This window comes from Kitasatospora sp. NPDC059146 (assembly GCF_042786665.1).
In the GTDB taxonomy this organism is placed as follows: domain Bacteria; phylum Actinomycetota; class Actinomycetes; order Streptomycetales; family Streptomycetaceae; genus Kitasatospora.
The window spans coordinates 1-42,774 of record NZ_JBHZCY010000082.1 but is presented as its reverse complement, the minus strand read 5'-3'; the positions used below and the strand labels follow the sequence as shown (position 1 = coordinate 42,774).

Annotated in this window: 24 protein-coding genes; 15 read left to right on the top strand and 9 right to left on the bottom strand. The window is 74.0% G+C overall.

The genetic code is table 11. The features are described 5' to 3' along the window. Window positions 1–113: 113 nt before the first annotated feature. On the top strand, window positions 114–683 hold the full coding sequence (locus ACFXPX_RS29010; RefSeq protein WP_380528422.1) for a TetR/AcrR family transcriptional regulator: 570 nt from the start codon (window positions 114–116) through the stop codon (window positions 681–683). A gap of 43 nt (window positions 684–726) precedes the next feature. Here the strand turns inward: ACFXPX_RS29010 and ACFXPX_RS29005 are convergent, their stop codons facing one another. The 3 genes from ACFXPX_RS29005 to ddaH form a co-directional block, all read right to left on the bottom strand. Next, window positions 727–1,653 (bottom strand): TauD/TfdA family dioxygenase, encoded by a 927-nt coding sequence (locus tag ACFXPX_RS29005; RefSeq protein ID WP_375890453.1) that lies wholly within the window; start codon window positions 1,651–1,653, stop codon window positions 727–729. Then, window positions 1,650–3,572 carry a non-ribosomal peptide synthetase gene (locus ACFXPX_RS29000; protein ID WP_380528425.1) on the bottom strand — a complete coding sequence of 641 codons (1,923 nt, stop codon included), beginning with the start codon at window positions 3,570–3,572 and terminating at the stop codon, window positions 1,650–1,652. The genes ACFXPX_RS29005 and ACFXPX_RS29000 overlap by 4 nt, the downstream gene beginning before the upstream one ends. A 133-nt stretch (window positions 3,573–3,705) precedes the next feature. Then, window positions 3,706–4,566: a dimethylargininase gene (gene ddaH / locus ACFXPX_RS28995; RefSeq protein ID WP_375890456.1), complete on the bottom strand. Its 861-nt coding sequence runs from the start codon at window positions 4,564–4,566 to the stop codon at window positions 3,706–3,708. Window positions 4,567–5,029: 463 nt separating this feature from the next. Between ddaH and ACFXPX_RS28990 the strand changes: the two genes are divergently transcribed. Together ACFXPX_RS28990 and ACFXPX_RS28985 are read left to right on the top strand one after the other, a co-directional pair. Further along, on the top strand, window positions 5,030–8,287 hold the full coding sequence (locus ACFXPX_RS28990; protein WP_380644009.1) for an amino acid adenylation domain-containing protein: 3,258 nt from the start codon (window positions 5,030–5,032) through the stop codon (window positions 8,285–8,287). Between the two features lie 91 nt (window positions 8,288–8,378). Continuing rightward, the gene (locus ACFXPX_RS28985) at window positions 8,379–13,496 is read left to right on the top strand and encodes an amino acid adenylation domain-containing protein (protein ID WP_380644008.1); all 5,118 of its coding nucleotides are present in this window, start codon (window positions 8,379–8,381) and stop codon (window positions 13,494–13,496) included. Window positions 13,497–13,618: 122 nt separating this feature from the next. On the opposite strand, the gene ACFXPX_RS28980 is transcribed toward ACFXPX_RS28985, so the two are convergent. The 5 genes from ACFXPX_RS28980 to ACFXPX_RS28960 all read right to left on the bottom strand — a co-directional run bounded on the left by ACFXPX_RS28980 (window position 13,619) and on the right by ACFXPX_RS28960 (window position 17,816). After that, a complete protein-coding gene (locus ACFXPX_RS28980; RefSeq protein ID WP_375890462.1) occupies window positions 13,619–14,731 on the bottom strand; it encodes a DUF6421 family protein in 1,113 nt (370 codons plus the stop codon). Between the two features lie 27 nt (window positions 14,732–14,758). Further along, entirely contained in the window at window positions 14,759–16,021 is a 1,263-nt protein-coding gene (locus ACFXPX_RS28975; protein ID WP_375890464.1) for a class I SAM-dependent methyltransferase, read from the bottom strand. A 33-nt stretch (window positions 16,022–16,054) separates the two neighbouring features. Further along, window positions 16,055–17,212 carry an acyl-CoA dehydrogenase family protein gene (locus ACFXPX_RS28970; protein ID WP_380592348.1) on the bottom strand — a complete coding sequence of 386 codons (1,158 nt, stop codon included), beginning with the start codon at window positions 17,210–17,212 and terminating at the stop codon, window positions 16,055–16,057. Next, entirely contained in the window at window positions 17,212–17,490 is a 279-nt protein-coding gene (locus ACFXPX_RS28965) for a phosphopantetheine-binding protein (RefSeq protein WP_375890467.1), read from the bottom strand. The genes ACFXPX_RS28970 and ACFXPX_RS28965 overlap by 1 nt, the downstream gene beginning before the upstream one ends. 107 nt (window positions 17,491–17,597) lie before the next feature. Next, window positions 17,598–17,816, bottom strand: a complete 219-nt coding sequence (locus tag ACFXPX_RS28960; protein WP_375890468.1) for an MbtH family protein — start codon at window positions 17,814–17,816, stop codon at window positions 17,598–17,600. 461 nt (window positions 17,817–18,277) lie between these two features. On the opposite strand from ACFXPX_RS28960, the gene ACFXPX_RS28955 reads away from it, so the two are divergent. The 9 genes from ACFXPX_RS28955 to ACFXPX_RS28915 are packed head-to-tail and all read left to right on the top strand — an operon-like array spanning window position 18,278 to window position 33,209. After that, window positions 18,278–24,088 carry an amino acid adenylation domain-containing protein gene (locus ACFXPX_RS28955; protein ID WP_380644007.1) on the top strand — a complete coding sequence of 1,937 codons (5,811 nt, stop codon included), beginning with the start codon at window positions 18,278–18,280 and terminating at the stop codon, window positions 24,086–24,088. Beyond that, window positions 24,085–24,876 carry a hypothetical protein gene (locus tag ACFXPX_RS28950; RefSeq protein ID WP_380528436.1) on the top strand — a complete coding sequence of 264 codons (792 nt, stop codon included), beginning with the start codon at window positions 24,085–24,087 and terminating at the stop codon, window positions 24,874–24,876. The genes ACFXPX_RS28955 and ACFXPX_RS28950 overlap by 4 nt, the downstream gene beginning before the upstream one ends. 43 nt (window positions 24,877–24,919) lie before the next feature. Then, window positions 24,920–26,734 (top strand): non-ribosomal peptide synthetase, encoded by a 1,815-nt coding sequence (locus ACFXPX_RS28945; protein WP_380528438.1) that lies wholly within the window; start codon window positions 24,920–24,922, stop codon window positions 26,732–26,734. Continuing rightward, entirely contained in the window at window positions 26,731–27,960 is a 1,230-nt protein-coding gene (locus ACFXPX_RS28940) for a cytochrome P450 (RefSeq protein WP_380644006.1), read from the top strand. Before ACFXPX_RS28945 ends, ACFXPX_RS28940 begins: the two co-directional genes overlap by 4 nt. 32 nt (window positions 27,961–27,992) lie before the next feature. Next, window positions 27,993–28,736 (top strand): thioesterase II family protein, encoded by a 744-nt coding sequence (locus tag ACFXPX_RS28935; RefSeq protein WP_380644005.1) that lies wholly within the window; start codon window positions 27,993–27,995, stop codon window positions 28,734–28,736. Continuing rightward, entirely contained in the window at window positions 28,733–30,058 is a 1,326-nt protein-coding gene (locus ACFXPX_RS28930; RefSeq protein ID WP_375890480.1) for an MFS transporter, read from the top strand. The genes ACFXPX_RS28935 and ACFXPX_RS28930 overlap by 4 nt, the downstream gene beginning before the upstream one ends. After that, complete coding sequence (locus ACFXPX_RS28925; protein WP_380644004.1) at window positions 30,051–31,064, top strand: kinase; 1,014 nt, start codon at window positions 30,051–30,053, stop codon at window positions 31,062–31,064. The genes ACFXPX_RS28930 and ACFXPX_RS28925 overlap by 8 nt, the downstream gene beginning before the upstream one ends. Further along, entirely contained in the window at window positions 31,054–32,649 is a 1,596-nt protein-coding gene (locus ACFXPX_RS28920) for an amino acid adenylation domain-containing protein (protein WP_380644003.1), read from the top strand. The genes ACFXPX_RS28925 and ACFXPX_RS28920 overlap by 11 nt, the downstream gene beginning before the upstream one ends. A gap of 59 nt (window positions 32,650–32,708) precedes the next feature. Continuing rightward, entirely contained in the window at window positions 32,709–33,209 is a 501-nt protein-coding gene (locus ACFXPX_RS28915; RefSeq protein WP_375890486.1) for an FBP domain-containing protein, read from the top strand. A 105-nt stretch (window positions 33,210–33,314) separates the two neighbouring features. On the opposite strand, the gene ACFXPX_RS28910 is transcribed toward ACFXPX_RS28915, so the two are convergent. Continuing rightward, window positions 33,315–35,183, bottom strand: coding sequence for an amino acid adenylation domain-containing protein (locus ACFXPX_RS28910; RefSeq protein WP_380644002.1), 1,869 nt, complete (start codon window positions 35,181–35,183; stop codon window positions 33,315–33,317). A gap of 304 nt (window positions 35,184–35,487) precedes the next feature. On the opposite strand from ACFXPX_RS28910, the gene ACFXPX_RS28905 reads away from it, so the two are divergent. The 3 genes from ACFXPX_RS28905 to ACFXPX_RS28895 all read left to right on the top strand — a co-directional run. After that, window positions 35,488–38,853 (top strand): amino acid adenylation domain-containing protein, encoded by a 3,366-nt coding sequence (locus ACFXPX_RS28905; RefSeq protein ID WP_380644001.1) that lies wholly within the window; start codon window positions 35,488–35,490, stop codon window positions 38,851–38,853. A 59-nt stretch (window positions 38,854–38,912) separates the two neighbouring features. After that, window positions 38,913–39,731 (top strand): phytanoyl-CoA dioxygenase family protein, encoded by an 819-nt coding sequence (locus ACFXPX_RS28900; RefSeq protein ID WP_375890492.1) that lies wholly within the window; start codon window positions 38,913–38,915, stop codon window positions 39,729–39,731. A gap of 175 nt (window positions 39,732–39,906) precedes the next feature. Further along, on the top strand, window positions 39,907–42,774 hold a 2,868-nt coding region (locus tag ACFXPX_RS28895), incomplete at its 3' end, for an amino acid adenylation domain-containing protein (protein ID WP_380644000.1).

The window sequence follows — 42,774 nt, the reverse complement described above, 5'->3', positions numbered from 1 at the left end:
GTGCGGTGGGGGGTGCCCACGACGGCTCCTTTAGATACAGAGTTCTATCTTACGGCGGCCAGAGTAGGGCGCTAGAATAAGAAAGACAAGTCTTCCTAACGGAGGGGTCGGCGATGGCCGAGCGACGCCGCGGGCCGGCACTGGAGAAGGCACTGCTCGACGCGGCCTGGGCGGAACTCGCCGACCACGGCTACGCCCGGTTCACCATGGACGCCGTCGTCAAGCGCGCCGGCACCAGCCCGCCCGTCCTCTACCGGCGCTGGCCCAACCGCGACGAACTGGCCCGCGCCGCCATCGGGCACGCCGTCCGCGGAGCCCGGATCGACACCCCCGACACCGGGAGCCTGCGCGGGGACGTCCTCACCCTGATGCGGGAGATCAACACCACCCGGGTCGAACTCATCACCGTGGTGCAGATGCACCTGGCCGGCTACCGCCAGGAGTCCGGCACCAGCCCCGCCGACCTCGTCGACCCCCTGGTCACCGGCCGCGCCGAAGCACTCGACCTGCTCTTCGCACGCGCCGCCGCCCGCGGCGAGGTCGACCCGGCCCGGCTCACCCCCCGGCTCAAGTCGCTCCCCTTCGACCTGCTGCGCCTCCAGATCCTCACCACGTTCGCGCCCGCGCCCGACGACGTCCTGGAGGAGATCGTCGACACCCTCTTCCTGCCCCTGCTGCACTGACCGCGGGCGGCGGCCCGCCGGACCGCTCCGACGACCCGGCCGCTCAACCGCTCAGCGGCTCGGCCATGGCGACGGCGACCCGGCGGGGCGGGGTGAAGGGCTCGCGGGCGTGGGCGGTCAGCATGTTGTCGAGCATCACGACGTCGCCCTCCCGGTAGTCGAAGCGCGTCGCGGCCCTGCGGTAGCAGTCCCGCACGTGCGCCATCACGTCGTCCGGGATCCGGCCGCCGTCGCCGTAGTAGGTGTTGTTGGGCAACTCCTCGGCGGCGAAGAGGGCTTCGAGGCCGGCCCGGACACCGGGCGAGAGGGTGGACAGGTGGAACATCGCCGCGTGGTTGAACCAGACCGGCTCACCGGTCCCCGGGTGGGTCCGGACGGCGTCGCGGACCACCCGGGTGCGCAGGGTGCCGTCGTCGAGCCACTCGGGCTCGATCCGGTTGGCCGCGCAGTAGGCCGCCACCTCGTCCCGGTCGGTGGTCCCGAAGACCTCCTGCCAGGGCAGGCCGAAGCCGGGGCCGAAGTTGCGCACCAGCATCCAGCGCCGCCGGGTGAAGTCGGCCAGCACCTCCGGGTCGAGCAGCCGGAGGATCTCCCGGCAGTCGGCCAGCGGGGTCGCGCCGCGGTCGGCGGGCGGCTGGACGCAGTGGAAGAACAGCGTCATCGGCCAGGAGGCCTGGTACGAGTTCTCGTTGTGGAAGAAGATCTCCTCCCGGGCCGGGTGCTCGGTCGAGGTGTAGACCCCGCCCTGGATCCGGCTGCGCGGGGACGACTTCTCCTGGTACGCGAGCGGCGGGCCGGCCAGTCGGCGGACGGTCTCCTCGAAGTCCTCGACGCCCCGCAGCGCGAAGCCGCGCAGCAGCACGGCCCCGTGCTCGCGGACCAGCTCCCTGATCCGCGCCCGGTGCTGCCGCGCGTGGTCGACCAGCAGGGTCGACGCCCGGTCCGGCTCGATCCGGTACGGGAGCGTCATCGGGCGCTCACCGCCGACGCGGGCCGCGCGGACCCCGGCTCCGACTCCTGGTCCTGCTCCTGTTCCGACTCCTGCTCCAGGGCCGCGCTGAGCGAGCGGATCGTCGGGTGGTCGAGCAGCATCCGGCTCTCCAGCCGGATCCCCAGCCTGGCCGCCCGGCCCGCCACCAGCAGGGTGGCGACCGAGTCGCCGCCGACGTCCAGGAAGTGGTCGTCGATCCCGACCTCGTCCAGGCCGAGCACCTCCTGCCAGATCCCGGCCAGTGCCTGCTGCACCGGGGTGACCGGCGGGGCACTCGGGCCGGAGGCCTCGACGGGGGCGTCCGGGAGGCGGGAGCGGTCCACCTTGCCGTTCGCGGTCAACGGCAGGTCCTCCACCGGCACCACCACCGAGGGCACCAGGTAGCCGGGCAGCACCTCCCGGGTCCAGGCCCGGATCGCCTCCGGCTCCGGCCGCGCCCCGGGCCGGCCGGTCACGAAGGCGATGATCCGTCGGGTCTCCCCGACGTCCCGGACCACGGCGGCCGCGGCCGCCACCTGCTCGTGCCGCTGGAGCACCGCCTCGATCTCCCCCGGGCTGACCCGGTGGCCGTTCACCTTCGCCTCGTCGTCCAGTCGGCCGACGAACTCCACCGAGCCGTCCGGGAGGTAGCGTCCCGCGTCGCCGGTCCGGTAGAGCCGGCTGCCGGGCGGCCCGTACGGGTCCGGGACGAAGTGCCCGGCGGTCGGGCCGGGCAGCCCCGCGTACCCGCGTGCCAGGCCAGCTCCCCCGATGTGGATCTCCCCGGTGGCCCCGACCCCGGCGATCCCCAGGTCCGGATCCAGCACGTACTGGCGGACGTTGGCGATCGGCCGGCCGATCGGCACGGCCGGTCCGACCGGGAGCGGGGCGGACACGAAGGCGGCCGAGGAGCCCACCGTGGCCTCGGTCGGGCCGTACTCGTTGACCACCCGCAGCTGCGGCATCCGCTCCAGCCACGGGCGCACCAGCTCGGTCGGCAGCGCCTCCCCGCCCACCACGAAGGTGCCCACCTCGGGGGTGTGGAAGGACAGCGGGAGGGCGTGCTCCAGCATCCGCAGGTGCGCCGGGGTGAGCTTGACCAGGTCGAACCGGACGCCCTGGCGCAGCAGTTCGGCCAGTTCGTCGACCCCCTGGCCGTCCGGGACGATCCGGACGCCGGCGCCGGTGACCAGCGGGGCGAGCAGGCCGGTGAGCGTCAGGTCGAAGGTGAGCGGGGTGTGCAGCGCGGCGCCCTCGGCGGCGGGGTCGCCGGTGAGGTAGGCGCGGGCGGCGTGGTCCACGTAGTTGGCGAGCGCCTGCTGTTCGATCAGCACGCCCTTCGGCCGGCCGGTGGAGCCGGAGGTGTAGAGCACGTAGGCGAGGTGGTCCGGCCGGACCGCGACCGGCTCCAGCGGGCGTCCGCCGCCGTGGTCCACGTCCAGCACCGGGACCGCCCCGCCGTCGAGGAGCGCGGCGGTGCGGGCGTCGCCGACGACGGCGCAGGGTTCGGCGTCCGCGAGGACGGCCCGGATCCGCTCCTTCGGCCACTCCGGGTCCAGTGGCACGAAGGCGGCACCGGCCCGCAGCACCGCGAGCACCGCGGCGACCAGGGCGGGCGAGCGCGGCAGGCAGATCGCGACCCGCTGCTCCGGCCGGGCCCCGACGGCGTGCAGTCGGCCGGCCAACTCACCGGCCCAGCTGTCCAGTTCCGCGTAGTCGAGGTCGCCGATGCCGGTCAGCAGGGCGGGGCGCCCGCCGTCCCGCTCGGCCCAGCGCGCGAAGCGCCGGTACACCGGCTCGGCCGCCGGGACGGCGGGCCCGGCGGAGAGTTCGGCCAGCCGTTCCGCCGTGACGGCCGGTGCGGCGGTGCTGTCGTGCTCGGCCCTGTCGGGCTCGGCTCTGTTCTGCTCGGCCTGCAACGCGGACTCCTCATTCCTCCCACGCCCCGGTCCGGCCCGGGTCGTTCGGCGAGTTGACTCGACTGCTCGACTGCACGGCGGGGCGGGTGCACAGCGGGGCGACCGCTCCGCCGGGCGGCGACGCCCCGGCGGCTCAGCCCCGCGGCTCGGGCCGCAGTTCGAGGGTGCAGCACTTCGCGGCGCCGCCCGCCTTGAGGAGCTCGGTGGTGTCCACCCCGACCGGGTTGAAGCCGCGCTCCCGGAGCTGCTCGATCAGGCCGGCCGCCGCCTGCGGCAGCACCACGTTGAGGCCGTCCGAGAAGGCGTTGAGGCCGAACACCGCGGCGTCCTGGGCGTCGGCGAGGATCGCGTCCGGGAAGAGGGTCTCCAGGACGGAGCGGCTGCCGGGGGTGAAGGCCGCCGGGAAGTACATCACCTCGGTGTCGGAGAGCACCGAGAGCGCGGTGTCCAGGTGGTAGTGCTCGGGGTTGACCAGGGTCAGCGAGGTGACCGGCAGCCCGAAGAACTCCTGCGCCTCGTAGTGCGAGCGCTGGTCGGTGCGGAAGCCGGTGCCGGCCAGGATCCGCCGCCCGACCGGCAGGTAGTCGCCCTCGCCCTCGTTGACGAACTCGGGCCACAGCACCTCGCGGTAGCCCTGCTGGACGAACCAGGCCAGGTAGGCCGGCCCCTCGGCGGTCCGTTCGACGTGCCGGAACCGGGCCCCGAGGACCTTGCCGTCCACCACCGTCGCGCCGTTGGCGGCGAAGACCATGTCCGGCAGGCCGGGCACCGGCTCGATCACCTCGACGGTATGGCCCAGCGACAGGTACACCTCGCGCAGCCGCTCCCACTGGAGCAGCGCCGACTCGCGGTCCACCGGCTTCTCGGGGTGCATCCACGGGTTGATGGAGTACGTCACGTCGAAGTGCTGCGGACGACACATCAGGAGTCGGCGCGGGGTGGCCCTCCGGGCTGTCGGCCGTATCGGCTCGGGCTGAGTACCGCCACTGGACACAGGGATCTCCTCTGCGATGGTGGTTTCAGGAGAGGGAAAAGGTGCCGGGTCGCCGTGCGGACCGCGGCGCCGGTGGGGTTCACGAGGGCCAGGTCACGAAACGCCGCCACCGCAACGATCCTGACATGTCATCGGCAAGCCCACAATCACCCGACCCTAGCAGTCGACCTGCCCATTGTCCCGGGTGTTCATGCCAGGAACGGCCGACCGGACTCCGCCGCTCCGCCCCTCCGGCGGACGGCCCGCACCCCGCGACCCCGGCGACATACCGGGCACAACCGCTCCGTTACCCCTCCAACCGCCGCAGGGGGGATCAATGATCCGGGGCCTTGACTTTCCCGGGCGTCAGTCAATAGCTTGCGCCGGAGTGCCCAGATGCCCCGAACCGCGCAATCACGACCCGGCATCGCCGAACTCCACCGGAATTCCGGCGATCCGCGGGAAGGAAAGGTCGGACCGCCGGATGACGAACCAGGACACCGGGACCGGAATTCCGGCCGAGGAACAGCACCCCGCCCTCCGGGAGATCCCGCTCGCCCACCCCCAGGAACGCCTCTGGTTCCTGCACCAGCTCCACCCGGACGTGCCGGTGTACAACGAGCCGGCCGCCTACGGAATCACCGGTGAACTCGACGTCCCGGCACTCACCGAGGCGATCCGCGCGCTGGTCGGACGGCACGAGCCGCTCCGCACCGGATTCGCCGTCCGGGGGGACCGGCCGGTCCAACTGATAGCCGACGAACTGCCCTTCGCACTCCCGGTGGAAAACCTCGGAACGGATGCCGGAGCGGTCCTGCGCCGGCTTTCCGAAGCCGCCTCGCAACCCTTCGACCTGAGCCGCCCCGGGCTTTTCGACATCCGGCTGGCGAAGCTGTCCGAGAACCACCACATCCTGTACCTCAACCTCCACCACCTCATCACGGACGGCCAGTCCGGCCGACTTCTGATCGACGAGATCGGCCGCTCCTACCGGAACGTGAAAACCGGTCTCCCGCCGGTTTCCGAGCCGCTCGCGGTGAGTTATCCACGGTATTCGGTGCAACAGCGCGAGCGCCTCGCCGGCCCCGCGGCCGAAGCCGACCTGGCGTCCTGGGAGTCGGCGCTGACCGGCGTTCCCGGCCTGCTCCGGCTGCCCGCCGACCGCCCGCGCGGGGCCACCCAGGACTTCGCCGGAGGGGACGTCCGCTTCAAACTCTCCGGTTCGTCCACGCAACGCCTCACCGAAGTCGCCAAACAGCACAACGCCTCGCACTACATGGTCCTGCTCGCGGCGTTCACCCTCCTGCTGCACCGGTACTCGGGACAGCGGTCCCTCGTGGTCGGCACCCCGGTCGCGAACCGGCCGGGCGATGGCCTGGAACAGACCCTCGGCTTCTTCGTCAACACCCTCCCGATCCGCAGCGACCACAGCCCCGGGCAGACCTTCGCCGACTACCTGGGCGCGCTGCGCGAGACCTGCCTGGACGCCTTCGCCCACCAGGAGACCCCGTTCGACCACATCGTCCAACGGCTCGGGCTGCAGGGCGGACTGAGCCACGCCCCGCTGGTGCAGACGGTCTTCGCGTACAACCACACCCAGCACCGCCCGCACCTGGACGGCCTGGAGGTCCGCCCGCTCGACGTGCGCACCGCGACCGCCCGGTACGAGCTCGGCCTCTATCTGGACCGCTCGCCGCAGGGCGGCCTGGACGGCCGGTTCGAGTTCGCCACCGCGCTCTTCGACCGCACCACGGTGGCCCGGCTCGCCGAGAACTACCGGACGCTGCTGGACGGGCTGTTGGCCGACCCCGACCGGCCGCTGGAGGCGTACGAGCTCTGCTCGCCCGCCGAACGGGCCCTGATCGCCCGCGGGAACCGCACCGGGGCGCAGTTCCCGGAAGAGCGCTGCGTGCACGAGTTGTTCGAGGCGCAGGCCGCCCGCACCCCGGACGCCGTCGCGGTGAGCGCGGCGGACGGCGAGCTGACCTACCGTGAACTGGACCGCCGCGCCTCGGCCCTGGCCGAGCACCTGCGCGGGCGCGGGGTCGGCGCGGACCAGTGCGTCGGCGTGTTCGTCGAGCGCTCGGTGGCCCTGGTGGTGGCCCTGCTCGGCATCCTCAAGGCCGGCGGCGCCTACCTGCCGCTCGACCTGGCGGCGCCCCGCGCCCGGCTGGAGCAGATCCTGCGGGACGCCCGCGCCCGGGTGGTGCTGACCGGCGGCGTGCCGCTGGAGCCGTTCGACGGCATCGAGCCGATCGGCCCGCTGCCGGACCGGGACCCGGCGGACGGCCCCGACCACCCCGAGCACCCCGAGCAAGCCGCCCAGGCGGCCCATCCGGAGCACCTGGTCTCGGTGTACTACACCTCCGGCTCCACCGGGGCCCCCAAGGGCGTGGCCAACCGGCACCGCGGCTGGGTCAACCGGCTGACCTGGATGCAGCGCCGGCACGCCCTGCGACCGGGCGAGACGGTGCTGCACAAGACCACCCTCACCTTCGACGACTCCGCCCTGGAGATCTTCTGGCCGCTGTCCGTCGGCGGCCGGGTGGCGGTGCTGCCGCCCGACCTGCACCGCGACCCGCAGGCCATCGTCGAGGCCCTGGCCCGGCACCGCTCGGTGTACCTCCAGGTCGTCCCCAGCATGCTCAACTCCGTGCTGGACGTGGTGGAGCAGCGCGGCGCCGCCGGACTGGAGGCGCTGCGCGGCACCACCTCCAGCGGCGAGGCGCTGTCCCCCGGCACCGTGCGGCGGTTCCGCGCGCTGATGCCCGGCGAGCTGCACAACACCTGGGGCGCCACCGAGGTCTCCATCGACTCCACCCACCACACCTGCACGGCCGAGGACCTCGCCGGCGCCGGGCCGGTCAGCCTGGGCCGGCCGTTCGACAACAACACCGTCCACGTGCTGGACGCCTCGCTCCGGCCGGTCCCGATCGGCGTCGTCGGCGACCTGTACATCGGCGGCGTCGGACTGGCCCGCGGCTACGCCGGCGACCCGGCCCGCACCGCCGCCGCCTTCCTCCCGCACCCCTCGGTGGCCGGTGAGCGGCTCTACCGCACCGGCGACAAGGGCCTGTTGCGGTCGGACGGGCGGCTGGAGTTCGTCGGCCGCACCGACCACCAGGTCAAGATCCGCGGCATGCGGGTGGAACTGGGCGAGATCGAGGCGGTGCTGGAGGACCACCCCGGGGTGAAGGAGGCGGTCGTCCTGGTCCACGAGGGCGAGAACGGGCTGCGCCGCCTGGTCGCCTACGTGACCGCGCTGCGGCCCGACCGGCGGCCCTCGCCCGAGGAAGTGCGCACCCACGTCGGACAGCGGCTGCCGGAGTACATGGTGCCCTCCTTCGTCACCGTCCAGGACCGCTTCGAGGTGACCGCCAACGGCAAGATCGACCGCGGCGCGCTGGCGCCCCCGGAGCGCCTGCTGGACGACGCCGGGGCCCCGGGCGAACCCTGCGAGGGGCCGGTCGAGGCCTTCGTCGCCGACATCTGGCGCGACCTGCTCGGCCTGGCCCGGATCGGGGCGCTGGACGGCTTCTTCGCCCTGGGCGGCAACTCCCTGGTCGCCACCCGGTTCGTCTCCCGGGTGCGCCAGCGGGCCGGCATCGACCTGCCGCTGATGTCGGTCTTCACCAAGCCGACGCTGCGCGAACTGAGCGCGGAGGTCGAGCAGCTGCTGGTGCGACGGCTGGAGGAGATGACCGAGGCCGAGGCCGGGGAGCTGCTGCGGCAGCTGTCCTGACCGGTCGCCCACCCGACCGCCGGCCCACCGGGCGAGCAGGCCGGCGGTCCGACCACTTCTCGACCGTTTCTCGACCATGGGGGAGAGCGACATGCCTGACGAGCCATCCGGCACGGGACTGACCGGACTCAAGCGCGACCTGCTGCGCCGGATCCTCTCCGGCGACGGCGGGCCCGATCCCGCCGGAGGACTGCGCCGCCGGCCCCGGGAGGGCCGGATCCCGGCCTCCGCGGCGCAGCGGCGGCTCTGGTTCATCGACCACCTGAACGAGTCCAGCACCTCCTACAACGTGCCGTTCGCGCTGCGGATCTCCGGCCCGCTGCGGGAGGACGCCCTGTGGTGGGCCTTCGACGCGCTCCTCGCCCGGCACGAGGCGCTGCGGACCACCTTCGGCTTCACCGGTGAGGAGCTGTTCCAGGAGATCGCGCCGTCCGTGCGGGTGGCCCGGAACCACCACGACCTGCGCGGGCTGCCGGAGGCGGAACGCGGGCGGGCGGCCGAGGAACTGATCGCCGAGGCGGCCCGGCGGCCGTTCCGGCTGGACGGCGAACCGCTGCTGCGCGTGGTGCTGATCCGGGTGCGGGACGAGCTCTGCCACGCCGTGGTCAACCTCCACCACATCGTCACCGACGGCTGGTCCGAGGGCATCCTCTTCCAGGAGCTGGGCGTCCTCTACTCGGCCCGGGTGCGGGGCGAGGAGCCCGAACTGCCGCCGCCCGGGCTCCAGTACGCGGACTACACCGGCTGGGAGGCCGAACCCGAGGCCCGGGACCTGTACGAGCAGCAGCTCGGCTACTGGCGCGAGCGGCTCAAGGACGTCCCCGCCGGGCCCGCCCTGCCGACGGACCGGCCGCGCCCGGTCGAGCCGAGCATGCGCGGGGCCTCGGTGCCGGTCGCGGTGCCGGCGGACCTCCAGGCGGCCCTGCGGCGCTGGGAGGGCGGCGACCGGGCCTCGCTGTTCACCGGCGCGGTCGCGGTGCTCGCCCAACTGCTGCACCGCTACGGCGGCGAGGACACCGTGGTGATCGGCGTGCCGGTGGCCAACCGGGCCCGCCGCGAGCTGGAGCCGGTGGTCGGGTTCTTCTCCAACACCGTCGCCCTGCGGGTCGACCTCGCCGACGGGCCCACCCAGGCCGAGCTGCTGGACCGGGTCCGGACCGTCTCGGTGGAGGCGCTGTCCCACCAGAACGTCCCGTTCAACCAGGTCGTGGAGGCGCTCGGGATCCAGCGCGCCCCGGGCAGCAATCCGGTCTTCCAGGTCATGTGCTCGGTCAACCAGGCCACCGCGCCGCCGGCCCTGGCGGACTGCGGGGTCGAGCTGGTGGACCTCGACAACGACACCGCCAAGTTCGACCTGGAGCTGGTCGTCACCTACGACCGGGACCGGGTCGACTGCCGCTTCGAGTACGCCACCGACCTGTTCGACCGCGCGACCGTGGAGCAGCTGGCCGGGCACTTCCGGCTGCTGCTGGCCGCCTTCCTGGAGCGGCCGCGGTCCCGCGCCGGGGACCTCGCCCCGGGCGGTGACGAGCCCGGCGCGGTGCCGGAGGACGGGGTGGTGCTCACCGACCGGTACGGCCGGCCCTGCCCGGTCGGCGTGTTCGGCGCCGTGACGGTGGCGGGCGTGCCGGACGGCCGCACCGCCCGGCGGCTGCGCGACGGCACCCTGGAGTACCGGGACGAGCCCTCCGCCGCCGCCCCGGCGTCGGCGCCGGCCCCCGCGACGGAGGCCCCGCGGACCGGCACCGAGCGGCGGCTGGCCGCGATCTGGGGCCAGGTGCTCGACGGCGGCACGCCCGGCCGGGAGCAGGACTTCTTCCGTACCGGCGGCGACTCCCTGCTGGCCACCAAGGTGGTCGCCCGGGTGCGCCGGGCCTGGGGCGTCAAGCTGTCGGTCCGCCAGATGCTGCGCTCCCCCACCCTGGGCGCGCTGGCCGCCGAGATCGACCGGCTGGTCGCCGAGCGGGGCGCGGAGCCGGCCCCCCAGCCGTCCGGGCCGGCCCCGGTGGCGCGTCCGGCGACGCTGCCGCTGTCGCTCGCCCAGCGCGGCATCTGGTTCAACAACCAGGTCGAGGGCCAGAGTTCCTACTACCACATGCCGTTGGCACTGCGGCTGACCGGTCCGCTGGACCGGGCGGCGCTGCACGCGGCGCTCGGTGACGTGATCGCCCGGCACGAGAGCCTGCGCACGGTGTTCCCGGTCCGCGACGGCGAGCCGTGCCAGCTGGTGCGGGATCCGTTCGAGCCCGCGCTTCCGGTGCTCCCGGTCGCGGCCGGGGACCTCGACGCGGCGCTGCGCGCGGCCGCGGCCCGGCCCTTCGACCTGAGCGGCGAACCGCCGGTGCGGGCCTGCCTGTTCGAGGTCGGCGCCGAGGACCACCTGCTGCTGATCGTGATCCACCACATCGCCTGCGACGGCCTCTCCTGGCAGCCGCTGTGCGAGGACCTGTCGACGGCCTACGCCGCCCGCAGGGCCGGGGCCGCGCCGCGCTGGGAGCCGCTGCCGCTGCAGTACCCGGACCACGCCCTGTGGCAGCACGACGCGCTGGGCTCCGCGACGGACCGCGACAGCGGGCTGGCGCGGCAGCTCGCGCACTGGACCGGGCGCCTGGCCGGGCTGCCCGAGGAGCTGCCGCTGCCGGCCGACCGGGTGCGCCAGGCCACCGCCGACTACCGGGGCGACACCGTCCCGCTCGCCGTCCCGGCCGCGCTGCACCGGGCGGTCGGCGAGCTGGCCGGCTCCGCCGGGGCCAGCGTCCACATGGTGGTGCAGGCGGCGCTGGCCGCCCTGTTGACCCGGATGGGCGCGGGCGGGGACATCCCGCTGGGCACGGCGGTCGCCGGCCGCTCGGAGGTGTCGCTGGAGCGGCTGGTCGGCTGCTTCATCAACACCGTCGTGCTGCGCACCGACACCTCGGGCGACCCGAGCTTCGCGGCGCTGCTGGAGCGGGTGCGGGAGACCGACCTGGCCGCCTACGCGAACCAGGACGTCCCCTTCGACCTGCTGGTGTCCGCCCTGAACCCGGCCCGCCAGCCGGGCCGCAACCCGCTGTTCCAGGTCCTGCTGTCGGTCGCGGGCCGGCCCGAGGCCAGCCCGGAGCTGGCCGGGCTCCGGGTGGAGCCGGTGCTGTTCGAGCTGCCGGTCTCCCCCTTCGACCTGGACTTCTCGCTGACCGAACAGCAGGACGCGGACGGCGGCCCGGCCGGTCTGCTGGGGCACGTCACCTACAACACGGCGCTGTTCGACCGGCGGACCGTCGCCGCGCTGGCCGAGCGGTTCACCACCCTGCTCGCGTCCGCCGTCGCCGAACCGGCCCGGCCGCTGTCCGAGCTGGAGCTGCTCCCGGCGGCCGAGCGCCGACGGATCCTGGAGGACTGGAACAGCACCGGCGCCGGCATCCCCGCGGTGACGCTGGCGGCGCTCTTCGAGGCCGCCGCCGCCCGGGCCCCGCAGGCGCCGGCCCTGGAGTTCGGTGACACCCGGCTGACGTACCGGGAGCTCGGCGCGCGGGCCAACCGGCTGGCCCGGCTGCTGATCGGGCGCGGGATCGGCCCGGAGCAGTTCGTCGCCGTGGCGCTGCCGCGCGGGGTCGAGCTGGTGGTGGCGGTGCTCGCGGTGGCCAAGGCCGGGGCGGCGTTCATCCCGGTCGACCCGGGCTACCCGGCCGAGCGGATCGCGTTCATGCTCGCGGACGCCGGTCCGGCCCTGGTGGTCACCACCGCGGACTCCGGGCTGCCGGACACCGGAACGGCCCGGCTGGTGCTGGACGAGCCCGCCACCGCGCAGCTGCTGGCCCGGCAGCCGGACGGCGATCCCACCGACGCCGACCGGACGGCCCCGCTCGACCCGCTCAGCCCCGCGTACGCGATCTACACCTCGGGCTCGACGGGTGTCCCCAAGGGCGCCGTGATGCCGCACACCGGTCTGCTCGCGCTGAGCGACCAGATGGCCGCGCGGCTGCGGATCGACCACGGCTCCCGGGTGCTCCAGGTGTCCACGCCGAGCTTCGACGCCTGGGTGCTGGAGCTGCTGATGGCCTTCCCGGTCGGGGCGGCCCTGGTGGTGGCTCCGCCGGGCCCGCTGGCCGGCGAGGAGCTGGCGGACTTCCTGCGCGAGCGGCGGATCACCCACGCCTTCCTCGCCCCGACCCGGCTGGCCACGGTGCCCCCGGTCGAGCTGCCCGCGCTGGTCGGCCTGGCCAGCGGCAGTGAGGTGCTGCCCGGCGACCTGGTCGGCCGCTGGTCGCCCGGGCGCCGGATGATCAACATCTACGGGGCCACCGAGTCCACCGTCATCTCCACCACCACCGGCCCGCTCTCCGGCGACGGCGTGCCGACCCTCGGCGGGCCGAACCTGGACGCCCGGGTGTACGTGCTGGACGAGGCGCTGCGGCCGGTGCCGCCGGGCGTCCCCGGGCAGGCCTACCTCGCCGGCACCGGGCTGGCCCGCGGCTACCTGCACCGCCCCGTCCTGACCGCCGACCGCTTCGTGCCCTGCCCGTTCGGGGCTCCGGGCGAGCGGATGTACCGGACCGGGGACGTGGTGCGCTGGACACCGGACGGCGAGCTGATGTTCGTCGGCCGGGCCGACGACCAGGTGAAGCTGCGCGGCCTGCGGATCGAGCTGGGCGAGGTCGAGTCGGCGGTCGGCTCGCACCCCGCGGTGGCGCACGCCGTCGCCGTGGTGAGCGGCTCCGCGACGGGCGACCGGCTGGTCGCGTACGCCGTGCCGATGGCCGGGACGGCGGTGGACGGCGCCGCGCTGCGCGAGCACGCCGCCCGCACCCTGCCCGACTTCATGGTGCCCTCGGCCGTGGTGGTGCTGGACGCCTTCCCGCTGCTGCCCAACGGCAAGGTGGACCGCGGTGCGCTGCCGGCCGCGCCGGAGCCGGAGGAGGAGTACACGGCGCCGCGCACGCCCGTCGAGGAGACGCTCGCCGGGATCTGGCAGTCCGTCCTCGGGGTCGAACGGATCGGCGTGCACACCGACTTCTTCCGGCTCGGCGGGCACTCCCTGATGGCCACCCAGATCCTGAGCCGGATCCGGTCCTCGCTGGGGGCCACGGTCCCGCTGGTGCGGTTCTTCGAGCACGCGACGATCGCCGAACTGGCTGCCGAGGTGGACCGGACCGGGCAGTCGGGCGGGGCGGAGCCGGTGGTGGTCCGACGCCGTCGGACCGTGCTGACCGACACCGCCCGGCCGGAGTGACCGGACGGACCCCGGGAACGACCGGACCGGCCCGCGGCGGGAGCTGCGGGCCGGTCCGTCGGTGTCCCGTCCGGGCGGGCGTCGTGCGGGACGTGCGGGCGGTGCGGGGGCCGTACGGGGGCTCAGAGGCCCAGGCGCTGCTTGACCTCGGCGAAGAACGGGATGTGCCGGTAGTCCTTGGCCTGCGGGTCGTAGTCGGTGTAGCGGTTGGTGAACTCCAGCAGCCCGGCGCGCACCCGCTCCAGCGGCTCGGTGCGGATCCGCCGCTCGATCGCCTGGATCTCGCCCAGGAAGGCGGCCAGCACCGCCGGCAGCTCCGGGGCCAGCTCGATCAGGCCGTCGCGCAGCCGGATGCCCCGGTGCTCCGTCAGGTAGCTGAACAGCAGCTGGGAGGCGACGGCGTCGTAGTTGGGGCGCGGGATGCCCTCCACCGCGTAGCGCAGCAGCCGCTCGGCGAGGATGTACTCGTAGGCGGCCCGGGCCTGTTGCTCGGGCAGCTGCGCGTCGTCGAGGCAGACCAGCATGGCCGAGACGTCCACCCGGAGCTCCTCCAGCCCGGCCAGCGGCTTGAGCTTCTTGGCGTCCAGGAACTCCGGGATCGGCAGGTCGCCCTGCCGGTGGTGGTACTCGTGCAGCCGGACCCACCAGGAGGAGGCGGCCTCGACGACGTGGTCGGGGGCGCCCTGGATCCGCGGGAAGCTGCCCGGTGCCATCACGGCGTCGATCATCTTCCGGGTGATCCGGTTGTGGCGCTCGACGAACTTGTCGATGAAGTAGAAGATCAGGTCGTCCGGGTCCTGCCGGCCGTCGAGGTGGTTCTCCGGGAACAGGGCGACGACCACCCGGGACTCGAACCCCTCCGACTTGGCGAGCAGGTTGACCGGCCGGGTGTTGCTGGCGTACCGGACGGCCAGGTGCGGGTCGGTCGGCAGGGTCCGGTACGCCAGGTAGTCGAGCGAGAGCTTCGGGAAGTACGAGGCGTCGAAGAACGAGAAGACGTGGTTGTCGCGCTCCTCGTTGATGTGCGCCTTGGTCGCGCGGAGCCGGGAGCCGTCCGGGCTGTCCCGCAGGTCGGCCAGGAAGGCCCGGACGATCGGCTGGCGGCTCAGCTCGGCGCTGTCCGCCAGCTCCTTCGCCAGCCGCTCCAGGAACACCGGGTCCCTTGGGTCCGCGACCGGCTGCAACCGGCGGCGCAGGGCGTTCACTTCGGCGATCACCGGCGCTACGGGGTCCACGACTGGTTCTCCTCTCCGCGCGGCCGGTCAGCCGGCCGGTGTGACGGTCAGGTGCGGGAACTCCGAGGTGGTGAGCATGACCCGGGCGCGCTGGACGGCGTTGAAGCCGGTGCCGTACCCCAGCCCGGTGAGGATCTCCCGGCCGGTGCGGCGGCCGTCCGCGGCCTCCTGGATCGCCTTGACCTCGGGCCAGGCGGGCCAGGAGGCCACCTCGGAGGCGTTCGGGTCGGGGTGGTACGCGCCGTCCCGGTCCAGGACGTGGCGGTGGCGCACGGCCGTCGGGCGGTCCAGCACGCCGTCCAGGAACATCCGGTTGCGGTCGGCGTCCGAGACCCTGGTGCCCGTGCCGGCGCGGTCGGGGCGCAGGTAGAACCAGAGCATCGGCGAGTTGTCCAGGTGCAGCAGGTTGACCAGCTGCCAGCGCGCCAGGTCGTCCAACCGCTCGTACGGGGCCAGCAGTTCGGGGTCGGTGAGCTCCGTGGTCCAGAGGAACCGCCGGCGCATCTTGTCGAAGCCGTTGACCTTCGGGGCCTCCAGCAGCAGGCCGCACTCCCTGGCCAGCCCGGCCAGCGAGTCGACGTCGTAGGAGGTCTCGCAGGGGTTCATCCAGCGGTCCGCCCAGGCGGGTTCGGGGCTGCGCCGGGTGTCCTCCAGGTGCTTCGTCATGGTGCTCTCGACCTGGAGCGAGCCGGCCAGGCTCCGGGCGAGGGCGTACCGCTCGCGGTGGCCGTGCTCGGACTCGGGGGCCAGGATCCGCAGCGCCGCCTGGAAGGACTCGGCCTCCCGGCGGTGGAAGCGGTTGTAGACCATGAGTTCGAGCACGCCGTCGTCCCGCACCGCCGCGGACAGCCGCTCCAGGCAGCGCCGCGGCTCCGGGTTGTGGTGGATCACCCCGGTGCAGACGACCAGGTCGAACTCCCGGTCGTACCCGGCCTGGGTGATGCCCTGCTGCACCAGCCGCAGGTTGGTCACCCCGAGCTGCTCGGCGTTCTGTCGGCAGATGGCGAGCGACTCCGCGGAGACGTCGGTGCCGAGCACCTCGGCCGCGGGGAACTGGAGCGCCGTGATCAGCGCCTGGTTGGTCCCGCAGCCGGCCACCCAGATCCGGCGGATCGGCCCGAGGCCGGCCCGGCCGGTCTCCTGGCGGATCAGGGCGGCGTGGAAGTCGGGGTCGCTCATCCGGTCGAAGTAGACCGGCTTCCACGGGTAGGGGAACGTCCCGTAGAACTCGGAGACGGTGTTCTCGTGCCCGATCAGCCCGTGCGGCGTCGACACTTGTGCTACTCCCATTCGCTCAGGGTTGCGGTGCGGATCGGCGGCCGATCAGATCAGGGTCACCGAGCGGTCGAGCAGGGACAGCGCTCCGATGCCCACCCGCAGGCCGTCGTTGGCATGGGTCAGGCTGGCCGACCGCAGGTCGCGGAAGTGCCGCTCCAGGGGGATCGGGGCGTCCTGGAGGTAGCCCAGCCGCAGTCCGCCCAGCTGCACCATGTTGTCGACCGCCCGGAAGGCCAGGTCGGAGGTGGCCACCTTGAGGGCGTTGAGCTGGAGTTGGGTCCGCGGGTGGGCCAGCGAGCGGCCCTCGGCGCGGGCCAGGTCGACCTCCTCGCGGACCCGGGTGAGGTAGGCGCTGGCGAGTTCGAGGTCCACCCGGATCCGGGCGAGCCGCTCGTGGAAGAGGTCGGAGGCGCCCTCGGCCCGGCCGGACTTCCAGAGGAAGCGCACCAGTTCGCTCAGCGCGCCGCGGGCGGCGCCCAGCCAGCAGGCGGCCCAGGCGAGGTGCGAGACCGGGATCATGCTCTCCCGCGCCACGTCGGCGAAGCGGCCGGAGCCGCCGATGACGTTCCGGGCCGGGGCGCTGCCCTTGATGACCATCCCGACGCTCTCGGTGGCCCGCATGCCGAGCGCGTTCCACTCCCCGGTGGTCGCCAGTTCCAGGTCCGCGCGGTCGGCGTAGACCAGCGAGACCTCGTGCTCCGAGGCCTCCGCGCCGGCCCGCATGCTGATCAGGTACCCGTCGGCGTGCGCGCCGCCGGTCACCACCGGGGCGATCCGGTCGATGCCGACCCGGTCGCCGTCGGGGACCAGCGGACTGTGGGCGGTGAACAGGCTGGCGCCCCGGCCCTGTTCGCTGGTGACGGAGGCGATGAAGAGCTCCTCCGTACCGATCCGGGTGAGCAGGTCGGCCTTGAGCTCCGCGCTGCCGTACCGGACCACCGCGTCGACGTGCGACACGTGCATCGCCCAGATCTGGGCGGTGGACAGGCAGGCGCCGGCCAGTTCCTGCGCGACCTCGGTCCACAGCCGGGTGGAGGCGCCGGAGCCGCCGTACTCCTGCGGGACGGTCAGGCTGAGCAGCCGGTGCTCGCGCAGGGTCTCCAGCGACGCGGCCGGAAAGGCCGCGCGCCGGTCGGACTCGGCGGCCTGTTCGCGCAGGACCGGCAGGATCCCGGCCACGAGCTCGGCCGCGGCCGCCGTCATCAGCCGTCCTTCCGAACCGCGTGGCCCGCCTGCGCGAGGGTTTCGGAAACCTCGGCCCACAGCGTGGCGGGCGTCGCGAAGATCTGGAAGTTGAGCAACTCGAAGGCGAACTCGACGTCGTACTCACGCTCCAGCTGCATCATCAGCTGGACGATTCCGATGGAGGTGAGACCGGCTCCCGAGAGATCCAGATCAGGAACCAGTTCGGCGCCACCGGAAATCCCGGGGACGACCTTCAGGAGTACTTTCTCGAAACGGTCGTCCCATGGCCTGCTCACGGTGTTGCCCCTCCCGCTGTACGGAAAACCATCGCTGCTTCTGGTGAATGCGACTGAATTCGGCCGCGCGATTCAGGACGCGTCGGCCGGCGACCCCGACGTGGATTTCAGGAGGTCTCGCCGGCCATTGCCCGGCGCAGACTCAGCGGACGCATGTCGGTCCACACCTCGGCGATACGGTCGAGGCATTCCTGCTTGGTCCCGGTGAACCCGGGCGCGGTCCAGCCGGCCGGCGGGGTGCTCTCCGCAGGCCAAACCGAGTACTGCTCCTCGTGGTTGACGACGACCTGGTAGGACCGGAGGTCCTCGTCGCTCTGCTCGCTCACGTGTCCCTCTTTCCGATCAAGGCCTGCCCCCGCACACCCGTCGACACGTATTTCCGCCCGGGTTCCTCATCGGCCGATCGAACGGCCGGGCAATCCGGCAACGGCGGGGCCGAACGCCTCGCGGCGGCCATAAGTCCGGTTCCGGGCAGGGGCTTCGATGCCAATGATCCTCTCCGCGTCCCACCCCGCTGTCAATGGTCGGAAGAGAAGTAGGGACGCCCGGACCGGGGCCCGTCCGGGCCGATATCCATATCCATCCCAACCGGGACAGAACCGCACTATTCCGGCCCGCCGCCCCAACTCCCGCGGCACACCCGGAAAACGGCTGTTGACAGGAGCATCGCCAACGCTAAGATCGACTTGGATCGACTTAGTGACTGCCGTCTGCGCACCGGAAGACCATATCGACGCCGCCCCCCACCTCGCGGCCGATAAATGGGATGAAGAAAGGTCACGGCGCTTTGAGCAGCAATGAAAGCCCCAGCCCGGAGACGTTCGAGCCGGACGTCTTTCCGGCGGCCAAGGCGCAGGAGCAGCTGTACTTCGTGCAGCAGGTCATCGGCGACTCCCCCGCCTACCACGTCCCGGTCGTCTTCGCCCTGACCGGCCGGCTCGACCCGGCGGCCCTGGAGCGCGCGGTGCGCCGGGTGGCCCTGCGGCACGAGGCGCTGCGGACGCACTTCACCCTCGGCGACGACGGGCTCCAGCAGGTGGTCACCGATCGCCCCGCCGACTGGCGGATCGTCGACTGCGCGTCCGAGGACGAACTGGGCTCCCGGCTGCGGTCGGAGACCGACCGGCCGTTCGACCTGGAGTCGCCCCCGCTGTTCCGCGCCGCCCTGCTGCGGCGCGACGAGCGGACCGCCCTCCTGGTGTTGACGATGCATCACATCGTCTGCGACGGATGGTCCCTGGGCATCGTGGTCGACGAACTGTTCCGCCACTACGACGCGTTCGCGGCCGGTCGGGACCTCGTCCTGCCGGAACCCGAGTTCCAGTACGGCGACTACGCCGACTGGCAGCGCGCCTGGCTGGGCAGCCCCGCCGCCGAGAAGCACCTCGACTTCTGGTCCCGGACCCTCGGCGGGGAGCTGCCGGTCCTGGAACTGCCCGGGGACCGGCCGGCCGGCACCCCGGCCCCCGGCCACGGCGGCGGCGGCGGCGGCCTGCTGAGCTTCCCGCTGGAACCCGAACTGCTGGACGGCCTGCACGCGTTGGCCACCGCGGCCCGCAGCACGCTGTTCACCGTCATGCTCGCCGCGTACCAGGTGCTGCTCGGCCGGTACACCGGGGTCGAGGACGTCATCGTCGGCAGCCCGGTGGCCAACCGCAGCCGGATCGAGTTCGAGCGGACGGTCGGCTTCTTCGTCAACATGGTGGCGATCCGCACCGACCTCGGCCCGGCCGAGTCAGGGGCGGGAGAACCGGGGGCGGGAGAACCGGGGCCCACCGGACCGAGCTTCCGCGAACTGCTGACCCGGGTGCGCACCGCCGCGTTACAGGCCCAGGACCACCACGAGCTCCCCTTCGAGTCCGTCGTCCAACTGGTCAACCCGCGCCGCGACCCCGGCCACGACCCGGTCTTCCAGGCCCTGTTCATGCTGGACGACACCACGACCGAGCCGCCCGCGGCGGAGGGACTGGAGATCGTCCCGGTGCCGGTCCACTCCGACACCGCCAAGTTCCAGCTCTCCCTCCAGGTGAACGAGCACGACGACCGGCCGGGCTTCGAACTCGAGTACCGCACCGACCGGTTCACGCCCGAGTGGGCGCAGCGCTTCGCCGGGCACTACGCCCGGCTGCTGCGGCTGGTGGTCGAGCAGCCCGACCGCCCGCTCGACGCGCTGTTCGAGCTCCCGGCGGCGGAGCGCGCCCCGGACGGCGTCGCGGGCCGTGCCGCGGAGGACGGTCAGGACGACGGCTGGGACGACGGCTGGGACGACGAGGACGACACCCCGTACGTGGCACCGCGCGACGAGGACGAGCGGATCCTGGCCGAGGTCTGGCAGGAGGCCCTCGGCCGCGGCGACATCGGCATCGACCACAACTACTTCGAGGTCGGCGGCGACTCGATCCTCAGCATCCAGATCCTCTCCCGGGCCCGCCGGCACGGCCTGCGGTTCGAACTGCGGGACCTCCTGGTCGCCCAGACGATCCGCGAGCTGACCCCGCTGGTGACCCGCACCGCCCCCGAGGCCGAAGCGGCCCTGGAGCCCTTCGACCTGCTGACGGCCGCCGACCGGGCCCGGCTGCCGGACGGCCTGGCGGACGCCTATCCGCTCACCTCGCTCCAGGCCGGCATGCTCTACCACAGCGAGCTGGACGCCGTGCACCGCGCCTACCACGACGTCGCCGGCTACCACCTGCGCGGCCCGTACTCGCCGCCGGCCTGGCGCTCCGCCGTCGCCGCCCTGCTGGAGCGGCACGAGCTGCTGCGCACCTCCTTCGCCCTGCGCGACCTCGGCGAGCCGGTCCAGCTGGTGCACCACCAGGTCGCCGAACCGCCGGTCACCTTCGAGGACCTCGGCGCGGTGCCCGCCGACGAGCAGCCGGAGGCGCTGCGCCGCCACTACGCGTGGGAGCGCGAGCACCCCTTCGACTGGGAGCGCCCGCCGCTCATCCGCTTCCACGTGCAGCGCCGCTCGGCCGACACCTTCCAGCTCTGGGTGGTCGAGCACCACGCGATCCTGGACGGCTGGAGCGGCCGGCAGCTGCTGACCGAACTCCTGGAGCTCTACCTCCAGGCCCTCGGGCGCAGCACCCGGGAGCTCGCCCCGCCGCCGCTCGCCCGGTTCCGCTCGCTGGTCGCCCTGGAGCGCGAAGCCGTCGCCGATCCCGGCCAACGCGCCTTCTGGCGCGAGCGGTTGGACGGCATGACGGCGCTGCGGCTGCCGCGCACCGCCCCCGCCGCGGGGGTGCCGGACCTGGTGATGACCGAGTACGAGCTGCCCGGGCAGCTCTCCGCCGACCTGCTGCGGACGGCCGCCGAACTCGGCGTCCCGGTCCGGATCGCGCTGCTGGCCGCGCACCTGCGGGTGCTGGCGCTGCTCGGCGGCACCGACGACGTGGTCTCGGGCGCGGTCTACAACGGCCGCATCGCCGAGGAGGACGGGGAGCGGGTCGTCGGCCTGTTCCTGAACACCCTGCCGGTGCGCGCCCGGATCGACGACGGCACCACCTGGGCCTCGCTGGTCGCCGACGTCGCCGCGACCGATCTCGCGCTCCAGCCGCACCGCCGGCTCCCGCTCGCCACCATCCAGCAGGACGCCGGCGGCGGGCCGCTGTTCGAGAGCTTCTTCAACTACACCCACTTCCACGCGCCCGACGAGGGCACCGCCGGGGAGCTGGAGATCCTCGACGAGTTCGGCGTGGTGCCGACCAGCTTCCCGTTCGGCGTGGAGTTCATGCGCGACGCCCGGACCGGGCGGATCGGCCTGGGACTGCGGTACGACGCGGCGCAGTTCGCCGCCGAGGAGATCGACCGCTGGGCCGGCTACCACCTGACCGCGCTGCGCTCGCTGGCCGCGGAACCCGCCGCGGGCATCGGCCGGACCGAACTGCCGGCCCCCGCCGAGCTGGCGCAGCTCGACCGCTGGAACGACACCGCGACCACGTACCACCGGCCGCACCTGCTGCACGTCCTGGTCGAGGAGCAGGCCCGGCTGACCCCGGACCGGATCGCGGTGGCCTTCGAGGGCGGCACGCTCTCCTACCGGGAGCTGGACCGCCGGGCGGACGCCCTCGCCCGCCGGCTGGTGGAGCGCGGGGTGGAGCCCGGCGACCGGGTCGGGGTGTGCCTGGAGCGCTCGACCGAGCTGGTGGTCTCGCTGCTGGCGGTCCTCAAGGCGGGCGGCGCCTACGTGCCGATCGACCCGGAGCACCCGGTCGCCCGGATCGCCACGATGGTGACGGAGGCGGCGCCGGCCCTGGTGCTGACCACGACCGCGCTCGCCGAGCGGGTGGAGCCGTCCGGTGCGGCCGTCGAGGCGGTGGACACCGGGAACGCCGGCACCGGGGCCCCCGGCACCGGGCTCCCCGACGCCGGGCTCCCCGTCGGCGGCCCCCGGGTGGCGGTGGACCCGGACGCCCCGGCCTACCTGATCTTCACCTCCGGCTCCACCGGCGTCCCCAAGGGCGTCGTGGTCTCGCACCGGGCGATCTGCAACCGACTGCTGTGGATGCAGGAGGAGTTCGGCCTCACCGAGGCGGACCGGGTGCTGCAGAAGACCCCGTACACCTTCGACGTCTCCGTCTGGGAGTTCTTCTGGCCGCTGGTCCAGGGCGCCCGGCTGGTCGTCGCCGCTCCCGGCGCCCACCGGGAGCCGGAGGAGCTGGCGCAGCTGATCCGCGAACACTCGGTGACCACGGTCCACTTCGTGCCCTCGATGCTCCGGGTCTTCCTGGACCACGCGGACCCGGCGGACTGCGCGAGCCTGCGCCTGGTGGTGTGCAGCGGCGAGGCCCTGCCGGCCGACCTGCGGGACGCCCACCACGAGCGCCTCGACGCGGAGCTGGTCAACCTCTACGGCCCGACCGAGGCCGCCGTCGACGTCACCTGCTGGCGCTGCCGCCCCGGTGACGGCGCGACGGTGCCGATCGGGCACCCGATCGCGAACATCCGGATCCACCTGCTGGACGCCCGGATGAACCGGGTGCCGGTCGGCGTGACCGGCGAGCTGCACATCGGCGGCGTCGGCCTGGCCGACGGCTACCACGGCCGCCCGGACCTCACCGCCGAGCGCTTCGTCGAGCACACCTGGCCGGACGGCACCGCCGAACGCCTCTACCGCACCGGGGACCTCGCCCGGCGCCGCCCGGACGGCGCGATCGACTACCTGGGCCGGGCCGACCAGCAGGTGAAGGTCCGCGGCATGCGGATCGAACTGGGCGAGATCGAGGCCGCGCTGACCCGCCACCCGGACGTCCGCGAGGCGGCCGTGGTCCTGCGCGGGCACCGGCTGGCGGCGTACGTGGCGGCCCCGGAGTCCGTCACCGGCGACGCCCTGGCCGCGTACCTCGGCGACACCCTGCCCGAGTACATGCTGCCGAGCGTCTGGACGCGGCTGGAACGGCTGCCGCTGGCCTCCAACGGCAAGGTGGACCGCAAGCTCCTCCCGGAGCCCGGGCCGGCCGCCCTGGCCGGGGAGCGGACCCCCGCGCCGCCGGTCACAGACGTCCAGCGCCGGCTGGTCCGGGTCTGGGAGGAGACCCTCGGGGTCAGCCCGATCGGCATCCACGACAGCTTCTTCGCGCTCGGCGGGCACTCCCTGGTGGCACTCAACCTGGCCATGCGGATCCGGCGCGAGTTCGGCCGCAAGCTCCCCGTCGCGGAGCTCCTGGCGCACAACACCGTGGCCCGGCTGGCCCCGCTGGTGACGGCCCGGGAGTCCGGCGACGAGGACCCGGCCCGGCTGCTGCCGATCCGCCGGGCCGGGGAGGGCGAACCGCTCACCCTGGTCCACCCGGTCGGCGGCGGCGTGTTCTGCTACCTCCCGCTGGCCTCCCAGCTGCGACCGGGCCGACCGGTGTACGGGATCGTCTCGGAGGGCCTGGTCTCCGGCAGCGTGGCCAACCTGTCGGTGGAGCGGATCGCCGAGAGCTACGTCGACCTGCTGGTGGCCAAGCAGCCGAAGGGCCCGTACCACCTGGCCGGCTGGTCCTTCGGCGCGGTGCTGGTCTTCGAGATGGCCTGCCGGCTCCGCCGCCGGGGTGCCGAGGTCGGCTCGCTGAGCATGATCGACGCGGCCTACCCGGGCCAGTTCGACGAGAGCCTGCGCGACGAGGACCTCGCGCTGCTGGTCTTCGTCGACGTGCTGCGGGCCGCCGGGATGGCCGTCCCGGAGCACGACGACGCGGAGTGGGCGGCGGCCCTCGCCGAGTTCCCGACGATCCACGAGAAGCTCCGCTGGCTGGTCGGCCGGCTGCCCACCGCGGAGGACGGCAAGGCCACCGAACTGGAGCAGTGGGAGGCCTACTTCAAGGTCTTCACCACCAACCTCACCGCGCACAACGACTACCGGCCGGGCCGGTACCCGGGCGACGTGGTCTACATCGAGGGCCTGGACGGCGGCGCCATCGGCAGTGCCGGCGCCTGGCGGGCCGCGGTGGACGGCCGGTTCAGCGCGCACACCATCGAGGCCAGCCACTACGACATCCTCCGGCAGCCGCACGTCCGGCAGATGGCCCGGCTGGTGGACCGGGCCCTGGACGGCGCCGCGGTCGGGGCACCGGACGGGGCACCCGGCACCGCCCCGGACGGGACGCCCCGGTGAACGGCGCCGTGGAGCACGCGCGCACCGCCGCCGAACTGGTGATCCCCGCGCGCTACAACGGACCGGACGGCTCGGCCCACGGCGGCTACGCCTGCGCCCGGATCGTCGCCCTGGCCGACGGCCGGCACGGCCCCGACCCGGCGGTGACCCTGCTGGCCCCGCTGCCGCTGGACGCCCCGCTGGAGTTCCGGGCCGGCGAGCGCCGGTCCGGGCTGTGGCACGGCGCCGAGCTGGTGGCCACCGTCACCCGGGCCCGGGACGGACTGCCGCTGCCGCCGCCGGTCGGGCTCCCGGCGGCGCGCGCCGCCGCCGCCGGCTACCTGGGCCGCACCGGCCACCCGTTCCCCACCTGCTGGGCGTGCGGGCCGGAGCGGGCCGAGGACGGCCTGCGGCTGTCCCCCGGTCCGGTGGCCCCGGGCACGGTGGCCTGCACCTGGACCCCGCGCGGCGCCCCCGGCGCGGCCGTACCCGCCGAACAGGTCTGGGGCGCACTCGACTGCCCCGGCGGCTGGGTGACCGACCCGCGCGCCCGCCCGATGGTGCTGAGCCGGATGACCGCCGCGCTCACCGGGCCGGTGCGGGCCGGCCGGGAGTACGAGGTGGTGGCCGCCCGGCACGCGACCCACGGGCGGACGGTGGTCAACCTCACCGCCCTGTACGACGCGGACGGGCGGCCGCTCGCGCGGGCCACCGCGCTGTGGACGGAGGTCCGACCTCCCGACGACCCCGCCGCCCGACCACCCCACCGCCCGACGACACGCCAGTCGCCCACGAAACCGGGCCCGTGACCGGCACGGTCCGGACCGCCCCGAAGGGACAGTTGATCAGCCCATGGCCACGGTAGACACCGCAGTGGTCCCCACCGGGGGCCTGACGTCCGTGTGCGACCGCTTCGCGTCCGTCGCGCGCGACCGGGCCGGCGCCACCGCCGTCCGGTCCGGCGCCACCCGCCTGTCCTACCGGGAGCTGGACGCCCGGGCGGAGGCCCTCGCGGCCCGGCTCCGGGCCGTCGGCGTGCGGCGCGGCGACCGGGTCGGGGTGCGCGTCGACCGCTCGGCGGAGCAGGTGACCGCCCTGCTCGGCGTGCTCAAGGCCGGGGCCGCGTACGTCGCGGTCGACCCCCAGGACCCGCCGGCCCGCGCCACCGCCCTGCTGGCCGACGCCGGCGCCCGGGCGGTGCTGGCCGGTCCGGACCTCACCCTCACCGTGCTCACCGGGGCCGACGCGAGCGGGGCCGCCCTGAGCGGGCCCGACACGCCCCCCGGCCCCGAGGACACCGCCTACGTCGCGTACACCTCCGGCTCCACCGGCCGCCCCAAGGGCGTCAGCGTCCCGCACCGGGCCGTGCACCGCCTGGTGGTCGGCGGCGACCCGCTGGCCTTCCGCCCCGAGGACGTCTTCCTGGCCCACGCCCCGATCGCCTTCGACGCCTCCACCCTGGAGGTCTGGGGCGCCCTGCTGAACGGCGCCTGCCTGGTCGTCGCACCGCCCGGGCCGCTCGGGCCGGGCGAGTTGACCGAGCTGGTCCGCGAGGCCGGGGTCACCGTGCTGTGGCTGACCGCCGGCCTGTTCCACCAGGTGGTCGACGCCGGGCTCCCCCCGCTGCCGGCGCTGCGCTACCTGGTGGCCGGCGGCGACGTCCTCTCCCCCGCCCACGTCGACCGCGCGGCCGCCGCGCTGCCGAACGGCGTCGTGGTCAACGGCTACGGGCCGACCGAGAACACCACCTTCACCTGCTGCCACCCGGTGCGCGAACCCCTGGACGGGCGCCCGGTGCCGATCGGCCGTCCGATCGGCGGCACCCGGGTGCACGTGCTGGACGAGCGGCTGCGGCCGGTGCCCGTGGGCGGGACCGGCACGCTCTTCGCCGCCGGCCCGGGGCTGGCCCACGGCTACCTCGGCCGCCCCGACCTGACCGCCGAACGCTTCCTCCCCGACCCCTTCGCCGCCGAGCCCGGCGCCCGGATGTACGACACCGGCGACCGGGTCCGGCAGGCCCCGGACGGCACCCTCGCCTTCCTCGGCCGGACCGACACCCAGGTGAAGCTCCGCGGCTTCCGGGTCGAACTCGGCGAGGTCGAGGCCGCCGTGAGCGCCCACCCCGACGTCCGCTCCGCCGTGGTGGTGCTCCAGCAGCGGGCCGACGGCGACCGCCGGCTCGCCGCCTTCTACCAGGGCGAGGTCGAACTGCTCTCCGCCGAACTGCGCGCCGGCCTCGCCGCCGAACTGCCGCGCCACCTGGTCCCGAGCACCTTCACCTGGCTGGAGGCCCTGCCGCTGACCCCCAACGGCAAGGTCGACCGCACCGCCCTGGCGCAGCGCCGCGGCCGCGAGCGCGAGGACGTCGGCAGCGAGCACCGGCCCCCGCACGGCGCCGCCGAGGAGTGGCTGACCCGGTTGTGGGAGGAGGTCATGGAGATCGACGGGATCGGCGCCGACGACGACTTCTTCGAACTGGGCGGCCACTCGCTGATGGCCACCCGGATCACCGGTGAGATCTCCGCCGAGACGGACCTGCTGATCACCGCCCGGACCTTCTACGAGAACCCGACCGTGGCCGAGCTGGCCCTGCGGGTCGTCGAGGCCGCGGCCGAGGAGGGCGCCGATCCCGAGGTGCTGCGCGAGCACGACGGAGCCGGCCGATGAGGATCACCGCGCAGCCCCGCCCGGAGCGGATCGACCCGGACTCGGTGGACCTCGGCGACCCGGTCTTCTACGCCGAGGGCGATCCGCACCCGGTCTGGACGGTCATGCGCCGGGAGGCACCGGTGCACCGCCGGACCCTCCCGGACGGCCGGTCCTTCCTCTCGGTGACCCGGCACGCCGACGTCAGCGCCGTCCTGCGCGACCACACCCGCTTCACCTCCCGCCGGGGCACCATGCTGTCGATCCTCGGCGAACGCGACCCGGCGGGCGACAAGATGATGGCCGCCTGCGACCCGCCGGTGCACGGCGCCCTGCGCGAGCCGATGGCCCGGGTGCTCTCCTTCGCCCGGCTGCGCCCCCACCAGGAGGCGATCCGCCGCCTGGTGCGCACCCTGCTCCAACCGCTCGCCGACGGCGGCCCGCTGGACCTCGCGGCGGCCGCCACCGGCTTCCCGATGGCCTTCACCGGCGCCCTGATGGGCCTGCCGGAGCAGGACTGGGAGTACCTGGCCCGGCTCACCACCATGGCCGTCGCCCCGGAGGACGCCGCCTTCCACCAGGTCGGCGGGGGCGCCAAGCTGGTCCGCGCGCACCACGAGCTGTTCGCGTACTTCGCCGAGCAGGCCCGCTCCCGCGGGCCCCGGGACGACCTGGTCGGCTTCCTGCGGAGCATGCCGGTCGGGGACCGCACCATGCGCCGCGAGGAGCTCGTCTACAACTGCTACAGCCTGCTGCTGGGCGCCAACGTCACCACGCCGCACGCGATGGCCGCGACCGTCCTGGCCTTCACCGAGCACCCGGAGCAGTACCGCCGGCTCGGGGACGGCACCGCCACCGTCGAGGACGCCGTGGAGGAGGGCCTGCGCTGGTCCTCCCCCGCCAACCACTTCATGCGCTACAGCGTGGTCGACACCGAGCTGAGCGGCGTCCCGGTCCGGGCCGGGGAGGCGGTGGTGGCCTGGCTCGGCTCCGCCAACCGGGACGAGCGGGTCTTCGCCGACCCCTTCGCCTTCGACGTGTCCCGCTCCCCCAACCGCCACCTGGCCTTCGGCTTCGGCCCCCACTACTGCATCGGCGCCCCGCTGGCCAGGATCGCGCTGCGGCTCTTCTTCGCCGAAGTGGTGCGGCTCGTCGGGGAGTTCGAGCTCGCCGGCCCGGTCGAGCACCTGCGGTCGAACTTCGTCGCCGGGATCAAGAGCCTGCCGGTGACCGCCAAGCTGCGCTGAGCGCACGAGAGACTCCAGAGGTGAGGTGCTGTATGACGACGGTCAGCAAGCCCGGGAGGTGGCTGCTGCGCCGGCCGTCGCCGGACGCGGCGGCCCGGCTGTTCTGCTTCCCGTACTCCGGGTGCGGCGCGTCCATGTACAACGGGTGGCCGCGGCGGACCGGAGGCGTCGAGCTCTGCGCGGTGCAGCTGCCCGCGCGGGAGAACCGGATGCGGGAGCCGCACCACGGCTCGTACGAGTCGCTGGCCGAGCAGGCCGCCGAGGCGCTCGCGCCCTACCTGGACCGTCCGTTCGGCGTGTTCGGGCACTGCGGCGGGGCGCTGGCCGCGTTCGCCACCGCGCTGCACCTGCAACGGACCGGCCGGCCGGCGCCCACCGCGGTGTTCGTCTCCTCCCAGGTCGCGCCGCACCAGGGGCCGTACGGGCGCTTCCTCGGCCTGGGCCGGGACGAACTGCGCGAGGAACTGGCGCGGTTGACGGTGTCGATGGGCGGCCGGGTCCAGCCGTCGGCCCTCGACCTCGCGCTGGACGTCCTGGAGCAGGACGTGGCGGGCAACCGGAACTACCGGCTGGACGCCCCGGTCGTCCTGGACGCGGCGGTGCACGCGATCGGCTGGAGCGGGGACGTGGAGATCCGGCCCGACCAGATGGACGGCTGGCGGGAGTACGCGGCCCCCGGCCGCTACCACCCGGTGGTGCTGGCCGGCGAGCACCACGCCTTCCTCAAGGCCCCGGCGGAACTGATGGCACGATTCACCGAGGGACTGGCACTGTGACGTCCGGCAAGCAGATCGGCGTGCTGCGCCGCAACACCGACTTCCGCAACCTGTGGCTCGGCCAGTCCGCGTCGATGCTCGGCTCCAACATGACGGCCGTGGCCGTCCCGCTGATCGCCTCGGTCACGCTCTCGGCCTCGATCTCCGAGCTGGGCGTGCTCAGCGCCGCGAGCTACCTGCCCTACCTGCTGGTGAGCCTGTTCGTCGGGGTCTGGGTGGACCGCAAGCCCAAGCGCCCCATCATCATCGGGGCCGACCTCCTGCGCGGGGCCACGATGATGCTGGTCCCGTGCGCCTGGTGGCTGGACGCCCTGACGGTGCCGCTGCTGGTCGGCGTCGTCCTGCTGGTCGGCCTGTGCAGCGTGGTGGCGGACATCGGCAACGCCTCCCTGCTGCCGGCCCTGGTCGAGCGCGACGACCTGATCGAGGGCAACAGCAAGCTGGAGCTGAGCAGTTCGGTCTCCAACATCGGCGGCCACTCGCTCGGCGGGGTGATCGTCCAGGCCCTGACCGGCCCGGTCGCGATGGCCCTCAACGCCGCCACCTTCGTGGTCTCCGCCCTGTTCACCTCGCGGATCCGGCGGCGCGAGCCTGCCCCGGAGAGCACCGGCGGGCCCGGCTCGGTCTGGAAGGACGCGGCCGAGGGCGCCCGCTTCGTCCTGGGCAACCCGCTGCTGCGGGTCCTGGTGCTCGCCACCCTGGTCGCCAACTTCTTCGCGCTGGCCTGCGAACCGCTCTTCCTCGCCTTCGTGACCCGCAACCTGGACCTCGCCCCGACCTTCGTCGGCGTCATCCTGGCCTCCTCGGGCGCGGGCGCCCTGATCGGCGCGGTGCTGGCGGGGCCGATGAGCCGACGGATGCCGCTGGGCCGGCTGCTGGTGTTCACCTCGACCGCGATCGGCCTGGCCTCGCTGCTGACCCCGCTGGCCACCGTGGTGCCGGAGGCGGCGGCGATCGTGCTGCTGCTGGTGATGCACGTGGTGAACTCCGCGATGGTGATCGTCTGCAACATCAACCTGCGCGCCTACCGCACCTCCATCACCCCGGACGAACTCCAGGGCCGGATGACCGCCGTGGTGCGGATGGTCGTCATGGGCGGCGCCCCGCTGGGAGCCGTCTTCGGCGGCTTCCTCGGCGACCGGATCGGCGTCTCCCCGGCCCTGGTGTTCGCCTCGGTGGGCCTCCTGGTGGCCGCCGTGATCATCGCCCTGTCACCGGTCCGGCGGGTGACCGAGATCCCCGGGGCGGCCGCCGACCCGGCGCCGACCGCGGACCACGGGTCGGCCCAGGCCGACCCCGTCGAGGGGGTCCCGGTTGACTAGCCCCACCGAGCTGCCCGCCGCCACCGCGCTGCGGGAGGGCCCCGGCCGCAGCGCGGGCACCGGCCGGGCCTTCGGCACCTTCGGCGAACTGCTGCAGGGCGCACTGCCCGACGACGGCCCGGAGTTCCTGGTCACCCTCCCGATCGCCGGATGGAGCACCGCGACCTTCCGCTACGACCCGCAGGAGCCCGCGGTCTCCGTCCGGCCCGCCCACAAGGCCAAGTCCCGGCGGCTGGCCGGGCTGCTGCTGGAGCTGACCGGGCGGCCCGGCGGCGGCGAACTGGACCTGACCGGTGAACTGCCCGAGGGCAAGGGGCTGGCCAGCTCCTCCGCCGACCTGGTGGCGACCGCCCGGGCCGTCGCGGCGGCGCTGCGCACACCCCTGCCGCCGACCGCGGTCGAGGCCCTGCTGCGGCGGATCGAACCGACCGACGGCGTGATGTACGACGGCATCGTCTCCTTCCTGCACCGGGACGTCCGGCTGCGCGAGCGGCTCGGCTACCTGCCGTCGATGACCGTCCTCGCCCACGACGAGGGCGGCCGGGTCGACACCGTCGGCTTCAACCGGATCCCCAAGGACTACACCGACGAGGAACGCCGGGAGTACGGCCGGCTGCTGACCGCGCTGGGCACGGCGGTGCGTACCGGGGACCTCGCCGAGGTCGGCCGGATCGCCACCCGCAGCACCGAACTGAGCCTGCGGCGGCGGCCGCACCGCGGCTCCGGGGAGCTTCGCGCGCTCTGCGCGGAGCTCGACGGCCTCGGGCTGGTCCGCGCGCACAGCGGCACCAACCTGGGCGTCCTGCTGCCCGCCGGCGACCCGGAGCTGGCCGCGAAGGTCGAGCACGCCCGGGCCGCCTGCCGGTCCGTCGGCGGCACCGTGTCGGTGCACCGCACGCTCGGGCCCGAGGAGTTCGCCGCCGCACCGGAGCTCACCGCCGTACCGGAGTTCACCGCCGTACCGGCCGCACCCGGCGCCGGGGAAGGACAGCCCCATGCGCGCTGACGCCACACCGGACGGCTCGACCCCGGACGGGACCGACGGGTCCACCCTCACCGGGCTGCTGGCCCGCCGGATGGCGCGCTGCCCGGACGCGACGGCCGTGCTGTGCGGCGCCGAACGGCTGAGCCACCGGGAACTGGACGAGCGCGCCAACCGGCTGGCCCGCGAGCTGATCGCGCGCGGGATCGGCCCGGAGCACCTGGTGGCGGTGGCCCTGGAACGGTCGGTCACGCTGCTGGTGGCCCTCCTCGGGGTGCTCAAGGCCGGCGCCGCCTACGTCCCGGTGGACCCGGGGTACCCGGCGGAACGCCTCGACCAGGTGCTCCGGGACGCCGAACCGGCGCTGCTGCTCACGGTCGCCCCGACCACCGGGGCGCTGCCCCGCACCCCAGCCCCGGTGCTGCTACTGGATTCCGCCGCGACCGGTCTCGCCCTGGCCGGCCGCAGCGCCGCCCCGGTGCGGGACGCCGAACGCCTGCGGCGGCTGCGGCCCCAGCACCCGGCGTACGTCATCTACACCTCCGGCTCCACCGGCCGGCCCAAGGGCGTCGTGCTGTGCCACGCCTCGGTGGTCAACTACCTGACCTGGGCGGCGCGTTCCTACCCCAGCACGGGCGGGGTGGCACTGGTCCAGTCCTCGGTCGCCTTCGACCTGACCGTCACCGGCCTGTTCGCCCCCCTGCTGGCGGGCGGCGCGGTGCACCTGGCGGGCGGCCGCGGCGGCGGCCGGGCCGCACTGCGCGAGCACCCGTGCACCTTCCTCAAGGCGACCCCGGGGCACCTGCCGCTCCTCGACCTGCTCCCGGCGGAGTTCTCCCCCCGCCGTGAACTGGTCCTCGGCGGTGAGCAGTTGCTCGGTGCCGCGCTCGCCGGCTGGCGGGCCCGGCACCCGGAGGCCACCGTGGTCAACGAGTACGGGCCGACCGAGGCCACCGTCGGCTGCACGCAGTACCGGATCGAACCGGGCGCGGAGCTGCCGCCCGGTCCCGTCCCGATCGGCACCGCCATCGACGGCGTCGGGCTCCACGTCCTGGACGCGCGGCTGCGGCCGGTCGACGGGCCGGAGGCCGAGGGCGAACTGTACGTGTCGGGCGCCGCGCTGGCCCGCGGCTACCTCGGACGGCCGGATCTGACCGCCGAGCGCTTCCTGCCCTGCCCGGACGGCCCGCCCGGGGCCCGGATGTACCGGACCGGCGACCTGGTGCGGCGCACCGCGGACGGCGGGCTGTGCTACCTCGGCCGGGCCGACCGCCAGGTGAAGGTCAAGGGCTTCCGGATCGAACCCGCCGAGGTGGAGGCCGCGCTGCTCGGCCACCCGGCGGTGGCCCAGGCGGCCGTCTTCGTCCAGCCCGCCGAACCGGGCGCCCCGGGGGACCGGCTGGCCGCCTGCGTGGTGCTGCGCACCGGCCGCGCGGAGCGGGCCGAGGAGCTCCGCGCCCATCTGGTCGCCCGGTTGCCCGAGTTCATGGTGCCGACCCTCCTGACCGTCCTCCCGGAGATCCCGCTGACCCCCGGCGGAAAAGTCGACCGGGACGCGCTGGTGGCGCGGAAATCCCTTGCCACCGAGGCCCCTTCCGTCCTTTCCTGAATGAACGACCCGTCATATTCCCGACCGTGTCGCACAAACCCACTGCTAGGATCTGCCAAATGCGCGCACTCGACGACAACGAAGTCCGTGAATCCTTCGTCAACTGCACCAAGGGAGAGGCGCGCAGGCTCAGCCTTCCCCGCAACCTCTCCGAACTCCCCTGGGACGACCTGGACTTCCTGGGATGGCGGGATCCGGGCGCGCCCGACCGCGGCTACCTGGTGGTGGAGCGGGGCGACGGCCTGGTGGGGATCACCCTGCGGTCGCCGAACGTCCGGCGCAGCCTGACGAAGACCAACGTCTGCTCGCTGTGCATCACCATCCACGGCGGCAGCGGGGTCGCCCTGCTCTCCGCCCGGCTGGCCGGCCCGGCCGGGCGCGAGGGGAACACCGTCGGCACGTACATCTGCGCCGACCTGGCCTGTTCGCTGTACGTGCGCGGCAAGCGCAGGTCGGCCTCGGTCAGCCGCCCCGAGGAGTCGCTCTCGCTGGAGGAGCAGATCGCCCGCACGATGACCAACCTCGACGCCTTCGTGGCGCAGGTGCTCAAGAAGGTGTGACCCGCGGGCCGCGGGCGGCGAACCGCGGACGCGGGAGGCCGGAGGCCGACGACCCGGGTGGTCGTCGGCCTCCGGCGTCACGACGCCCCGGCCTCGACGCCCCGGTCACGACACCCAGGCCTCGAAGGCCTCCCGCAGGTGGGCCGTGAACCGCTCGACCGTGGGACGTTCGTAGAGCGCCTCGGCACTGAGGCGCAGTCCGGTGAGGGCCTCGATCCGGTCCACGATCCCGGCCGCCAGCAGGGAGTGGCCGCCCAGCTCGAAGAAGTCGTCCCGCACGCCCACCGGTTGGATCCCGAGCGCCTCGGCCCAGACCTCGGCGATGATGCCCTCGATCTCGTCCCGCGGCGCCGCGTACGGCGTGCCGAGGTCCGGGCGGCCCTCGTCGGGGCGGGGCAGGGCCCGCCGGTCGACCTTGCCGTTCGGGGTCAGCGGCAGTTCGTCCAGGGCCACGAAGCGGCCGGGGACCATGTGCTCCGGCAGGCTGCGGCGGCACCAGTCCCGCAGCGCGGCGACCTCGGGCGCCCGGCCGCTGCGCCAGACCCCGTACGCCACCAGGACGGTGCCGCCCGGGAGGTCCTCGCGGGCCAGCACGGCGACGGCGAAGGCCTCCGGGTGGGCGCCGAGCACCGCCTCGACCTCGCCGAGGTCGATCCGCATGCCGCGCAGCTTGACCTCGTGGTCGATCCGCCCGAGGAAGTCCAGGCAGCCGTCCGGGCGGCGGCGCACCAGGTCGCCGGTGCGGTAGGCCCGGGCGGACGCCTCCGGGGAGCCGTCCTGCGGCGAGCCGGGCTGAGGCGAGCCGGGCTGCGGGGAACCCGCCCGCGGCGCGCCGGGGTGCGGCACGAACCGCTCGGCGGTCAGCCCGGGCCGCCGCCAGTAGCCGCGGGCGACCCCGGCCCCGCCGATCCACAGCTCGCCCGGGGTGCCGTCGGGGACGGCGGCACCCGCCTCGTCCACCACCAGCACGTCGGTGCCGCGGATCGGGCGGCCGATCGACACCCGGCCGCCGCCGGGGTCGACCTCCCAGGCCGTGGCCCAGACGGTCGTCTCGGTGGGCCCGTAGACGTTGGTGACGGCGGACGCCACGCCGGCCAGCGCCCCGGCCAGTTCGGCGGTCAGCGCCTCGCCGCCGACGACGACCCGCAGGCCCGGCACCCGCTCCCGGAGCTCGGGGACGAGCAGGCGCAGCAGCGAGGGCGTGGACTGCAGCAGGGTCGCCGCCGAGCCCCGCACCGCCTCGGCCAGCCGCCGCGGGTCGTGCACCAGTTCACGCCCGGCCAGCACCACGGTGCCACCGCTGACCAGCGGCCCGAAGATCTCCAGCACGGCGATGTCGAAGGAGACGGTGGTGATCGCGAAGAACCGGTCCTCGGGGCCCAGCGCGAACCGCTCGACCATGTCGGCCAGGAAGTTCACCACGCCGGCGTGCCGGACCATCACGCCCTTGGGCAGGCCGGTGGAGCCCGAGGTGTAGATCAGGTAGGCGAGGTCGTCGGGTCCGGCGAGGCCGTCGAGGCGGGCCTGCTCGTCCGGAGCGTCCGGCCCGTCCGGGTCATCGGTGTGCTGCGGCCCGTCCAGGTCCTCCAGCAGGAGTTCCGGGAGGCCCTCGGCCCAGGCCCGGCCGCTGTGGTGACGGTCGGTCACCAGAACGGCGGCTTCGGCGTCCTCGACCATGAAGCGCAGCCGCCCGTCCGGGTACGAGGGGTCGAGCGGCAGGTAGGCGGCGCCCGCCTTGAGCACCGCCAGCAGCGCCGCAACCAGGCCGGTGCCGCGTTCGACGGCCACCGCGACGTGGCTGCCGGGGGTGACGCCGCGGGCCCGCAGGGCCCGGGCCAGCCGGTCGGCCCGCGCGTTCAGCTGCCGGTAGGTCGTCCGGTCCGGCCCGCTGACCACCGCGAGCGCGTCCGGGGTGCGGCCGACCTGGGCCTCCACCATCCGGTGGAGCGTCGGCGCGTCGTCTGCGGAGAGCATGGATCCCCCATCGTCGGGTACGGTGCGGACTGCGTCGACAGAGCGATCCTGCAACGGGGCGGGCCCCGGGAACAAGATCCATGGGCGATCATCCCGCCCTGATGTCCAGTTCATGACAATATCTCACCTCTCGTCGGCCCCTGCGCCGGTACGGCGCGATTCCGGCGATTTTCCCGACGGGGCAATACCGTTCGGGGAAAACTCGGGCTACCGAACCTCCCCGGTTCCTGGCAGACTCGACGATTGATCGACAACGGGGCCGTCGCGGACACAATCTCCCGGCCCCCTACGAACTTCCACAACCATGAGGCCGGGCACGTCGATTGACACAGTGCCGTCGACACGGGGGTGCGGCGTGAATTCCGAGAACGAACTCCTTCGACGCCTACGCGAAAACCGTAGGACCACGACGGGAAAACCGACGGTCGAACACCTTCCGGCCACCGGACCGATTCCCGCGTCGAGTGCCCAGCAACGCCTGTGGTTCCTCGACCGGTTGCACGGCGGCAACGCGGCCTACAACGTCCCGATCGCCGTCCGGATCGACGGCCCGCTCCGGCCCGAGGCCCTCACCACCGCCGTCCGCGACCTGGTCCGCCGACACGAGGCGCTGCGGACCCGCTTCACCTTCGACGGCCGGGAGCTCGTCCAGGAGACCGTCTCCGCACCGGAGTTCGACGTCCCGTACCGCACCGTCGAGGGCGCCGACCCGGCCGCCCGGGCGGCCGAGCTCGACCGCCTGCTGACCGCCGAGGCCCGTCGGCCCTTCACCCTCGACGGCGAACTCCTGGTCCGGGCCGCGCTCCTGCGCACGGAACCCGAGCGGCACGTCCTCCTGCTGAACGTCCACCACAGCGTGATCGACGGCTGGTCCGAGCGGGTCCTCCTCGCCGAACTGTGGACGCGCTACGACGGCCTGACCACCGGCTCCGCCGCCGAACTCCCGCCGCTGACCGCCACCTTCGCCGACCACGCGCGCCGGGAACGCGCGGCCGTCGACGAGGGCGGGTTCCGGGACGGCCTGCGGTACTGGCAGGAGCAGCTGCGCGGCCCGCTCCCCGGGCTCGACCTGCCCACCGACCGCCCCCGGCCCGCGCGGCCGAGCTTCGCGGGCGACGCCGTCCTGCTCGAACTGCCGCCACCGCTCACCGCCCGCGTCGGCGAGCTCTGCCGGGCCGAGGGAGTCACCCCCTTCATGCTGGCGGCGGCCGTCCTGAACGTCGTGCTGTCGCACCGCACCGGCGGCACGGACCTGGTGGTCGGCACGCCGGTCGCCAACCGGCGGCAGCCCGAGTTCCACGGCGTCGTGGGCTTCTTCGCCAACACGGTGGCCCTGCGCACCAGCCTGGCCGGCTCCCCCGACGTCCGGGAGCTGCTGCGCCGCACCCGCAGCACGGTGGCAGCGGCGCAGGACCACGAGGCCGTCCCCTTCGCCCCGGTGGTCGAGGCCGTCGCCGCTGGGCGGGAGCGGACCGGCGCCGCGCCCTTCCAGGTCCTCTGCACCTACACGGACCTCCACGACTCCCCCGCCCCCGGAGCGCCCGGAACGGCCCTGAGCACCGGGTTCGTCGAGATCGCCGGGTGCAGCACCCGCTTCGACCTGGAGGTCCAGGTCGAGCGGCGCCCGACCGGCCTGGTCTGCCGCTTCGTCTACGCCACCGAGCTCTTCGACCGCGACCGGGTCCGGCGACTGGCGGAGCACTACCTGGAGGTGCTGACCGCCGCCGTGGCCGACCCGGACCGGCCCGTCGCCGACCTCCCCACGGTCTCCGCGGCGGAGCGCGCCCTGCTGCTGGCCACCGGCACCGGCGAGCAGCTCGCGCCGCCCCCGCGTACCGTCCCCGAGCTCTTCCAGGACCAGGCCGCCCGCACCCCGGACGCCGCGGCGCTGCTGTACGAGGGCGAGGCACTCGGCTACGCGGAGCTGAACCGCCGTGCCAACCGGCTCGCCCACGCGCTGATCGCCCGGGGCGCCGGGCCGGAACGGGTGGTCGCGCTGCTGCTGCCGCGCTCCCCGGACATGTTCGTCGGCCTGCTGGCGGTGCTCAAGACCGGGGCGGTCTACCTGCCGGTCGACCCGGACTACCCGCCCGAGCGGATCGCCCACCTGCTCGGCGACGCGCGCCCCGTCCTCGCCCTCACCCACGCCGACACCGCGCCGGCCCTGCCGAACGGCGTCCCCCAGCTGCGGACGGACACCGCCGACACCGCCGCGGAACTCGCGCAGCGACCGGACCGCGACCCCGAGGACCGCGACCGCACCGCCCCGCTGCACCCGCAGCAGTCCGCCTACCTGATCTACACCTCGGGCTCGACCGGCACCCCCAAGGGCGTCCTGATGCCCGCCGCCGGCCTGCTCAACCTGCTGGCCTGGCACCGCGCCGCCTTCCCCGGCGGCCCCGGCACCAGGACCGCCCAGTTCTGCGCGATCGGCTTCGACGCGTCCGTCCAGGAGATCCTCACCACCCTGGTGACGGGCAAGACCCTGGTCGTCCCCACCGACGCGATCCGCCGCAGCCCGGAGGACTTGGCCGCGTGGATCGAGCGGTACGAGGTCGACGAGCTGTTCGCACCCACCTCGGTGATCGAGGCCCTGTACGAGGCGGCCGAGGAGCACGGACGGGCCCTCACCCCGCTGCGCACCGTCTACCAGGGCGGCGAGGCGCTGACCACCAGCGCCCGGACCCGCGCCTTCCACCACCCCGACACCGGCCGGCGGCTGCACAACGTCTACGGGCCGGCCGAGACCCACGCCGTCACCGCGTACAGCACGGCGCCGGACAGCACCGGCTGGCCGGCCACCGCCCCGATCGGCGGCCCGATCGCCAACACCCGGGTGTACCTGCTGGATCCGGGCCTGCGCCTGGTCCCGTACGGCGTGGTCGGAGAAGTCCACCTGGCCGGAGCCGGCGTCGCCCGGGGCTACGCGGGCCGGCCCGACCGGACGGCGGAGCGCTTCCTGCCCGACCCGTTCGGGCCGCCCGGTTCGCGGATGTACCGCACCGGCGACCTGGCCCAGTGGCTGCCCGACGGAACCCTGGCCTTCCTCGGCCGGGCGGACCACCAGGTCAAGATCCGGGGCTTCCGGGTGGAGCCCGGGGAGATCGAGGAGGCCCTGACCCGGCACCCGGCCGTGGCCCGGGCGGCGGTGCTGGCGCGGGAGGACCGGCCCGGCGGGAAGACCCTGGTCGGCTACCTCGTCCCGGCCCCGGCCGCCCCCGATCGCGCTGTCGGCCCCGCCGCCGACCCCACCGCCGACCCCGCCCCGACTCCGGCGGAGCTGCGACAGCACCTGTCCCGCACACTGCCCTCCTTCATGCTGCCCGCGTCCTACGTGTGGCTCGACCGGCTGCCGCTGACCCCGAACGGCAAGCTCGACCGGGCCGCCCTCCCCGCACCCGGGGCCGAACCTCCCTCCGCCACACGGGAGTTCACCAGCGAGACCGAACGGCGGCTGAGCGCGGTCTTCGCCAAGGTCCTGCGCAGGCCGGACATCGACGTCGACCGGAGCTTCTTCGACCTCGGCGGGCACTCGCTGCTGGCCACCCGGCTGATCAACCGGATCCGCTCGGAGCTGGGCGTCGAACTGCCGCTCCGCGCGCTCTTCGAGACCCCCACGGTGGCCGAGCTGGCCGCGCTGCTGGACAGCGCCGCCACGAGCGGCCGGTGACACTGTGTTGAACCCGCACACCGACGTGCGCCCACCCACCGACGCAGGAGTGTCGTGCCATGACCGAACCCGATGTCGACTTCGACGGAATCCTTGAGCGGTACCGCCGGGACGGCTTCGTCGTCCTCCCCGCCCTGATACCCGACCAGCTCCTCCAGGAGATCCGCCGGGCGCTCCCCGCCCTCCTCGCCGAGGACGGCCCGCAGCGCTTCTTCGAGCAGGACGGCAGCACCGTCCGCGCCGTCTACGGCCTGCACCGCAAGGACGCCCCCTGGCGCACCGTCAGCGAGGAGACGCTCCTCCCCCGCGCGGCACGGACGCTGCTGGGCGAGGACATGTACGTCTACCAGTGGAAGATCAACCCGAAGGCCGCCAACACCGGTGACCGCTGGGAGTGGCACCGCGACTTCACCTTCTGGCAGCGGGAGGACGGCATGCCCGCACCCGACGCGCTCACCGCGGCCGTCTTCCTGGACGAGGTCACCGAGGAGAACGGCCCGCTCCAGCTGATCCCCGGCAGCCACGCCGTCGCGACCAGGTACGAGACCGCCGAGGAACAGCGGGCGGACAGCGCGAGCCGTGCGGACGACAACTGGTCGGCCATCGTCTCCGCCAACCTGTCGCACTCGATCCCGCCCGCTGTGGCCGAGGAACTCGCCGAGGAGCACGGCGTCCACCGGGCGACCGGGCCCGCCGGGACGGTGGTGCTGTTCAGCAGCAACATCGTGCACGGCTCCTCGCCCAACCGGTCCGGCCAGCCCCGGACGCTCGCACTGATCAGCTACAACACGGTGGGCAACGCTCCGGCGGAGTGGGCGAACCCGCGCCCCGAGTTCTTCCTCAACCACGACGCGACGGCGCTGGACGTCCGTTCCTGACCGCACGGCACGGCCGGGGCCCTCGGGGCCCGCCACCGCGCGGGCCCCGAGGCCCTGACGGCGCGGGCCCGGAGTCCATGACCGCGTGGGCCGCGCGCCGCCACCGGCCGACGCCGCCCGCCCGCTCCTCCGATCACGAGACCATCCACAGAACCCTCCATGAAGTGGACACGACATGCTCCTCGACGATGAGAACTCCCCCCTGCCCCGCCGGGACATCGCGAGCGAGGTGGTGGACGCGGACGTGGACGCGGACGTGGACGTGGACGTGGACGTCTCCACGGTTCGGCGGGAGGAGCGGACCGGCTCGGCACCGCTCTCGTACGCCCAGGAACGCCTCTGGTTCCTCGACCGGATGGACCCAGGCAACACCGCCTACACCGTCCCCGTCGCCCTGCACCTGCGCGGCGAGCTCGACCGGGCGGCCCTGGCCCGGGCCCTGGATCGGCTCGTGGACCGGCACGAGATCCTGCGCACCCGGTTCACCGAAGGCCCGGACGGCGCACCCGTCCAGGTCGTCGACCCGCGCGGCGAGCTCCCGCTCACCCCCGTCGACGCGGCCGGCTGGGACGACGCCCGGCTCTCCGAAGCGCTGCACCGGGAGGCCTACCGGCCCTTCGACCTCGCCCGCGGCCCGCTCGCCCGGGCCTCCCTCCTCCGGCGCGGGCCGCAGGAGCACGTGCTGCTGCTGACCATGCACCACATCGTCACCGACGGCTGGTCGTCCTGGGTCCTCTCCCAGGAACTGGAGGAGCTGTACGGCGCCTTCCGGCTCGGCGAAGGCGATCCACTGCCCGAACTCCCGGTGCAGTACGCGGACTTCGCGATCTGGCAGCGCCGCCGACGGCAAGGGGAGCCGGCGGCGGAACACCTCGCCTACTGGCGTGACCGGCTGGCCGGGCTGGAGCCACTGGACCTGCCCACCGACCGCCCCCGCCCCGCCGTCCGCGGCACCCGCGGCGCCTCCCACAGCATCACCCTGCCGGAGGACCTCGCCACCGCGCTCCACGCACTCACCCGGGCTCCGGGGACCACCACCTACATCGCTCTGCTGGCCACCCACCAGATCCTGCTGGCCGCCTACACCGGCCGCCGGGACATCGCCGTGGGCACCCCCTTCGCCGGCCGCAACCGCTCCGAGATCGAGGACCTGGTCGGGTTCTTCGTCAACACCGTGGTGGTCCGGACCGACCTCAGCGGCAACCCGACCGTCCGCGAGGTCCTGGACCGGACCCGTGAGAGCACCCTCGGCGCCCACGCCCACCAGGACCTCCCCTTCGAGCGCCTGGTCGCCGAACTCGCCCCCCACCGCGACCTCAGCCGCACCCCGCTCTTCCAGACCATGCTCGGCGTCCAGAGCGCCGCCACCGGCACCTGGCAGCTCCCCGGCCTCGACGTCCGCACCCTTCCGCTGGACGACACCGCCGCCAAGTTCGACCTCACGATCAACGCCACCGAGTCCGACACCGGCCTGACCGTCGAATTCACCTACAGCACCGAGCTGTTCGACCCGGCGACGATCGAGCGGCTGGCCGTCCACTTCCAGAACGTCCTGCGGGTCCTCACCACCGACCCCGACGCCCGGGTGGACGACCTCGACCTCCTGGGCCCCGAGGAACGCCACCGCATCCTGCACGAGTGGAACGACACCGCCGCGCCCCACCCCCACGACCGCACCGTGCACCAGCTGGTCCAGGAACAGGCCCGGGTGCGGCCGGACGCGATCGCCCTCGTCCACGGCGACCAGGAGATCGGCTACCGCGAACTCGACGAGCGCGCCAACCGACTCGCCCACCGGCTGCGGGAGTCCGGGGTCCGCACGGACTCCGCGGTGGGCGTCTGCGCCGAGCGCGGCCCCGAACTCGTCATCGGCCTGCTCGCCGTCCTCAAGGCCGGCGCCGCCTACCTCCCGCTCGACCCCACCCACCCCACCGAACGCCTCACCCGGATCCTCGCCACCGCCCGCACCGCCGTCGTCCTCCACGACGCCCACCTCGCGGACCGCCTGGGCCCGTACGACGGCACCCTCATCGCACTCGGCGACCCCGCCACCGCCACCCGCCCCGCCACCGACCCGGCCGTCGACGTCCGGCCCGACAACCTCGCCTACGTGATCCACACCTCCGGATCCACCGGCACCCCCAAGGGCGTCCAGATCACCCACCGCTCCGCGCTCAACACCTGCGCGGGCATGGCCGAGTCGCTCGCCGTGTCGGCCGAGGACCGGGTGCTCCTGAAGACGCCCTTCGCCTTCGACGTCTCGGCCTGGGAGTTCGTCACCACCCTGATCAGCGGGGCGACCCTGGTGATCGCCCCGCCCGGCGCGGAGCGGGATCCGGCACTGCTCGCCCGCACGGTGCACGAGACCGGGACGACCGTGCTCAACTTCGTCCCGAGCCTGCTCCAGCGCTACCTCGAAGTCCCCGACGTCCAGCGCCTGTCCGCCTCCCTGCGCGTCGTGCTGTGCGGCGGCGAGGTGCTGCCGGCCACCGTCGCCCGGAAGGTCCGGGACTCCCTCGGCGGCGCGGAGTTCCGCAATCTCTACGGTCCGAGCGAGGCGACGATCAACGCCACCTCCTACGACTGCCGTTCGGGGTCGTGGGAGGAACCGGTGCCGATCGGACGACCGCTCGACAACACCCGGGCGTACGTCCTGGACCGGGCCGGGCGTCCCGTCCCGATCGGCGTCACCGGCGAGCTGTACCTCGGCGGCGACGGCCTGGCCCGCGGCTACCACCACCAACCCGCCCTCACCGCCGACCGGTTCGTCCCCGACCCCTTCACCCCGGGCGCCCGCCTCTACCGCACCGGCGACCTCGCCCGCTACCGCCCCGACGGCACCCTCGACTTCCTCGGCCGCACCGACGACCAGGTCAAGATCCGCGGCCACCGCATCGAACCCGGCGAGATCGCCGCCCGGCTGCTGGAGCACCCCGCCGTCACCGCCGGCACCACCGTCGTCCGCGAGGACACCCCCGGCGACAAACGACTCGTCGCCTACCTCACCACCAACTCCACCAATCCACCGAGCACTTCGGAGCTC

Excerpts from the sequence above, each read along its gene's own strand:
- ACFXPX_RS29010 (WP_380528422.1), top strand. The coding sequence starts at position 114 with ATGGCCGAGCGACGCCGCGGGCCGGCACTGGAGAAGGCACTGCTCGAC.
- ACFXPX_RS29005 (WP_375890453.1), bottom strand. The coding sequence starts at position 1,653 with ATGACGCTCCCGTACCGGATCGAGCCGGACCGGGCGTCGACCCTGCTG.
- ACFXPX_RS28990 (WP_380644009.1), top strand. The coding sequence starts at position 5,030 with ATGACGAACCAGGACACCGGGACCGGAATTCCGGCCGAGGAACAGCAC.
- ACFXPX_RS28985 (WP_380644008.1), top strand. The coding sequence starts at position 8,379 with ATGCCTGACGAGCCATCCGGCACGGGACTGACCGGACTCAAGCGCGAC.
- ACFXPX_RS28975 (WP_375890464.1), bottom strand. The coding sequence starts at position 16,021 with ATGGGAGTAGCACAAGTGTCGACGCCGCACGGGCTGATCGGGCACGAG.
- ACFXPX_RS28970 (WP_380592348.1), bottom strand. The coding sequence starts at position 17,212 with ATGACGGCGGCCGCGGCCGAGCTCGTGGCCGGGATCCTGCCGGTCCTG.
- ACFXPX_RS28945 (WP_380528438.1), top strand. The coding sequence starts at position 24,920 with ATGGCCACGGTAGACACCGCAGTGGTCCCCACCGGGGGCCTGACGTCC.
- ACFXPX_RS28940 (WP_380644006.1), top strand. The coding sequence starts at position 26,731 with ATGAGGATCACCGCGCAGCCCCGCCCGGAGCGGATCGACCCGGACTCG.
- ACFXPX_RS28935 (WP_380644005.1), top strand. The coding sequence starts at position 27,993 with ATGACGACGGTCAGCAAGCCCGGGAGGTGGCTGCTGCGCCGGCCGTCG.
- ACFXPX_RS28920 (WP_380644003.1), top strand. The coding sequence starts at position 31,054 with ATGCGCGCTGACGCCACACCGGACGGCTCGACCCCGGACGGGACCGAC.
- ACFXPX_RS28915 (WP_375890486.1), top strand. The coding sequence starts at position 32,709 with ATGCGCGCACTCGACGACAACGAAGTCCGTGAATCCTTCGTCAACTGC.
- ACFXPX_RS28910 (WP_380644002.1), bottom strand. The coding sequence starts at position 35,183 with ATGCTCTCCGCAGACGACGCGCCGACGCTCCACCGGATGGTGGAGGCC.
- ACFXPX_RS28905 (WP_380644001.1), top strand. The coding sequence starts at position 35,488 with ATGAGGCCGGGCACGTCGATTGACACAGTGCCGTCGACACGGGGGTGC.
- ACFXPX_RS28900 (WP_375890492.1), top strand. The coding sequence starts at position 38,913 with ATGACCGAACCCGATGTCGACTTCGACGGAATCCTTGAGCGGTACCGC.